Source organism: Rathayibacter sp. VKM Ac-2801, assembly GCF_009834245.1.
Classification (GTDB): Bacteria; Actinomycetota; Actinomycetes; order Actinomycetales; family Microbacteriaceae; genus Rathayibacter.
Map to the genome: position 1 here is coordinate 2,432,980 of NZ_CP047183.1, position 57,050 is coordinate 2,490,029.

Consider the following 57,050-nt stretch of genomic DNA (forward strand, 5'->3'; position numbering starts at 1 on the left):
CCTTCGCGATCGCGATCCACACCGATCCCGACCTGCTGCTGGTCGACGAGGTCCTCGCCGTCGGCGACGAGCCGTTCCAGCGCAAGTGCATGGACCGCATCCGCGCCTTCCAGCGCGCGGGCAAGACCATCGTGCTGGTCACCCACTCGCTCGAGCAGGTCGGCGAGCTCTGCGACCGCACCATCGTCCTCGAGAAGGGCACCGTCGTCTTCGACGGCGAGACCTCCGAGGGACTCCAGGTCCTCCGCGAGAGCTTCGAGGACCGTCGGGCCGCCCGCCAGGAGCGCGAGGCCGAGGCCGCGGAGGCCGCGGACGAGCCCGCCCCCCAGCTGATCGAGATCCTGGGCTGCCGACTGCGCGGCGGGTCCATCGAGCACGGCGGCACGGTCGTCCGCAGCGGCGAGACCCTCGAGTTCGACGTCACGGTGCGCACCAGCCGCCCGGTCGACGACTGGAACATCGGCATGGGCATCGACACGCCCCTCGGCCAGCGCGTCTTCGGAACGAACACCGAGCGCATCGGCACGCCGCTGAGCGCGGTCGACGGAGAGATGACGGTCACGTTCACCCTCCCCGACCTGCACCTCGGCGCCGGCAACTACGCCGTGCACGCCTCCTCTGCCACCTTCTCGCAGGGCGAGACCATGCGGATCCCGGTCGCCGCGACCTTCACGGTCGAGCGTGCCTCCGTGCACGACGGCGTCGTCGACATCGACTCCACCGTCCGCCTCAGCAGGCCGTGACCGCGCGGCGCCGCCGCCTCCTGGTCGACGCGACCGCCCTCGCGGCGCCGCGCCTGACCGGGGTCGGCCGCGTCCTGCTCGGCCTCCTGCGCGCCCTGGACACCGACGGGACCGCCGCGGACATCGAGGTGCTCCTCGTCGTGCCGGCGAGCGAGGCGGGCTCGCTCGAGCGCTTCGGCTTCCGCACCCTGCGCGTCCGATCCGTGCCGGTGCCCCGGCCGGTGTGGAGCGCTCTGACCCGGCTGCCTGCGCCGGGGATCGACCTCCTGCTCGGCCGCGGCGCCTACTTCTTCCCGAACTTCCGGAGCTGGCCGCTCGCCCGCTCCCGCTCGCTCACCTTCGTGCACGACGTCTGCTTCGCCGTGATGCCCGACCTCGTTCCGCGCGAGCGCCGGGAGCTGCTGTCGCGGTCGGTGCCCCGCTGGATCCGGCGCAGCGACCTGGTCCTGACCGGCACCCCGTCCTCCGCCGCGGAGGTCGTGAGCGCTCTGGGCGTCGCTCCCGAGCGCGTCCGCGTGCTGCCGACCACGATCGACGCCGACCTCTTCCACGCCCGCGGCGAGGAGGAGGTGGCGCGGGTCCGCGCCGAGCACGAGCTCGGGTCCTACCTGCTGTTCGTCGGGTCGATCGAGCGCCGCAAGAACCTCGTCACCCTGGTGGACGCCTACCGGCAGGCCGAGCGGCCAGAGGGTCACACCCTGCTCCTGGTCGGCGGGGACGGCTGGGACAACGAGGACGTCCACTCCGCCGTCGCGCGCGCGGTCGCCGCCGGAGCCGACGTGCGCTTCGCCTCCTCCTACGTCGCCGACGAGGATCTGCCGGCCCTGCTCACGGGCGCCGACGCCGTCGCGATGCCCTCCTGGCACGAGGGCTTCGGCCTCCCTGCTCTCGAGGCCGTCGCCTGCGGCACCCCGGTGCTCGCGGCCGACATCCCCGGCCTCCGCGACGCGCTGGCCGGACGGGAGTCCGCCGCCGTCTTCATCGACCCGGCGGACAGCCCCGGGTGGAGGGCCGCGATCGGAGAGGCGCTGCGCCGTCCCCGGCGACTCGCGCCGGAGCCGATCCCGGGGTGGGACCGCACCGCGCGGCGCCTGCTCGAGCTGGCCTTCGACGACCGCTGATCAGCGCTGCGTCGTGAACAGCAGCCAGCGCCCCGAGCCGGAGGCGACCTCGGGCTCGACGTCCCCGGTCGCCGCCTGGACGTAGGCCCGCCAGCCGTCGGGGTCGTCGGTGTAGCCGGCGGTGTCCACGTAGACGGCGCAGGCGCCGCTGCTCGTAACGGCGCTCGCGAACTCGGCCGGGTCGTCGACGTCGCCCCAGACGTCCCAGCCGTAGGTGCCCTCCACCGCCCCGTAGCTCCAGCGGAGGCGTCCCTCCTCGGTCGCGAGGTAGGGCAGCGCCTCGTCGTAGTCGGAGAGCGCTCCGATCCGCCCGCTGTCGGGGAAGCTCTTCAAGGGGAGCTCCACCACTCCGCAGCCGTCGTCCAATCGCGCGTCGGCCTCCGACACGAACGAGTGCATCTCGGAGTCGTCGGTGGGTGCGATCGGCACCGCGGCCGATACTCCGGCCAGCTGATCGACCACGGCGACGCCGGCGAGCAGCGCCGCGACGAGGATCCTGATCCCGCCACGGGCCGTGATCCGATCGAGCAGGAGCGCGAGGACGCCGAGGACGAGGACCGCGAGGACGATCGACATCCGGGCCCACGCCCGGATCGTCGGTCCCGCGACCAGCGAGACCACGACGCCCAGGCCCGTCACCGTGTAGAAGAGGAGCGCGGCCAGCGTCGCCACGGCGAGGACGCGCACGCGGGCGTCCGAGAAGAACCGGCCGACCGCGGTCGCACGGAGCGCCCGTCCGCCGCCGAGCGCGGTGATCGGAAGCGCCACGAGCGTGATCAGCAGCGCGACGCTGGCGAGGATCGAGAACCCGGGCGGCTCCGTCGTCGGCGCCACGCCGGACTGGCCCGCATAGGTGTTCAGCAGGCCGTACCCCTGCGGCAGCCCGGTCCCCGACCAGGGCAGGCCCAGCAGCACGAGCTTGCCGGCGTAGGCCTCCGACTCCCCCACGGTGCGCGACGTGAAGTACGGGCTGTAGCGCTCCCCGAAGTCGAGCGAGAGCAGCAGCAGCGAGAGCCCGACGAACACGCCGAGCGCGAGGAAGGGCACCGACGAGACCGCGAGCACCCGCAGCCGCTCGCGGGAGAGCATTCCGGCGGCCGTGCTCACCGCCCACGTCGCTCCGAGGACCAGGACCGCGAAGACGTAGTAGTAGCCGCCCGTGCTCGCCACCAGGAGCCCGAGCACGGCTCCCGGGACGACGGAGCGCAGCACGCGGCTCCTCCGCGTCGCGCCCCGCTCGGCCCAGGCCCGGAGAGGATCGGTGCGCGGTCCGGCGACCATCAGCACCATCACGCCCAGGAGCGGGATCGCCCAGTAGTTGGCGAGGAACGCGTGGCCGAAGCCGATCCGGAGGAAGTGGTACGGCAGCAGCGACAGCAGGACCGCGGAGAACGCCGCGACCCAGGGCCGCGTGCGCAGGGCGCGGAAGAACACGTAGCCGGTGACGGCGACCGTCGCGAACGTGCCCAGGTAGAAGACGTTCAGGAGCGTCGTCCCGTCGCGCACCACGAGGGCCAGGACCGAGACGGCGAGGGCGGAGGCGACGTCGAACTGCGCGCTGAAGAAGGCGTTGAAGCCGTCGGGGAAGCCGAGCGCTGCGTTGCCGTCGAACGGGAACGCCTGCGTGGCGCTGGTGAAGAGCGTGTAGTGCAGGATCTGGTCGTCGCCGCCCACGGTCCAGCGGGCCGTCAGGTCCTGCGGCCCGATGCCGAGGGCGAGCACGGCGGCGGCGACCGAGACGAGGGCGGCGCCGAGCGCCCAACCGAACTCGACGAGCGTCCGGCGCCGCCGGCTCGCCGTCCGCGGGGCTCGCGCGTCAGTAGCCGCGCTCACGGCGCTGCTCCTCCACGCTGGTCTGGACGATCCGGTTCAGCTCGGTCTCGCCGTCGGTACCCGCGTAGTCGTAGATGTCGAACCCCCCGCAGGCGACGATATCGGAGGGAGCGCCGAGCGTCCCGCGCGCGAGCCCCGCCCAGTCGGGCGAGCGGTCGGCCAGGACGTAGCTGTACTGCCGGTCGCGGTAGTCGCTCAGGTTGTTCATCCACAGCTGCACCGTGAAGTCGAAGTTGACCTGCTGGACGTGCAGCGAGGCCGGCCCGTAGAGGTCCAGGGGCCGCGTCGACCAGAACGAGCCGACGCCCGCGAGCTCGCGCCCGTCGATCCAGCGCTTCAGGCAGTCGGCGTCCGGGTCCGATCGCGCCCCGGCCGCCGCCGAGGCGACCGCCGCCGTCGCCGGGACGGCGGCGACGACGAGGCCTGCGGCGGCCAGCGGGGCGACGACGCGGACGACCGGCGCCAGCCGCAAGCCCGCGTTCCGCCGGTGCGCCGCCGCGGCGCCGATCAGCGCGATCACGACCACGGTCGCGGTCACCGGGATCGGCATCAGGTAGCGGGTGACCGAGCTGCCGGTGAAGACCTGCACCACCAGGAGCACCGCCGTCTGCGCCGGCAGGAACGCGCACACCGCGAAGCGGGCACGGGCCGCCTCGTCGAGGGCGGCTCCCCGCGCGAGTCGGGCTGCACCGGCCACGACGACGGCCAGGGCCGCCAGCAGCAGCAGACCCAGCAGCGCCACCTCGAGCTTGCCGATCAGCGGCGCCTTCAGCACCAGGAACTGCACGATCAGGTCGTCCAGGGCCGTTCCGGCGAGCGGCAGCCGGAGGTACCCGCCGGCGTCGGTCCCGATCAGGAAGCCGAGCGGGATCCGCAGCGCGGCTCCGAGCGCGGCGGCCCCGAGGACCGTGCCCGCGACGACCAGCACCGCTCTCCGAGCAGCGAGAGCGAGCATCAGCAGCACGACGAGGACCACCAGCAGGGGGCCGACGAACTGCACCAGGAGGAGCGGATCGGAGAGGGTGGTCGCGGCGACGGCCGCTCCGACCAGGAGAAGCGGGAGCGCGGCCGGACGGCGCTCGCGCAGCGCGCCCAGGGCGACGGCGAGTCCGGCGAGGCCCGTGAGCACCGCGCCGTAGTAGTAGGTCGTCAGCAGGAAGGTGGTCGCCAGGGCCCCCTCGTTGTTGAGGGCGCGGCCCTCCGTCAGGCAGAGCACCAGCAGCACGGCGATTCCGGCGAGCGCGGCGGCGGGCCGCAGCCGGCGGTGCCGGTCCGCGACGAGCCGGCGCGCGAGCATCCGGAGCACGCCGTAGAGGAGGACGACGTTGAGCACGGCGTTGACCGCGAGCGCCGCCGCGGGATCGCCGCCGGTGAGCAGCCACGCGACGCCGAAGACGGGGAGCTCGGGGAAGAGGAAGAGCTGGCTCGTCATCACCCAGGCCGCGGGGCGGCCCTCGGCGAAGGACTGCAGGATCAGTGGCAGCGCCAGCGAGTCGCCGTCGCGGAAGAGCAGCGGCCGCCACGGCGTGCCGACCATGAAGCCGAGCACGAGCAGGGTCCCGCTGACGACGACGGCGAGGGCGGCGAGCTCGAGGAGGGCCCTCCGGGTCCGAGGGGATCCCTTCGGACCCGCCGTCACCGGTGCTTCCCGCCGAACCGGATGGCCAGGACGAGCAGGAGGTTCTTCAGGAGGGTGTCGCTCGGGATCTTCGAGTTGCCGACCGTGCGGTCGAGGAAGACGATCGGGATCTCCTTCACGCCGCGGGCCCGGCGCAGCGCGCGGTACTTGAGCACGATCTGGAAGCCGTAGCCGGCTGCGCGGATGGTCTCGAGGTGGAGGGTGCGCAGGAGGTCCGCGCTGAAGAGGTTGAAGCCGCCGGTCCAGTCGGTGATCTTCGACCCGAGGAAGAGGCGCGTGTAGAGGTTGCCGCCGCCGCTCAGCAGCTTGCGGTCGAGCGTCCAGTCGGGAGTGCCGCCGCCGGCGATGTAGCGGGAGGCGACCACGAAGTCGGCTCCGGCGCGCACCTCGCGCAGGAAGGCGTCGATGTAGTCCGGGTCGTGCGAGAGGTCGGCGTCCATCTGCAGCAGGTAGTCGTAGCGGCGCTCGGCGGCCAGGAGGTGCTGGAAGGCCCAGATGTACGCGGCGCCGAGCCCCTCCTTCTTCTCGCGCGAGAGCACGAGGACCTCGAAGGTGTCGGATCCGAGCTCGGCCGCGAGCTCGCGCGCGCGGTCGGCGGTGCCGTCGGGGGAGCTGTCGTCGATGACGGCGACGGTCACGTGGAAGTCGGGGTTGCGGGACGCCGCGAGCGCGACCCGCGGCAGCGCCGTCGCGATGTTCGCGACTTCGTTGTAGGTGGGGACGACGACTGCGAGGGAGCGCATGAGGCGGGGGGATCCGTTCTTCCGGTGCACCGGCTGACCGGTGAGAGCCCTGCGAGTATAACGAGGCGGTGCTCGCGAGCCTCCGAGCGCGCCCCGCGGCCCGCCTCCCCGTCCGCGCAGTCTCTCAGGAACATGGCACCGGCCGTTCGACCGCCCGGCAGGGGTCCGCGGTTACGATGGAGGACAGTGCACGGCGGTTCACCCCTTGTTCGCCTGCCCCGATGGACGCCCGTCGGAGCCCGACGGTCGGGCATCGACGCCAGAGGGGGACGGGAAAGAGCACCGCAGATGAAGAGACTCCTCGAATCGCAGAAGGTCCGCTTCCTCATCGCGGGCTGCACCAACACGGCGATCGACTTCCTCATCCTCAACACGCTCGTGCTCCTGCTCGGCCTGCCGACCCTCGTCGCCAACGTCTTCTCCGTCCTGGTCGGGATCACGATCTCGTACGCGCTGAACCACTTCTTCGTCTTCCGCCACCCGGGCAGGGTCTCGGTCGCCACGTTCGCCAAGTTCTTCCTCGTCACCGGGTTCAGCTCGCTGGTCCTGCAGTCGGCGATCATCTACGGCTTCGAGGTCTTCTTCGACACCCGCTTCGGCAACTCGCTGCTCTTCCTCCCCAGCTCCGGCGAGAACGCCTTCCTCGCGATCAACATCGCGAAGGCCGTCGCCGTCCTCGTGGGCCTGGTGTGGAACTTCTGCATGTACAAGTTCGTCGTCTTCCGCCGTCCGGCGCACGACGCGCTGCCCGCGATCGAGACGGTCTCCCCCGCCGCCGTGGCCGTCAGCACCGAGCCCGTCGACATCGTCCGCTGACGGCGGCCGGCTCCCGGGCACCGCTCGAGCCGCGTGCTAGCCTCGTCGAGTTCTTCCGACGGGGCACTCCTCCCGTCGACGCCGCACCACCCGGAGGCTCCCATCGCCCGCTCGACGTTGCCCATCGCGGTGGTCGTCGTCACCCACTTCTCGGGTGAGGTCCTCCGCGCGTGCCTCGAGTCGGTGCCGGAGGCGACGGAGCACGACGTGCGCATCGTGGTTGTCGACAACCTGACAACGGACGACTCCGTCCGCAGCGTCGTCGAGCGCCTGCCGCAGGTCGAGTTCCACGAGACCGGGCAGAACCTCGGCTACGGCCGGGCCGTGAACTACGCGGTCGACCGCCTCGGGCCCGAGATCGAGTGGATCCTGGTCACCAACCCGGACACGGTCTTCCTCCCCGGCTCGATCGACGCGCTCTACGCCGCCGCGACGGCGGACGATCGGATCGGCTCGATCGGGCCGCGCATCCTCGACTCCGACGGGACGATCTACCCCTCCGCCCGCGCCCTCCCCTCGCTCGGCACGGGCATCGGGCACGCCGTCCTCGCCCACGTCTGGCCCGGCAACCCGTGGTCGGCGACGTACCGGCGCTCGCGCGCGGTCGAGACCCTCCGTCACGGCCGGATGGAGGCCGGCTGGCTCTCCGGCGCCTGCGTGATGGTGCGCCGCACGGCCTTCGAGGAGATCGGCGGCTTCGACGACCGCTACTTCATGTACTTCGAGGACGTCCAGCTGGGCGACTCGCTCGGCCAGCGCGGGTGGACCAACGTCTACCTCGCCGATGCGGTCGTCTCGCACCTCGGCGGGCACTCCACCCGCCTCGCCTCGGCGCGGATGCTCGCGGTCCACCACCGCAGCGCCTACCTCTACCTCGCGCAGAAGTACGGGGCCTGGTACCAGGCGCCGATCCGCGCGGCGGTGCGCGCCGGGCTGGGAGCCCGGGTCGCGCTGATGCGCCTGCGCTCGAAGACCTGACCCGCTCCGCCCGGGCGGACCACCGGGCCGGAGCCGGGCGGCCCTTCCACCGGATCGGCGGTCAGGACGCGGAGTCGAGCTCCGCGTAGAAGGCCCGCGCCTCGTCCCAGGTCGGCAGCAGGCCCTGCGCCTCGGCCTCGGCCAGCGTCGGCGCGTCGGTGTCCTTCGGCGAGAGGAGCAGCTCGCCCGCCTCCTCGGGGAAGCGCAGGCCGATCTGCTCGTCGAGCGGGTCGATCCCCTTCTCCCGCACCGGGTCGAAGGTGGCGTTGACGAGGTAGGAGACCACGGCGCCCTCGGTGAGCGCCACGAAGGCGTGCGCGATGCCCTCGGCGATGTAGACGGAGCGTCGGTCGACGTCGTCGAGCAGGATCGACTCCCAGCGCCCGAAGGTCGGCGACCCGACGCGCACGTCGATCACGTAGTCGAGGACCGCGCCGGAGAAGCACGAGACGTACTTGGCCTGCGACGGCGGGATCTGCGCGAAGTGGATGCCGCGGACGGTCCCGCGGCGCGAGACGGAGGTGTTGCCCTGCCGGAGCGAGAGCGGGTGCCCGACCTTCTCGGCCAGCCGGTCGAAGCGGTAGAACTCGTAGAAGACCCCGCGGTCGTCGGGGAACTGGCGCGGAGTCACTTCGTAGACGTCGGGGATGTCGAGCTCTCGGATCTGCACGGTCGCCAGTGTAACGACGGCGTGTCACGCGCCGGCGACGCCTCCGCGCCACCCGGCGCCGGGCCGGTGCGCCGACCGTCGACCGGAGGACCGCTCGGGCATGATGAGGAGGTGACCTTCCTCATCACGGGCGCCTCCGGCATGCTCGGCACCGACCTGCGCGCGGCCCTCGGCTCCCGCCCCAGCACCGCCCTCGGCCGCTCGGACCTCGACGTGACCGACCTCGACGCGGTGCGCGCCGCCGTCGCGGGCCACGACGCCGTGGTGAACTGCGCCGCGTACACCCGCGTCGACGACGCCGAGTCCGACGAGGAGGAGGCGCACCGCGTCAACGCCGTCGGAGCGCACAACCTCGCCCTCGCCACCGCCGAGACGGGAGCAGCCCTCGTGCAGGTCTCCACGGACTACGTCTTCGACGGCTCCGCGACGAGCCCCTACTCCGAGGACCACCCCCGGAACCCGATCTCGGCCTACGGCCGCACGAAGGCCGAGGGAGAGCGCCTGGTGCTCGAGGCCAACCCGGAGCGCGGGTACGTCGTCCGCACGGCCTGGCTCTACGGCGAGCACGGCGGCAACTTCGCGAAGACGATGGTGCGACTGGCGGCCGCGCACGAGACGCTGACCGTGGTCGACGACCAGCACGGCCAGCCCACGTGGACCGCCGACCTCGCCGCGCGCCTGATCGAGCTGGTCGACGCGGAAGCCCCGGCCGGCGTCTACCACGGCACCGGCTCCGGCGAGACGACCTGGCTCGGCTTCGCCCGTGCCGTCTTCGCCAAGGCGGGCCTGGATCCCGAGCGCCTGCGTCCGACCGACAGCGGCTCGTTCGTCCGCCCCGCCCCGCGTCCCGCCTACTCGGTCCTCGGCCACGACGGCTGGAGCAGGGCGGGCCTGCCGCCGATGCGCTCCTGGCAGGACGCCCTCGCCGCCGCGCCCCTCGAGGCGGTGACCCCGTGACCACCACTCTGCGCGTCGTCGTCGACCAGATGCTCGCCCGTGTGCCCGGCGGCATCGGCCGCTACACCGAGGAGCTCACCCGCGAGCTGATCTCCACGGCTCCGCGCGACTGCGAGGTGGAGGCGGTCGTCTCCGCCCACCCGCCCGAGAAGGAGGAGGAGCTGCGCCTGCGCCTGCCCGGCCTCGCGCGCATCCACCGGCTGCCGCTCGGGCGCCGCGAGCTCTCGCGCGCCTGGCAGTACGGGATCGCCATCCCGGCCGGCGGCGGCATGATGCACGCCCCGAGCCTCTTCGCCCCGCTGCGCAGCCACGACGGGAGCGAGGGCGAGCAGATCGCCGTCACGATCCATGACACGGTGCCGTGGACGCATCCCGAGACCCTCACCCCGCACGGCGCGAAGTGGCACCGCGCGATGGCCAAGCGCGCCCGCAAGCACGCGGACGCCGTCGTCGTCCCCACCCACGCGGTCGCGCACCAGCTCTCCCAGCTGATGGACTTCGGCGATCGGCTGCGCGTGATCGGCGGAGCCGTCGGCTCCGGCCTGGTCGTCCCGGAGGACGCCGACGAGCGCGCCGCAGCGATGGGCCTCCCCCCGGAGTACGTGCTGAGCGTCGGCACGCTGGAGCCGCGGAAGGGCCTGGTCTCGCTGATCGCGGCCTTCGGAGGAGCGTCCGCGCCGGCGATCCCGCTGCTCCTGGTCGGCCCGACCGGCTGGGGAGACCTCGACGTGGCCTCCGTCGCCGACGAGCAGGGCCTCGACGAGACGCGCGTGCGCGCGCTCGGAGTCCTCAGCGACGCCGACCTCGCTGTCGTCCTCTCCCGCGCCACGCTCTTCGTCTACCCGAGCATCGCCGAGGGCTTCGGGCTGCCCGTGCTCGAGGCGATGCACTTCGGCGTGCCGGTGGTGCACTCCGACGACCCCGCGCTGATGGAGGTCGCCGCGGACGCCGGCGTCGCCGTCGAGCGCGACGACGCGAAGGACTACCCGGACCGCCTCGCCCTGGCCATGAGCAGCGTGCTCGCCGACACCGGGCTGCGCAGGCGGATGTCCGTGGCCGGCCGCGACCGCTCCCGCGCCTTCAGCTGGCGCGACTCCGCCGAGCGCGTCTGGGCGCTGCACGCCGACCTCTGAGGCGTGCGGCGCCCGGCCGGCTACTGCGCGGAGTCGCCCGCCAGCCCGGCACTCACCAGCGAGTGCACGACGTCGTAGTCCGGGTCCTCCGGGTCGACGGCCGGCGGGACCAGCTCGATCGGATCCACCGGCTGCGACTTCGTCTTGAGCCCCAGCTGCACGAAGTAGCCGAGCATCCCCTGCGGGACGTCCGTCTTGATGACCTGGGAACCGGCGGACGCGACGTCCTGGAACTTGGCCAGGACGTTGCCCGGCTCGAACTGGGCGAGCAGCGCCTCCTGCACCTGCCGCTGGCGCGCCATCCGGTCGTAGTCGCTCGTGGTGTAGCGCGAGCGGGCGTAGGCGAGGGCCTGCTCGCCGTTGAAGTGCCAGTGGCCGGGATCGATCCACTGGTTGACGCCCTGCATGACGCCGTCGGAGTCGGGCAGCCCGCCCAGGGGCAGCGGCTCGTCGGCCACGTAGTCGATGTCGATGCCGCCGAGCGCGTCGATCAGCTGGGCGAAGCCCTCCATGTCGATCAGCGCGTAGTACTGGATCCTCAGATCGAGGATGCCCTCGACCGCGTCGCGCATCGCCTCGATGCCGGGCTCGCTGCCGTGGTCGACGGCGTCGGGGTAGAGCTCCGGGTGCTTCAGCTCGACCTCGGTGTAGACCGAGTTGAGCTTGCAGACGTCGACGGCGCAGTTGTCGGTGTCGTAGCCGTCGGGGTAGAGCTCGTGCATCGGGCTGGTCTCGGGGAACGGGAAGTCGACGAACTCGCGCGAGACGCCGATGATCGAGGCCTTGCCGCTCGACGCGTCGATGCTGACCACCGAGATGCTGTCGGGGCGCAGGCCGTCGCGGTCCTCCCCCGCGTCGCCGCCGAGGAGCATCACGTTGTAGCGGCCGTCGATCGGCTGCTCGATCGCTCCGCCGCCGAAGATCGACGACAGCGTCCCGCGGGTGACGCCGAGCAGGTAGGTGCCGTAGGCGGTGGTGCCGACCGAGACCGCCATCAGCGCGATCGTCGCGAACGCGAGCACGCCGCGCATCCGCGGGCGCACCCGGACGACGCGGATCAGGCGGAGGGTGTCGAGCGTCAGCACGGCCCAGACCACCCCGTAGACGACGAGCGCGGCCTGGAGCGCGAGCATCGAGAGGTCGAAGGTCGCAAGCGTGTAGAGGCCGGTCGGGAAGACGAAGTAGAGGAGCACCGCGACCAGCAGGGCGACCCAGAGCCCGAGGGTGAAGCCGAGCCCCAGGCGCCCGAGCCGACGGTTCCCCGCCAGGACCTGAGCGGACCCGGGCACCAGGAGGTTGACGATCAGCAGCCACCACGCCCGCCGCGTCATGAAGGCGCGGGAGGCGACGTCCGGGTGCCGCAGCGGCAGGGCGACGGCCGTCACAGGCCGGCCACCAGGGCGTCGTTCTTGGCGGCCACCTGCACCTCGAGGTCGGCGGCGAAGGCGTCGAGCGCCGCGGAGAGGGCGTCGTCCGCCGTCGCGAGGATCTTCACCGCGAGCAGTCCGGCGTTCCGGGCTCCCCCGATGGAGACGGTGGCGACGGGGACGCCCGCCGGCATCTGCACGATCGAGAGGAGGGAGTCGAGCCCGTCGAGGCGGGCGAGCGGGACCGGCACTCCGACGACGGGGAGCGAGGTCACGGCGGCGAGCATGCCGGGGAGGTGGGCGGCTCCGCCCGCTCCGGCGATGACGACCTTCAGGCCGCGACCGCGGGCCTCGCGGCCGTACGCGATCATCGCCTCCGGGGTGCGGTGCGCGGACACGACCCGGACCTCGTGCGCCACGCCGAACTCGGCGAGGACGGTGGACGCCGCCTGCATGACCGACCAGTCCGAGTCCGAGCCCATCACGACGCCGACGAGCGGCGCGGGCCCGTTCACGAGCGCGTCCGCGCTCACGAGAGGGCTCCGGCGGGGGTCGGGGAGGTCGGCAGGCTCGTCACGGCGACCATCGTACGGGTCAGTCCGTGAGAACGGCCGCCGCCGCGCGAGCCTCATAGACCACGACGTCGAGGTCGTCGCCGGTGGCGTTCACGTGCCCGACCTTGCGGCCCGGTCGCGGCTCCTTGCCGTAGTTGTGCACCTTCACGCCCGGGTGATCGGCGAGCACCCGCGGGTAGCGGTCGGTCAGCGACTCCCCCACCGGGCCGCCGAGCACGTTGACCATCACGGTCCACGGGTCGCGGCAGCCCGTCGCGCCGAGCGGCAGGTCGAGGACCGCGCGCAGGTGCTGCTCGAACTGCGACGTGGTCGATCCGTCCATCGTCCAGTGGCCGCTGTTGTGCGGACGCATGGCCAGCTCGTTGACCAGGATCCGGTCGTCCGTCGTCTCGAACAGCTCCACGGCCAGGACGCCGGTGACCCCGAGGCTGTCGGCGATGGTCTGCGCGATCTCGGCGGCCGCGGCCGCGAGCCGACCGGCCGACGCGGGCGCCGGCGCGATCACCTCGGCGCAGACGCCGTCGCGCTGCACCGACTCCACCACCGGCCAGAGGATGCTCTCGCCGGAGGGGCGCCGGGCGACGAGCTGCGCGAGCTCGCGGCGGAAGCCGACCAGCTCCTCGACCAGGAGCGATCCGCCCCGGCCGTCCTCGGCGAGGGCGGTGAACCAGTCGTCCGCCTCGTGGGCGCCGCGCACCACGCGCACGCCCTTGCCGTCGTAGCCGCCGCGGGCGGTCTTCACCACGCCGCTGCCGCCGTGCTCGGCCAGGAACTCCCCCAGCTCCTCCGCGGAGGAGACCTCGGCCCACTCGGGCACGGGGACGCCGAGCTCGGTCAGGCGGCGCCGCATCATCAGCTTGTCCTGCGCGAACAGCAGGGCGTCCGGGCCGGGGTGCACGGCGACGCCGCGGGCGATGAGCTCGCGGAGAATCGACTGGGGAACGTGCTCGTGGTCGAACGTGACCACGTCGACGGTCTCGGCGAAGGCGAGCACGGTCGCCTCGTCGCGGTAGTCGCCGACCCGTGTCGCGGCGAGCGCCGCCGGGGCGCCCTCGCTCTCGGCGAGCACGGCGATCTCGATGCCGAGCTCCACCGCCGCGGGGATCATCATCCGGGCGAGCTGGCCGCCCCCGATCACGCCGACGCGCATGGCGCTCCTCCGTCTCCGCCCGCTGGCGCGGGGCGGCTCCATGCTACCGAGGCCCCGGCGGGCTCACGCGGGCGGCGGCCACTCCGGCTCGAGGGCGGGAGCCGAGCCGATCGCCTCCCGCAGCAGGTCGGCCGTGAGCTCCGGATCCGGCAGGTCCCGCAGCACGAACACCTCGGCGCCCGCCTGCAGGATCCGGACGTCGCCGCACCGGGCGAGGCGCTGGCCGAAGGAGCGCTCGACCGCGACCTCCATCCGCCGGTCGAAGACAACCTCGGCCCGTCGGACCGACGCCACGCCCCGGCGCGCGCTGAGGCCGGAGGCGGTGACGCGGTAGCGCACGCTCGCCCAGCCGGCGATCCCGGGAGCGCAGAGGAGCAGCACCAGCAGGGCGGTCCCGAGCCCGATGATCCACCGCTGCAGGGCGAGCTCGAACTGCGCGGCGAAGTAGAAGCCCGTCCAGGTGAGCAGGAGCAGGCCGACGACCGGCGCGACCGCCCGGCGAGCGCGCGGGGTCAGCCGTGCCAGCTCGCGGTCGGCGGGGTCGGTCCTGGCCATCAGGAGCGCAGGTGCGTGACGTCGCCGGCCAGGAACGAGCGCAGCGCGCCGCCCTGCTCGAGCACCAGCGAGCCGTCCGGGGCGAGAGCGGTGGCGGTCCCCTCCTCCTGCGTGCCGTCGGGCAGCTCCAGCCGGACGCGCGTGCCGAGAGTGCCGCACGAGGCGCGGACGGCGGCGGCGGTTCCGGAGGCCTCGGCGTCGCCCTGCGCGAGCAGCGGAGCCAGCAGCGCCTGGAACCCGGTCAGGAACGCGGCGAGCACGTCGTCGGCGCTCGTCGTCCGCGCTCCGGCGAGGGCGAGGGAGGTGGCCGTCGGGACCGGCAGCTCCGCCTCCGTCAGCAGCAGGTTCACGCCGGTGCCGACGACGACCCGCCCGTCCGGCAGGCGCTCGGCGAGGATCCCCGCGACCTTCCGGCCGTCGATCAGGACGTCGTTGGGCCACTTGACGGAGACGTCCCCGTCGACCAGGGGCGAGAGGGCGCGGGCGAGCGCGGCGCCGGCCACGAGGGGCAGCCAGCCGGAGGCCCCGGTGCCGAGAGCGGAGGCATCGACCAGCGTCGAGGCTGCGAGCGTCCGGCCCGGCGGCGCCTGCCAGACGCGCCCCAGCCGGCCGCGCCCGGCGCGCTGGTCGCCGGTGGCGACGACGGAGAGGTGCGGCCACGCGGCGGGGTCGGCGACCGCCCGCTCGCGGAGCTCGTCGTTCGTCGACCCCGCCGACTCGAGCGCGAGGACGCGGGGGGAGACGGCGGAGGAGAGCGGGAGCTGCATGCGGCCACGGTAGCGGCGGCGCCCGCGAGGCCGCTTCGAGCGCCGCTCGCGACGACCCGCCCTTGTCCTAATCCTCCCGTCGGGAGCGGCCCTCCCTGTGCGAGTGCGACAAGAGGAGGCGTCCGCCCCGCCGGTAGGGTGAGCGGGTGACCGCGAACACCGAACGTCCCGCGCCCGATCTGTACACGACCGCGGGGAAGATCGCGGACCTCAGGAACCGCTACCACGAGGCCGTCACGGCCAGTGGCGAGGCGGCGATCGAGAAGCAGCACGCCAAGGGCAAGATGACCGCGCGCGAGCGGATCGACACCCTCCTCGACCCGGGCTCGTTCGTCGAGCTGGACGAGTTCGTCCGCCACCGCACCCACGCCTTCGGCATGGAGAAGAAGCGCCCCTACGGCGACGCCGTCGTCACCGGGACCGGCACCATCCACGGCCGTCAGGTCGCCGTGTACTCGCAGGACTTCACGATCTTCGGCGGCTCGCTCGGCGAGGTGGCCGGCGAGAAGATCATCAAGGTGATGGACCTCGCCCTGAAGACGGGCGTCCCGATCATCGGCATCCTCGACTCCGGCGGAGCGCGCATCCAGGAGGGCGTGGTCGCCCTCGGCAAGTACGGCGAGATCTTCCGCCGCAACACCGCGGCCAGCGGCGTGATCCCCCAGATCTCGATCATCTGCGGCCCGGCCGCGGGCGGCGCGGTCTACTCCCCCGCCCTGACCGACTTCGTGATCATGGTCGACAAGACCAGCCAGATGTTCGTCACCGGGCCCGACGTGATCAAGACCGTCACCGGCGAGGACGTCGGCATGGAGGAGCTCGGCGGCGCGCTGACCCACAACAAGATCTCGGGAGTCTCGCACTACCTCGCGAGCGACGAGAACGACGCGCTCGACTACGCGCGGACGCTCCTCTCCTTCCTCCCGGACAACAACCTGTCGCCGGTCCCCGTCTTCGAGACCGAGGTCGACCTCGAGACGACCGACGCCGACCGCTTCCTCGACACCGTCATCCCCGACAGCCCGAACCAGCCGTACGACATGCGCGCCGTCATCGAGCACATCGTCGACGAGGGCGACTTCCTCGAGGTGCAGCCGCTGTTCGCGCCGAACATCGTGATCGGCTTCGGCCGCGTCGAGGGCCGCTCCGTGGGCATCATCGCGAACCAGCCGAGCGCCATGGCGGGCACGCTGAACATCGAGGCGGGCGAGAAGGCGTCCCGCTTCGTCCGCTTCTGCGACGCGTTCTCGCTGCCGATCCTGACCCTGGTCGACGTCCCGGGATACCTGCCCGGCACCGACCAGGAGTGGACCGGCGTCATCCGCCGCGGCGCGAAGCTGCTCTACGCCTACGCCGAGGCGACCGTGCCGCTGGTCACGGTCATCCTGCGCAAGGCCTACGGCGGCGCGTACATCGTGATGGGGTCCAAGCAGCTGGGCGCCGACATCAACCTCGCCTGGCCGACCGCCGAGATCGCCGTCATGGGCGGCCAGGGCGCGGTCAACATCCTCTACCGCAACGAGATCCGCAAGGCGGAGGAGGCCGGCGAGGACGTCGCGGCCGTCCGGACGCGCCTGGCGAACGAGTACACCTACAACGTCGCGAGCCCGTTCCTCGCGGCCGAGCGCGGCGAGCTCGACGGCGTGATCGAGCCCTCGGCGACCCGCGTCTCCGTCATCAAGGCGCTGCGGGCGCTGCGCACCAAGCGCGCCAACCTCCCCGCGAAGAAGCACGGCAACATCCCGCTCTGATCCGGCTCGCTCGGACGCCGCGGCAGGAGACGGGAGACCGTCCGCGCCGCGGCGATCCGCTGTGCCCGCCGTCTCACGGGTGGAGTCCCGGAGGAGCGGCAGCGATCAGTCGGAGGAGCCGGGTCCGGTCCGCCGGGCGGCGGACTCCGCGGGAGCATCGGGCTGCACGGCCGGAGCGTCAGGCTTCACGGCCGGAGCATCCGGCTTCGCCGCAGGAGTGTCTGCCTTCGCTGCCGGAGCATCCGGCTTCGCCGCGGGCGCCCCGGACGGCTTCTCCTCCGGCTTCGCTCCGACCGCGCGGGCGAAGGCCAGCGCCTGCGAGGCGGAGAGGTCCGGGAGGTAGGCGCGACCCAGCGCGGCTCCGATCCGAGGCAGCTGCAGGGCGTCGGGGTAGGTCATCCAGAGGCCCGCGTAGCGCGGGTGGAACTTCGCCTTGAAGCGGAACAGCGACGTGAAGCCGTAGGCCGGCTCGAGCGTCCGCGAGAGGAACTCGAGCAGGCGCGAGAGGACCGTCGGCTCCGGAGGCTCCTCCCCCTCCTCGACCGGCGCGGTGGCGAGCGGCGCGCCCGAGAGCGAGAGGAACTCGGCGCCCTCCTCCTTGACGCGCAGCGCCGCGGAGGCGATGAGGAACTCCATGATGCCGGGCATCGCGTCGTCGGAGCGGCGCATGAAGTCGAGGGTCCAGCCGACCACCCGGCCCTCCCGGTGCACGGGCAGCCAGCTCGTCACACCCTGCAGCACGCCGTCTGGCCCGACCGCGAGCAGGAGGGCGACGTCGGGATCGCGGACCTCGTCGATCCCGCCGAGGGTGAAGCCCATCTCGGGCAGCGCCTTCTCGGCGACCCAGCGCTCCGACAGGTCGACGATCTGGTTGGCCATGCCGAGGGAGAGCTCGGGCCAGCTGGTCCACTGCGCCTCGATGCCCAGCTTGATGCCGCGGGTCAGCGGGTAGCGCACCTTCTGCCACCGCTTGCCGGTGAGCTCGAAGGAGGAGAGCTCGATGATCGTCTCCTCGCCGACCGAGAGGCGCGACCAGCCGAGCCGGTCGAAGACGGGGAGCAGCTCGTCGTGGATGCTGTAGAACACGGGCGTCCAGCTGCGCTCGTCGCAGAACCGCACGAACTCGGCCACGACGTCCTCCCGCCGCTCGGGAGCGCAGGCGGGGTCGGAGAGGGTGATCGCCACGCCGCCGATCACCCGGTAGGCGACTCCGCCGGTCCCGTCGGCCGAGATCCAGTGCGCGTTGCCCTCCCAGGTCCCCTGGTGGCCGAGGCTGCCGGCGCCGTGCAGGGAGAGGAGCGCGCGGTACCGCGCCTCGTCGCCGCGGTTCCGCTGCACGTCGGTGGCCCGGAGCAGGGCGACCACGGCCACGACGACCACGAGCCAGAACACCGGGCCGACCCACTCGAAGACGATCCGCGCGACGGGCTCCCGCGGCACGGCGAGCAGTCCGGCGCCGCCGAGGAAGCTCACCGGGACGAAGCGCAGCAGCCCGTCCAGGAGGAGCCTCCCGAGGCCCAGGAGCGGCTCGAAGCTCGTGCGCACGCCGGCCGAGAGCGCCAGGTAGCCGCCGAGGGACACGACGAAGGCGATCGCGACGACCCGCGTCCAGAGCCTCGCGGCGGTGCGGGGCGCGCGGATGCGGAAGTGCCTCCTCCCGATCACGAGCATCGCCACGACGGCCAGCGGCACCAGCACCGTCGTCGCCACCCAGAGCAGGTACTCGGCGTAGTACTGGAACTCGGGGTGCCGGGCCGCGCGCTGGAGGGAGAAGACCTCCAGGATCGCGATCGCGATGTTCACTCCGACCGCCAGCAGCAGGCCCAGGCGGCGCCCGGAGCGCAGGCCGTAGGCGGCGACCAGCAGGAGGAGGAGCGGGACGAAGGTCAGCAGGATCGGCCCGGGGGCGACCAGGCTCAGCTTCACGTGGTGCGCGCAGTGCCGGAGGGCGCGACTGCACGGGTCCTCGAGGTCCGTCGTCCCCGTGAAGGCGCTCTGCAGCAGTCGGCCGAGGAACGAGAACGGACCGTAGCCCGAGTCCGAGAGGACGGCGACGAGCGGACCGATCGCGGTGACGACGACGACAGCCGCCAGCAGCCCCCGGGACTCGCGGTGCGAGCTCCGCGCCGGACGCTGCGGACGCAGCCCGGACGCTCCTCGCGCGAGCACCGCGCCGAGCACGAGGCCCGCGCCGCCGGCGAGGAGCCGGTACGCGTCGGCGGAGTCGCCCGCGTAGAGGACGAACATCAGCACGACGGCGAAGACGGTCACCCGGAGCCGGCGGCGCCACAGAGCGCCCATGAAGGCGGTCGAGGCGATGAGGGCGCCGACCGCGCCGATGAGCGGGTCGAAGGTGTGGTCGCCGACGGTGTCGCCGGCCCACCACTCCCCGGCGAGAGCGCCGATCGACTGCGCGGCGGACCCGACGACGATCCCGACGGCGCCGGTCACGAGGAAGGCGAGGAGGGTGCGGGCCGAGCCGAGGCGGCGCTCCGCTGCGAGGAGCATCGGGAGCACCAGCACGACGTCCAGGAGCAGCTGCAGCGGGTCCGCCGCGATCAGGAGGGCGGTCACCGCCGTCCACGGACGGCCGTCGAGGGTCGTCGTCGCGCCCGCAGCCCACCAGGCCGTCGTCTCCGCTCCGGCGGGAGCGACGAGCGTTCCCGTGATCGCGCTCGCGGCCAGGAGGACCAGGACGACCGAGACGGCCGCCGGCGATCTCCGGACCAGCAGACGCAGGGGGCGCAGGGCCGCGGCGCCGCTCCTCGGGAACCACGTCGGCATGCGGGGACGCTCCTGTTCGCAACGGACGGACGACGCTCCGGCGGCATCCGGCGTCAGCATAGCCATGCCCCGCTGACCCGCGCCGTGAACGGCATGCGATAGCGTCACGGGATGACCGCCTCCGACTCCGCCCCCGCCGTCGTCATCTCCACCCCCGGCCTCGACGCCGCCGAGATCGCCGCCGTCACGGCCGTCGTCACCGCACTGACCTCGCGCACCGAGGCCGAGCCGGAGACTCCCCGGGAGCTCAGCGGGGGCTGGAGCGACCGCGCCGCCGCGGTCCGCAGGCCGCTCCGCCCCGCACCCGGAGCCTGGCGCTCCTTCTCCGGCTGAGTGGATTCTCGGGCGGAGCTGATGAGAAACGAGCGATCCGCGACGTGGAACGTGAAATCTGTCCCCCGATTAGTCCCCTAAAGTGCTGACTATGCGCCTCCAGGCGGAGCGAGCACACTAGTGGACGTACGGTGCTCCTCATTCGGAAGGGGCACCGCCAATCACTCGCCGACCAGGGTAAGCAGGCGGGTGTGTTGGGGGCGAGTGAGGGTAATATTCGGGTTGTTACCCTCACTCGGGGTTTGACGGCGGGCCGGGCCCCCTCTTCGGAGGAGTGGACGGCCCGCCGCACTCCGTTAACGGCTCTTCTCACGATCGGGCCAGTCCGCGGCGCCGTTCCGACAGCCGCACGGCCTGCGCACCGGGTCGCCGTCGGTCGCCGCGCATCCCGACGGCCGAACCGTCTCGCGCGCTCCCCGCCGGTCAGACGTCCCGGCCGCCGACGCCGTCGCGCCGGATCTCGACCCAGGCGTCGACCTCGTCCCCCGCGTCGTCGGAGCCGAGGGCGCCCGCGCTGCCATCGCCGGCCGTCCGCAGGCCCACGACCGTGACCGCCGAGGCCGAGTCTGCCGAGGCGGTGCGCACCACCACGCGGTCGACCTCCTCCCGGATCCCGCTCAGAGCCTGGGCGAGCTCCCCCAGCACCCGTCGGCTCTCGCCCTCGGAGGTGCGGTCGAGGCCGCCGTCGTCGAGCACCGACACGGTCACTCCGCGCCTCCGCGCGTCGAGCACGAGACGCCGCACCTCGTCGTCCAGCAGCCGCCGGCCGCGGATCTCGTCGCGCACGGCCGCCTCGAGCAGGCGGCACTCGCGCCGCTCCTCGTCGGTGAGGTCCGGTCCCGGCTCGGCGATGCGCAGCAGCATGTCGGCGGCGAGGGCGCGGGTCTGCTCCAGCCGGACCTCGCGCTCCGTGAGGTGCGCCTCCTCCGCGGCCCGCCACGACGCGGCCGCGCGCTCGGCCGCCTCGAGCACGCGCGCCTCCGACCCGGCGCGCCCGAGCTCGACGATGAGCAGCTGCGCGATCGCGACCCAGGCGATCCCCCCGACGACGCCGAGAGTGGCCAGAGCGGCCGGGCCTGCCCAGAACACCGTGTGCACGATAAGGAAGCCGACGCCGACCCAGGCGCAGGCCGCGCGGCGGCGGGCGCAGACGATCGTCATCAGCGTGCCGACCGCGGCGATGTACCAGGTGGAGTAGCCGTTGGAGGCGCCCGGATCGAGCGAGGGCGCGACCAGGAGCGGCAGAGCGACGGCGACCGCGGTCATCCCGACCGCGACGGGCAGCGCGAGCCGGGTGGTGGCTCCGGGCCAGAGGGCGACGACGGTCGCCGCGACGTACAGCGCGATCGCGACGAGGTCGGCCGGAGTGGCCGGGGAGATGCGGAAGGAGAAGAAGGCGAGCACCACGTGGTACAGCGAGAAGCCGGCGCCGAGCGCCTGGAGCAGCGGGCGCGGGTAGGCGATCATCGTGCTCCTCCGGCGTCCGCACGCCAGGAGAGGACGACGCGGGTGCCCTCGCCCGGAGCCGAGTCGACCCGCGCCGATCCCCGGGCGTTGTGCACCCGCTCGAGGATGGAGAGCCGGATGCCCAGCCGCTCGCGCGGGACGTCGGCGAGCCGGAAGCCGCGGCCGTCGTCCTCCACCACGACCTCGACCGCGCCGTCGCCCAGGAGCCCGTGCACGGCGCGGTGGACGCTGCCGCTCGGACCCGCGTGCTGGACGCTGTTGGCGAGCGCCTGCCAGACCGCGCCGAGCAGCGCCTCGGCCACCGGGCGCGGCAGCGTCGTCGCGCGCGGATCCACTCCGTCGGCCGCCTCGACCGCGATCTCGGTCCCGAAGGTGGACGCCGCGTGGGCGAACTGGCGGTGCAGGAGCTCGAGCGGGACCAGCCCCTCCGGCGGCTCCGGCTCGTGGTCGGGCAGCAGCACGGCGAGGGTGCGCTGCGCCATCGAGGAGACCAGCGCTCGCTCGGCCGGCGACTCGGCGGAGGCGGCGGAGAGCAGCGTCGCGAGCACGTTGTCGTGCACCAGGGCGTCGACCTCGACCCGCTCGACCTCGCCGGCGTGCTGGCGCATCGCCGCCTCGTACTGCTCCATGGCCGTGGTCTGCGCGCGGTCGATCTGGTCGGCCGACTGCCGGAGCACGGTGATCAGCACCAGCATCACGAAGCCGACGATGCCCACGTAGGCGGCGTCGAGGATCGCGCGGGTCGGCTCCGCCCCGCCGCCGGAGGGGAGCACGCGCAGCAGCCCGAACAGCACGGTCGTCACCGACGCGTACGCGATCGCGATCCGGAGCGGAGCCGCGATCGTGCAGAAGGCGGTGCCGATCGTCAGCAGATACCAGATCCACGGGGTCTCGCGGTCCGCGCCCCCGGTGGCGACGGCGGCCGGCCAGGTCAGGAGCGCGACGAGGACCCCGACTGCGACGAGGACCGCCGTGGTCCGCGTGCCCCGCCGCAGCACGGCGGTGACCACCGCGCCGGTGAGCGATCCGAAGACCAGCACCAGCACCGGCCAGGCCACCTCGGGGCGCAGCAGGGGCAGCTGGGCGAGGATCGGCGGGACGGTCTGCACGCCGAAGCCGAAGCCGAAGAACGACACGACGGTGCTGATGATCCTGTCGATCCGCTCGCGCCCGGCGTTGCGGCGGGCGATCGGCGCCTCAGCGCCCGCCATCGCCGTCGTCCGGGTCGATGCCCGGGAGGATTCCGTCCTCCACCGCGCGCCGCAGCAGATCGACCTTCGTCGGAGCGGGACGCCCGATCTCGACGTACTTGTCGCGGATCCGGTCGAGGTACTCCTTCGCCGTCGACACCGAGATCTGCAGCCGCTCGGCCACCAGCTTCAGCGGCAGCCCCGAGGCGTAGAGGTGCAGGACGTCCCGCTCGCGACGGCCCAGCACGGCCCGGGCGAAGTCGTCGTCGGCATCGATCGCGGAGGCCCACTCCAGATTGTTGAGGACCTCGCCGCGGGCGACGGTGCGGATCGCGGCGACGACCGTCGACATCGGCGAGGACTTCGGGATGACGCCGGCGGCCCCCGCGGCGAGCGCCTCCCGCACGGCCACGACGCGGTCGGCGATGCTGTGGACGAGGACCGCGGAGCCGCGCACCTGCCCCCACTTGACGTTGCTGGTGATGCTCGAGCCGTCGTTCAGGGACAGGTCGAGGACGAGCACCTCGATCTCGCCGCCGCCGATCGTGCTCTCGAGGGCCTCGACGGTCTCGGCGGCGGCGACCACCTGCATCCCCGCGCTCTCGACGGCGGCGGCCACGCCCAGGCGCACCGACTCGTGGTCGTCCACGATCGCCACGCGCACTCGCGGGGCCTCGGCTGCGGCGACGTCGGCGTGGGACTCCATCCCGCCCATGGTACGCAGGCGCGAGCCCGCGGTCAGTCCCCTCGGCGGACCAGTCGCGCAACGGCCTCCACGTGGGAGGTGTGAGGGAAGAGGTCGAAGCCCTCGAGGCGCTCGAGCTCGTAGCCGGCGCCGGTCAGGGCGCCCACGTCGCGGGCGAGCGCGACCGGGTCGCAGGCGACGTAGACGAGCTGCGCCGGCCGCAGCTCCGCGAGAGCGTCGGTGACCGCGCGGCCGGCGCCCGAGCGGGGCGGGTCGAGGACCACGGTGGCTGCGCGCCACCGCGCCCGCTCGCGCGCATCGGCCTGGGCGACGACGTCGCGGAGGTAGCGGTCGACGCGGGCGGTCACCGCGCGGGCGCCGACCTGGTCGGCCAGGTTCTCGAGCGCGTGCTCGGTGGCGCGGGAGTCGCTCTCGACGCTGGTCACGCGCACGCCCGAGCCGAGGCGGTCGGCCAGCGCCGCGGCGAGCAGCCCCACTCCGCCGTAGAGGTCGTGGTTGGCGGCCGACGGATCCGCCGCGTCCGCGTCGACGGCGGCCTGCACGGCCTCGAAGAGCGCGGCGGCGGCTCCGCGGTGCACCTGCCAGAAGCCGGTGCGGTCGACGCGGAAGGTGCGGTCGGCGACGAACTCGCTGACGACCGTGCGGTCGCGGCGGGCGCGCTTGCCGGAGGGGTCGCGCACGAGCACCGCGGCCCCCTCGGACCCGGCAGCGTCGACGAGGTCGACCACCGAGCCGGGGGCGAGGCGCTCGCCCAGCGGTGCGGCCAGGGAGGAGTCGGCGGTCGCGAGGGGCAGCGACTCCACCGTGACGACGTGATGGCTGCGCGCCGCGTAGGGGCCGACCCGTCCGTCGTCGTCGACGTGGAGGCGGTTCCGCGTGCGCCAGCCGAGGCCGCCGGACGCGTCGTCCCCGCCGATCGGCGAGACCTCCACCTCGACCTCGCGGCGGGCGAAGCGGGAGAAGGAGTCGACCAGCACGAGGCGCTTCAGCTCGCGCTGGTAGGCGAGGTCGGCGTGGCCGAGCTCGGCACCGCCGACGCGCTCCTCCGGGCGGCGGTGGAGAGCGGCCTCGGGCCAGACGTGCTCCACCCGGTGCTCGGACGCCTCGAGCACCTCGAGCGCCTCGGCGCGCCAGAAGCTGTCGTGCCGGACCTCGCTGATCCGCGCCCGCACGCGCTCCCCGGGGAGGACGTCCGGGACGAAGACGACGCGGCCCTCGTGCCGGGCGACGAACACGCCGCCGTGGGCGACATTGCTAATGTCGAGCTCGATCTCGGTCCCGAGTGCGTCGTCGGCCCCGTCGGGGCGGGCGGATGCTCGGGACGGGGTCTGTGCCATCCGTCGAGCATCCCACAGCGTGGGCCCGGCCGCAGGGAGCCCTCGTGCGCCTCTACCTCGCCTCCACCTCCCCCGCGCGCCTCGCGCTGCTGCGGGCCTCCGGGATCGAGCCCGTCGTCGTCCCCTCCGAGGTGGACGAGCCCGCGGCCGTCGCCCGAGCCGAGCAGGAGCGGGGCGCGGCGCTGGACGCGGATGCCACCGTCTCGCTGCTCGCCCGCGCCAAGGCGCACGCCGTCCTCGGCCCGCAGATCGACGGGCTGGTGCTCGGCGGCGACTCCGCGTTCGTCCTCGACGGCGTCGTCCACGGCAAGCCGCACGAGCCGGAGCGGGCCCGGGAGCGCTGGCGCGCCCAGCGCGGACGCACCGGCCGCCTCCACTCCGGCCACTGGCTCGTCGACCACCGCGGCGGGAGGATCGTCGCCGAGGCCGGAGCGGTCACCTCCGCCGCCGTCACCTTCGCCGACGACATCGACGACGCCGAGATCGACGCCTACGTCGCCACCGGCGAGCCGCTCGAGGTGGCCGGAGCCTTCACCATCGACGGCCGCGGCGCCGGCTTCATCACCGCGATCGAGGGCGACCCCTCGACGGTGATCGGGATGTCGGTGCCGACCCTCCGTGCTCTGGTGCGGAGCCTCGGCGTCGACTGGACCGCGCTGTGGAACCGCTGAGGTCCGTCCCGCCCTTGTGAGGAACCGACGAAGGCCCTCCGCTTCTTTGTGGTGAGCCGCGCCGGACCGGGCGGAGCCGCCCCCTAGGGTTGGGGACCATGCCGAAGATTACGAAGGTGCTCGTCGCCAACCGGGGCGAGATCGCCGTCCGAGTCATCCGCGCCGCCCGCGACAGCGGGATCGCCTCCGTCGCCGTCTACGCCGACCAGGACCGCGACGCCGTGCACAGCCGTCTCGCCGACGAGGCCTACGCCCTCGGCGGGACGACCAGCGCCGAGACCTACCTCGTCATCGACAAGCTGCTCTCGGTGGCGCGCCGCTCCGGTGCCGACGCCGTGCACCCCGGCTACGGGTTCCTCGCCGAGAACGCCGACTTCGCCCGCGCCGTCATCGACGCCGGCCTGATCTGGATCGGCCCCGGCCCCGAGGCCATCGAGCGCCTCGGCGACAAGGTCTCGGCCCGCCACGTCGCCGAGAAGGTCGGCGCCCCGCTCGCTCCGGGAACCCTCAACCCGGTCTCCGGCGCCGCCGAGGTGCTCGAGTTCGTGGACCAGTACGGCCTCCCCGTCGCGATCAAGGCGGCCTTCGGCGGCGGCGGCCGCGGCCTCAAGGTCGCCCGCGAGCGCGACGAGGTCGAGGAGCTGTTCGCCTCCGCCACGCGCGAGGCCGTCGCCGCGTTCGGCCGCGGCGAGTGCTTCGTCGAGAAGTACCTCGATCAGCCGCGCCACGTCGAGACCCAGTGCCTGGCCGACGCGCACGGCAACGTCGTCGTCGTCTCCACCCGCGACTGCTCCCTCCAGCGCCGCCACCAGAAGCTCGTCGAGGAGGCGCCCGCGCCGTTCCTGACCGACGCGCAGAACACCGAGCTCTACCGCGCCTCGAAGGCGATCCTGCAGGAGGTCGGCTACCTCGGCGCCGGGACCTGCGAGTTCCTGATCGGCAAGGACGGCACGGTGTCCTTCCTCGAGGTGAACACCCGCCTCCAGGTCGAGCACCCCGTGTCGGAGGAGATCACCGGCATCGACCTCGTGCGCGAGCAGTTCCGCCTCGCCGAGGGCGGCGTGCTCGACTACGACGACCCGGCGCCCCGCGGCCACTCCTTCGAGTTCCGCATCAACGGCGAGGACGCGGGCCGCGGCTTCCTCCCCGCCCCGGGCCCGGTGCACGTCTTCAAGGCCCCCGGGGGACCCGGCGTCCGCGTCGACTCCGGCGTCGTCGCCGGCGACGTGATCTCCGGCTCCTTCGACTCCCTCCTCGCGAAGCTGATCGTCACCGGCGACAGCCGCGAGCAGGCGCTGGAGCGCTCGCGCCGCGCCCTCGCCGAGTTCGAGGTCACCGGCCTGCCGACCGTCCTCCCCTTCCACCGCGCGATCGTCGAGGACCCGGCCTTCGCTCCCGAGGGCGGCGCGCCCTTCACGATCTACACCCGCTGGATCGAGACCGAGTTCGAGAACACGATCCCGGCCTGGAGCGGCGAGCCCGGAGCGGCCTCCGAGCCGGCGGCTCGTCAGAACGTGGTGGTCGAGGTGGACGGGCGCCGCGTCGAGGTCACCCTCCCCGCCGACCTGGTCGGCTCGGGACCCGCCCGCGGAACTGCTGCGGCCTCCCCGAAGCGCCGCGGCTCCTCCTCCGTCAGCACCGTCACGGGCGACTCCGTCGCCTCGCCCATGCAGGCCACGATCGTCAAGGTCGCCGTCGCCGAGGGCGACACCGTCGTCACCGGCGACCTGGTCGTCGTCCTCGAGGCGATGAAGATGGAGCAGCCGCTCACCGCCCACAAGGACGGCGTCGTGAAGGGCCTCGACGCGGAGGCCGGCTCGACCGTCCCCGCAGGGCACGTGCTCCTCCAGATCGTCTGAGCCCGTTCCGGGCCGCTCCCCGCGCGGCCCGGCGCGGTCGGCTCCTCGATGTGGGGGGCTACCGCAGAGCGGCTAGCGTCGCGCTGCCGAGAATCGCTTCGCACGCGATTCCCGATCGCGCGCTCTGCCGATGGAGGGCCACTCCCGGCGCGGCCCGGCGGAGGGACGGGCGTCAGGTGACGATGTGCATGGCGCGCGCGGCGTCCGAGATCGAGCCGGTGAGGCTCGGATAGACGGTGAAGGCCCGCGCGACCTGGTCGACGGTCAGACGGTGCTCCACGGCGAGGGCGAGCGGGAAGATCAGCTCGCTCGCCTTGGGAGCGACGATGACGCCTCCGATGACGGTGCCGGAGCCCGTGCGCGCGAACAGCTTCACGAAGCCGTCGCGGATCCCCATCATCTTCGCCCGCGGGTTCGCTGCGAGCGGGAGCTTGTAGATCTCGCCCTGCGCGATCCCCTCCTCGATCTCGCGCTGGCTCCACCCGACGGTCGCGATCTCGGGCTGGGTGAAGATGTTGGCCGCGACGTTGCGCACCTCGGTCGGGTTCACGGCGTCGCCCATGGCGTGGAACACGCCGGTGCGGCCCTGCATCGCGGCGACGGAGGCGAGCGGGAGGAACGTGGTGCAGTCCCCGGCCGCGTAGATCGACGGGACGCTGGTGCGGGCGACGCGGTTGACGCGGATGTGCCCCGACTCCGTCAGCTGCACTCCCGCGTCCTCGAGACCGATGCCCGCCGTGTTCGGCACGGAGCCGACGGCCATCAGGCAGTGCGAGCCCTCGACGACGCGTCCGTCCGAGAGCACGGCCTGCACGCCCTTCTCCGTCCGCTCGACGCGGTCGGCGCGCGACTTCGAGAGCACGACCATGCCGTTGCGCTTGAAGACGTTCTCGATCACGGCGGCCGCGTCGGCGTCCTCGCCGGGCAGCACCTGGTCGCGGGAGGAGATGAGGGTCACGCGCGCGCCGAGCGCGCGGTAGGCGGAGGCGAACTCCGCGCCGGTCACGCCGGAGCCGACCACGATGAGGTGCTCGGGGACGGACTTGAGGTTGTAGAGCTGGGTCCAGCTGAGGATGCGCTCGCCGTCGGGAGCCGCGGTCGGGAGCACGCGGGGGCTGGCGCCCACCGAGACCACGATCGTGTCCGCCTCGATGCGGTCGAAGTCCATGCCCTCGCCGCCGGCGGCCGTCGAGACGATCAGCGCGTTCGAGCCGTCCAGGCGCCCGTCCCCCTGGACGATGCGCACGCCGTGGTGCACCAGGTTCGCGCGCATGTCCTCGGACTGCTGGCGCGCGAGGCCGAGCAGTCGCTTGTTCACCGTCGCCAGGTTGACCGCGACGTCCGGGCGGACCGGCTTGTTCTGCTCGGAGCGGGTGAAGAACTGCACGCCCAGGTCGGCGGCCTCGCCGATGGCGTTGGTCGCCTCCGCCGTCGCGATGAGCGACTTCGACGGGACGACGTCGGTGATGACGGCCGAGCCGCCCACTCCGACCCGCTCGACCAGGGTGACCTCGGCGCCGAGCTGTGCTCCCGCGATGGCGGCTTCGTAGCCGCCGGGCCCCCCTCCGAGTACAGCGATCCTCTGCGCGCGCTCGAACTCGTAAGCCATGCTTCCCATTGTCCTCTCTCACTGAGTGTTCGCCCAATCGCGGGGTGTCGGACCGGCCGCGGCAGCCGTCCTCCGCCGCCGCGCAGCCCGTCGGTAGGGTGGGAGGATGTCCGACCAGACCCTGCACCCGCTCGACGCCCCCGACGCCGATCCCTTCGAGATCGCGGCCCGCGCAGCCGCTCAGATCGCCGAGGCGACCGGGGTCGAGAAGCACGACATCGCCCTCACCCTCGGCAGCGGCTGGGGCAAGGCCGCCGACGCGATCGGCGAGACGACCGCCACCGTGGAGGCCACCGAGATCCTCGGCTTCTCCAAGCCGGCCGTGCACGGGCACGGCGGCACCCTGCGCTCCGTGCTGCTCCCCACCGGCAAGCGCGCGCTGATCATCGGAGCCCGCACCCACTACTACGAGGGCTACGGCGTGCGCCGCGTCGCGCACAGCGTCCGCACCGCCGCCGCGACGGGCGCGACGGTGATGATCCTCACCAACGGAGCGGGCGGCATCAAGGAGCACTGGACCCCCGGAACCCCCGTGCTGATCAGCGACCACATCAACCTCACCGCCGACTCGCCGCTCGAGGGCGCGACCTTCGTCGATCTCACCGACCTCTACTCCTCGCGCCTGCGCGACCTCGCCCGGGGGACGCGCCCGGAGCTGGACGAGGGCGTGTACGTGCAGTTCCGCGGGCCGCACTACGAGAGCCCGGCCGAGGTGCAGATGGCGAAGATCATCGGCGGGCACATCGTCGGCATGTCGACGGCTCTGGAGGCCATCGCCGCGCGCGAGGCGGGCATGGAGGTGCTGGGCATGTCGCTCATCACCAACCTCGCCGCCGGCATCCAGAAGACCCCCCTCAGCCACGAGGAGGTGCTCGAGGCCGGCCGCGACGCGGAGGACGACCTCGCCCGTCTGCTCGCCGGCATCACGGGCGCCCTGTGAGCGCCGACGTCCGGGACCTCGCCGAGGACTGGCTCGCCCAGGACCCCGACCCGGAGACGCGCGAGGAGCTGGTCGGCCTGCTGACCGCCTCCGACTCGGGCGACGCCTCCGCCCGCGCCGAGCTCGAGGACCGCTTCGGCGCGCGCCTGGCCTTCGGCACCGCGGGCCTGCGCGGCGCCATCGCGGCGGGATCCAACCGGATGAACCGGGTGCTGGTCTCGCAGGCCGCCGTCGGCCTCGCCGACTTCCTGCTGGCACAGGGCGTCCAGCGGCCCGTCGTCGTGATCGGCTACGACGGCCGGAAGAACTCGCGCGTCTTCGCCGAGGACTCCGCAGCGCTGATGGCGGGCGCCGGCGTGGACGCGGTGCTGCTGCCCCGCCTCCTGCCCACCCCCGTGCTGGCCTTCGCCGTGCGCCACCTCGGCGCCGATGCCGGAGTGATGGTCACGGCGAGCCACAACCCGCCCCAGGACAACGGCTACAAGGTGTACCTCGGCGGCGCCGACGAGGGCTCGCAGATCGTGCCGCCGGTCGACTCCGAGATCGCCGAGCGGATCCTCGCGGTCGCGCGCGGCCGACGCGTCCCGGAGCTGCCGCGCGGCGAGTACCGGCTCGCGGACGAGTCCGTGGTGGCCGCCTACATCGAGGCGACGGCCGCGGTCGGCCGCCAGGATGCTCCGCTGCGCGTCGTCTACACGGCGATGCACGGGGTGGGCTGGGAGACGGCGCACCGCGTGCTCTCCGCGGCCGGCTTCGACGAGCCGGCCGTCGTGGTCGAGCAGATCGAGCCCGACGCGGCGTTCCCGACGGTCGCGTTCCCGAATCCGGAGGAGGCGGGCGCCCTCGACCTCGCCTTCGCGACGGCGCGCTCCGGTCGCGCGCAGCTGATCGTGGCGAACGACCCGGACGCCGACCGCTTCGCCGCCGCCGTGCCCGACGCCTCCATCCCGGAAGGCTTCCGCCGCCTCACCGGCAACGAGGTCGGAGCGCTGCTCGGCTGGCGCGCCGCTGAGCAGGCCCGCCGCGAGGGCCGCGCCGGAGGAGCGCTCGCCTGCTCGATCGTCTCCTCCCCCGCCCTCGGCGCCGTGGCGGCCGATTACGGCCTCGACTTCGCCGAGACGCTCACGGGATTCAAGTGGATCTCGCGGGTCCCCGACCTCGTCTTCGGCTACGAGGAGGCGCTCGGCTACCTGGTGAACCCCGGGACGGTCCGCGACAAGGACGGTGTCTCGGCCGCGCTCGCCTTCCTCTCCCTCGCGAGCGCGCTCGCCGCCGAGGAGCGGACGATCGACGATGAGCTGGAGTCCTTCGCCGAGCGGTTCGGGCTCTTCGGATCGGAGCAGATCTCGCTCCGCGTCACCGACCTCTCCGAGATCGGCCGGATCATGGCCGGACTCCGCGCGACGCCCCCCACCGCGATCAGCGGGCTCGCCGTCGAGCGGAGCGAGGACCTGCTCGCCGAGGGCGGCGCGCTGCCCCCGACCGACGCGCTCCGCTTCTCCCTCGACGGGGCCCGCCTCATCGCACGCCCCAGCGGCACGGAGCCCAAGGTCAAGCTCTACCTCGACGCCTGGTCGCACGACTCCGACGCCGACGTCCGCCGCTCGGCCGTCTCGTCCCGCCTCGCCGCTCTGCGAACCGGCGCCGCGGAGCTCCTCGCGTAGGTCCCCCTCCGGTCAGCGGGGCGCGCGGACACCGATCCGCTCGCCCCGCTTCCAGAGCCGCTCCACCGGGCCTAGCTCGAACCGGCGCAGCCACAGGTGCGCCGCGAGCACGACGACCGCCGCGAGGAGCAGGAACGCTCCGACGGTCACCGGGACACGCCACTGCGCAGCGGTCACCGCCAGTCCGAGTCCCCAGCCGGAGAAGAGGGCGCCGCCGAGCAGGTTCTGCAGGAGGTAAGCGCTCAGGGCGATTCGAGACAGCCCGACGGAACCCGCTCTGCGGAACGCACCCCGTCGCTACGCCGACCGCGCTGAGCCGCGCACGGAGCGGCTCAGAAGACGACTCAGCCCAGCGCTCGCTCGATCTTCTCCGTGATCTCGTTCTGGTCGAGGTAGTTGTCGATGACCACGACCTCGGCGAAGGTGCGGCCGATGCGGTCGACGAGCTCGCCGGAGGTGAGGATGACCTGCGCGTCGGCGGCGAGCGTGCCGACGGAGTCCAGGTCGGAGGCGATCACCTCGGCCTCGAGGTCGAGGGTCTCGAGGGCGCGCTCGGCGCCGAGCTTCAGGATGGCGGAGGTGCCGATTCCGGCGCCGCAGAGGGTGACGATCTTCATGCGCTTCTTCCGTGGTGCGGGTGGTGCGGGGTGCTGTCGGTGAGGACGGCGTTGATGCTGCGGACGGTGCGGGCGGCGGCGAGAGCGCCGACCGCGTCCGGGCGGCTGAGCACGTCGGCGAGCCCGGAGACGAAGCCGATGTGTCCGTGCGCCCGGGTGGCGGCGATCCCGATGACGACCGAGACCGGGTCGTTGGTGCTGTGCCCGAAGGCGACGGGCTCGGCCAGCGTGACGACGGAGAGGCCGTCGGCCAGGACGTCGTTGCCGGGCCGGGCGTGCGCGAGGGCGAGCCCGGGCGCGATGACGATGTACGGCCCGAGCACGTCGACCTGCTCGACCATGCGCCGCGAGTAGGCGGCGTCGACCGCGCCCGTCCGCTCAAGCGCGCGGCCCGCCTCGAGGACGGCCTCCCGCCACGATCCGGCGGAGTGGCGGAGGGCCACCGCCTCCTCGGGCAGCGCGTCCAGCGGCACCGTCAGGCCGCCTCGAAGCCGGCGCTGATCGTCTCGACGAGCTCGCGGCGCTCGTCGAGCGGCAGGAAGGCGGCGTGAGCCGCGTTCAGCTGGAAGGCCTCGAAGTCGTCGAGGTCGTACCCGAACGCGTCGGACAGGAGGGCGAGCTCGCGGCTGAGGGTCGTCGCGCTCATCAGGCGGTTGTCGGTGTTCACCGTGACGCGGAAGCCCAGCTGGTAGAGCAGGTCGAAGGGGTGGTCCCCGAGCTCGGCGCCCCACGCTGCGACGGCGCCGGTCTGCAGGTTGGAGGAGGGGCTGAGCTCGAGGGCGATCTCGCGGTCCTTCACCCACTCCGAGAGCTCGCCGAGGGTCACGTAGCTCGCGTCGTCGTCCTGGCGCTCGATGCGGATGTCCTCGGCGATCCGGACGCCGTGACCCAGGCGCAGGGCGCGTCCGTCGAGCAGGGCCGAGCGGATGCTGTCGAGGCCGTCCGCCTCCCCCGCGTGGACCGTGGTCGGGAAGTGGGCCGCCGCCAGCAGCTCGAAGGCGGCACGGTGGCGCGAGGCGGGGAAGCCCGCCTCGGCTCCGGCGATGTCGAAGCCGATCGCGCCGCGCTCGCGGTGGCGCAGCGCCAGCTCGGCGACCTCGAGCGAGCGGTCGGCGTGCCGCATCGCGGTGATCAGCTGGCCGACGCGGAGCCGGTGGCCCTGCGCCGCCGCCTCCTGCACCCCCTGCTGCAGCCCCTCCTGGACCGCCTCGACGGCCGCGTCGAGCGAGAGGCCGGCGCGCTGGTGCTGCTCCGGCGCCCAGCGCACCTCGCCGTGCACGACTCCGTCGGCGGCGAGGTCGAGCACGAACTCGCGGGCCACGCGCTCGAGCGCCGGCGCGGTCTGCATCACGGCGACCGTCGTCTCGAAGGTGGCGATGTAGTCGGTGAGGGAGCCGGAGTCGGCCGTGGCGCGGAACCACTCGGCGAGCGCGTCCGGCTCCTCGGCCGGGAGCGGCACGCCCGTCTCGCGGGCGATCTCGAGGACCGTGCCGGGCCGCAGGCCTCCGTCGAGGTGGTCGTGCAGCGACACCTTGGGGAGCTCGTCGATGAGGACGCCCTCACCGGGAAGGAGGTACTCCTCGGTCTGATCGGTCACGGTGCTCCTCGCAGGTCGGCGGTGGTTCGCCGACCACCCTAGAGGGTCGGCAGGAGCGGCTCGCCGGGCGGCGCCTCCTCCGTGCTGGGCGGCGCGGAGCTAGGAGACGCGCTCGGCCACGAGGGGGCCGCCGTCGAGCACCTCGTCGCCGTCGTCGCCGATCCGGTAGGCGCCGTCGAGCGCCTCCAGCGCCCGGGCGAAGCGCTCCGGCTCGTCGGCCGAGAGCGTGAGCAGGGGCTGGCCCGCGCGGACAAGGTCGCCCGGCTTCGCATGCAGGTCGATCCCCGCCGCGTGCTGCACCGCGTCGGACTGGCGAGCGCGTCCGGCGCCCAGGCGCCAGGCGGCGATGCCGAACGGCAGCGCCTGCTGCTCCACCAGCACGCCGTCGCGCTCGGCGACCACGACGTGGGTCTCGCGGGCCTCGGGGAGGGCCGCGTCCGGGTCTCCCCCCTGGGCGCGGATGACCGCACGCCAGGTGTCCATGGCGGCGCCGCCGTCGAGGGCGCGCTCCACGTCCGCGTCCGGCTGCCCGGCGAGGGCCAGCATCTCGCGGGCCAGGGCCAGCGTCAGCTCCCGGACGTCCGAGGGGCCGCCGCCGGCGAGCACCTCGACCGACTCCCGCACCTCGTTCGCGTTGCCGATGGCCAGCCCGAGCGGCACGTTCATGTTGGTCAGCAGCGCGGTGGTCCGCACCCCCGCGTCGTTGCCGAGGTCGACCATCGCCCGGGCGAGCTCGCGCGAGCGCTCGATGTCGACCATGAACGCGCCGGAGCCGAACTTCACGTCGAGCACCAGTGCGTCCGTGCCCTCGGCGATCTTCTTCGACATGATCGAGGACGCGATCAGCGGGATCGCCTCGACGGTCCCGGTGATGTCGCGGAGCGCGTAGAGCTTCTTGTCGGCGGGAGCCAGGCCGGAGCCCGCGGCGCAGATCACGCCGCCGACCGTCCGCAGCTGCTCCAGCATCTCCTCGTTGCCGAGGTCGGCCCGCCAGCCCGGGATCGACTCCAGCTTGTCGAGCGTTCCGCCCGTGTGGCCGAGCCCGCGTCCCGAGAGCTGGGGCACCGCGACGCCGAAGGAGGCGACCAGCGGCATCAGCGGGAGCGTGATCTTGTCGCCGACCCCGCCCGTGGAGTGCTTGTCGACCGTGCGCTTGCCGAGCCCGTCGAACCGCATGCGCTCGCCGCTGGCGATCATCGCCAGGGTGAGGTCGCGGATCTCGTCGCGCTCCATCCCGTTCAGCAGGACCGCCATCGCGAAGGCCGCCATCTGCTCGTCGGCGACGTAGCCGCGGGTGTAGGCGTCGATCAGCCAGTCGATCTGCGCGGTCGAGAGCGTGCCGCGGTCGCGCTTGGTGCGGATGATGTCGACGGCGTCGAAGTCCTCGACGGGGGTGGTGCGGGTCATGCGGAGTCCTCGGTTCGGGAGTGGGAGCGGGTGACGGCGGCGCTAGGAGGCGGCGTAGGCCTCGAGGGTGCGCGGGCCGAACGCGTCGGGGATGACCTCGTCGATCGTCTTCACGCCCGACACGGTCTGGAGGAGCATGCCCTCGGCCGAGTGCTCGAAGAGCAGCTGACGGCAGCGCCCGCAGGGCATCAGGACGCCGCCCTTCCCGTCGACGCAGGTGAAGGCCACGAGCCGGCCGCCGCCCGTCATGTGCAGGGAGGACACCAGCGCGCACTCGGCGCAGAGCGTGAGCCCGTAGGAGGCGTTCTCGACGTTGCAGCCCGAGATCGTCCGGCCGTCGTCCACGAGCGCGGCGACCCCGACGGGGAACTTCGAGTACGGGACGTAGGCGTGGCTCATGGCCTCGAGAGCGGCCTCGCGCAGCGCCTCCCAGTCGATGTCGGTCACGACGGCTCCTCTCAGGACTTCAGGTACGGCTTGCCGGCGGCGGCCGGCCCGCGGGACTGGCCGACGAGACCGGCCACCGCGAAGATCGTCACGACGTACGGCAGCATCAGCATGAACTCGCTCGGCACGGGCGAGCCGATGACGCCGAGCACGTTCTGCAGGTTGGTCGCGAAGCCGAACAGCAGCGACGCGAGCGTCGCCTTGATCGGGTCCCAGCGGCCGAAGATGACGGCGGCCAGGGCGATGAAGCCCGCACCCGCGGTCATCTCCTTGCCGAACGCGCCGACCGCGTCGAGCGTGTAGTACGCGCCGCCGACTCCGGCGATCGCCCCGGCGAGGGAGACGTTCCAGAAGCGCGTGCGGGCGACATCGATGCCGACGGTGTCCGCGGCCTGCGGGTGCTCGCCCACGGCGCGCAGGCGGAGGCCCCACTTGGTCTTGAACAGGCCCCACCACACCGCGACGATCGCGACGTACATCAGGTAGACGATCACCGTCTGGTTGAACAGGACGGCACCCACGATCGGCACCTGGCTGAGCACCGGGATCGGGAGGCGGTCGAACTTCACCGGCGAGTTGAAGGTCGACGCGTCGGCGGAGAGGACCTGGGAGTAGAGGAAGCTCGTCAGGCCGGTCACCAGCACGTTCAGCACGACGCCGACGATCACCTGGTCGACCAGGTACTTGATCGCGAAGGCGGCCAGCACGAAGGACACCAGGACGCTCGCGACCATCGCCGCGAGCAGGCCGAGCACCGGCTGGCGGGTGAGGGAGCCGACCATCGCCGCGGTGAAGGCGCCGGCGAGCAGCTGTCCCTCGATCGCGACGTTGACGACTCCGACCCGCTCCGAGATGACGCCGCCGAGCGAGCCGAAGATCAGCGGAGTGGCGAGCCCGACGGTCCCGAGCAGCAGGCCCGAGACGGGCAGCGCGGCACCGGCCGACGCCCAGACGAGGAACCCGATCAGGAAGACCAGGGCGAAGACCGCCGAGAGCCAGAGCGGGATCCGACGGCCGGCGCGGGTGAGCGCGGCGGAGACGACGGCCAGGGCGACCAGGAGGATCGCGACGACCACTCCCGTTCCCCGCGTCGGGAACGGGATGTCCGGCAGGGCGAAGAAGTCGGTGCCCGCGGCGAGGCGGAACGAGCTCGTCCCGTCGCGGCCGAGGGCCACGAAGAGGACGACGGCGAGCAGCGCGAAGACGCCGAACGCGATCGGCGCCTTCCAGCTGCGGATCACGACGCGGTCGGGGGCGGTGGCGACGGCGGTGCTCATGCGGACACCTCCGAGGTGCGGCGGGTGCGGCGCTTCGGGGCGGCCCCGGGCGTCGGGAGGCGGAAGATCGCGCGCACCAGCGGCGGTGCGGCGATGAAGAGGACGATCAGCGACTGGACGACGAGGACCACGTCGATCGGCACGCCCTCGGCGGCCTGCATCGAGTAGCCGCCCGCCTTGAAGGCGCCGAAGAGGATGCCGGCGAAGAACACGCCCCAGGGGCGGGAGCGGCCCAGCAGCGCGACCGTGATCGCGTCGAAGCCGATGCCCGCGTCGATCCCGGAGGTGAAGCCGGTCGTGACCGTCCCCATCACCTGGGCGCTGCCGGCGAGGCCGAGCAGGCCGCCGGAGAGCAGCATCGCGGACACGTAGCTGTTCTTCACGTCGATGCCCGCCACGCGCGCCGCGTGCGGGTTCTCTCCCACCGCCCGGAACTTGAAGCCGATCGTCGAGCGGTTCAGGAGCCACCAGACGAACACGGTCGCGAGGACCGCGAAGACGAAGCCGAGCGTGAGCGAGTAGCCGGAGCCGAGGAGGGCCGGGAAGACCGCGGTCTCCTTCATCCCGGGCGACTTCGGGTTGTTCGAGCCGGGCGCCTGCAGCGCGCCGGGCGTCCGCAGCAGGTAGGAGATCAGGTAGAAGGCGACGTAGTTGAGCATGATCGTGAGGATCACCTCGTGCGCGCCGGTGCGGGCCTTGAGCAGTCCCACGAGTCCGCCCCAGAGCGCTCCGCCCAGGATGCCGGCGGCGAGCGCGACGATCAGGTGCACGCCCCACGGCAGGTCGAAGGAGAAGCCGACCCAGCCCGCGCAGGCGGCCGCGATCAGCATCTGGCCGCGTCCGCCGATGTTGAACAGGCCGACGCGGAAGGCCAGCGCCACTCCGAGGCCGCCGGCGATCAGCGGCGTCGCGAAGGCCAGGGTGTCCGTCAGCGGCTTGATGCCGTTGGCGAAGCCCTCGCGGCGGAAGTTGTAGACCGAGCCCTGGAAGAGCGAGGAGTAGGCGCCGGAGACGGACTGCCAGATCGCCTGCAGGGTGTCGAGCGGCCGGGCGAAGAAGTAGCCCGACGCCGCCTGGACGTCCTTGTCGGTCGCGGCGATCAGCACGCCGCCCGCGATGAGGGAGAGCAGCACGGCGAGCACCGACATCAGCGCGGTGCCGGAGAGGATCTCGCGCAGGACGCGGGAGGCGCCGCTCTCGAGCGGGCCGGGGCGCACCTCCTGATCCGGCTTCTGGCCGGGCTCGAGCCCGGACGCCTTCTCGGTCTCCGCGTCGGGATCGACCGCGGGCAGTTGCGCGTCGCTCACGCCGCCGCTCCCTTCTCGGCGGGCGTCTGCCCGGCCATCATGAGCCCCAGGACCTCGCGGGGCGTGTCGGCGGGGACGATGCCGATGATCCCGCCCTTGTACATGACCGCGATGCGGTCGGCGAGCGCCGCGACCTCGTCGAGCTCGGTCGACACCACGATCACGGGGACCCCGGTGTCGCGCGTCTCGACGATGCGCTTGTGGACGAACTCGATGGAGCCGACGTCGATGCCGCGGGTGGGCTGCGCCGCGATGAACAGCCGCAGCTCCCGGCTGAGCTCGCGCGCGAGCACCACCTTCTGCTGGTTGCCGCCGGAGAGGCGGCCGACATGGGTGCCGATCCCCTGGGCGCGCACGTCGAACTCGCGCACCCGCTCCTCGGCGAAGCGCTCGAGCTCCTTGAGCCGCAGGCCCAGGCCCTTCACGAACGGTCCGCGGTCGCTGCGGTCGAGCATGAGGTTCTCGGCGATCGTGAACTCGGCGACCAGACCGTCCTCGGTGCGGTCCTCGGGGACGAAGCCGACCCCCGACTCGAGGACGCGGCGCACGGACAGCCCGTCGAGGCGGCGCCCGTCCAGGGTCACTGAGCCCTCGACCCGCTCCTGCAGGCCCATGATCGCCTCGGTGAGCTCGGTCTGGCCGTTGCCCTGCACGCCCGCGATCGCGAGGATCTCGCCGCGGCGGACCTCGAAGGAGACGTCGTCGACGACGGCCTGGCCGTTGGCGTCGCGCACGGTGAGGTTCGAGACGACGAGGGCCTCGTCGCCCGGCACCGCCTGCTCCTTCTGCACCGTGAGCTCGACGGCGCGGCCGACCATCAGCGAGGCGAGCTCGGCGTTGCTCGCCGTCGGCGACGCCTCCCCCACCACTCTGCCGAGGCGGATGACCGTGATGCGGTCGCCCACCTCGCGCACCTCGCGCAGCTTGTGCGTGATGAAGACGATGGCGGTCCCGGCCGCGCGCAGCTGGCGCATGATCGCGATCAGCTCGTCGGTCTCCTGCGGTGTCAGCACCGCGGTCGGCTCGTCGAACACGAGCACCCGGGCGTCGCGCGAGAGCGCCTTGATGATCTCGACCCGCTGCTGCACGCCGACGGGGAGGTCCTCGACCAGGGCGTCGGGATCCACGTCGAAGCCGAAGCGGTCCGAGATCTCCCGCACCCGGGCGCGCGCGGCGGCGAGGTCCAGGCGTCCGCCGGCCTTCGTCTCCTCGTGGCCCAGCATGACGTTCTCGGCGACGGTGAACACGGGGACGAGCATGAAGTGCTGGTGGACCATCCCGATGCCCGCCTTCATGGCGTCGCCCGGACCGGAGAAGTGCTGGACCGCGTCGTCCAGCAGGATCTCCCCCTCCTCGGCCTGGTACAGGCCGTAGAGCACGTTCATGAGCGTCGACTTGCCCGCGCCGTTCTCGCCGAGGAGGCAGTGGATCTCACCGGGTTCGACGGTGAGATCGATGTGGTCGTTGGCCACGAGCGCGCCGAAGCGCTTCGTGATGCCACGCAGTTCGAGCTTCATGGGACCAATCTAACTTTCGGTTCGCGCCACGTTGCGCCGTCGGCCCGGATCCGGGGCGGAGCGGAGCCGATCCGCCCCCCGGACCGACGAAGAGGCCGGCGGGCCCGAGGTGTGCTCGGGCCCGCCGGCCTCTTCGAGGAAGCGGCTAGGACGCCGCGGGAGCGGACGGGGAGGTGACGGTGATGGAGCCGTCGATGATGCCCGCCTTGATGGTGTCGAGCTCGCCCTGCAGGTCGCCCGAGACCTTCGACTCGAAGTCGTGGAACGGCGCGATGCCGACTCCGTCGTTCTCGAGGGTGCCCACGAAGGGAGTGGGATCGAAGTCGTCGGCTCCGGCGGTGCTGGTGACGTCGGTGGTGCCTGCCTCGATGCCCTTGAGGATCGAGGTCAGGTACAGGTCGGCGCCGTCGGGGTAGGTCTCGTAGAGGTCCGCGTCCACGCCGACCATCGCGATGTCCTTGCCGGAGTCGCGGATCGCCTCGATCGCCGACTGGAAGATCGGACCGCCGACGGGGAGGATGACGTCCGCGTTCTGGTCGATCAGCGACTGGGCGGCCGACTTGGCCTCGACGCCCGCCGCGAAGCCGCCGGTGAAGGAGCCGGTCTGCGCGTCGACGTCCCAGCCGACGACCTTGACGTCCTTCCCCTTCTGCTCGTTGTAGTACTTCACGCCGTCGGCGTAGCCGTCCATGAAGATCGTGACGGTCGGGAACTGCTGGCCGCCGTAGGTGCCGACGACGCCGGTCTTGGAGTACGACGCGGCCGTGTAGCCGGCCAGGAACGCCGCCTGCGAGGTGTCGAAGGTGATCGGCTTGACGTTCGGCAGGTCGATCGACGCGTCGTCGATGATCGCGAAGTCGATGTCGGTGTTCGCCTCGGCGGCGGCCGACGTGGCCTCGGCCAGCGCGAAGCCGACGGTGATGATCAGGTTGCAGCCCTGGTCGACGAGGCTGGTGAGGTTCGGGGCGTAGTCCGTCTCGGACTCCGAGGTGACGGTCTTCGGCGTGACGCCGAGGTCCTCCGAGGCCTTCACGAGGCCGTTGTAGCCGAGCTCGTTGAACGACTTGTCGTCGAACCCGCCCGCGTCGGAGACCATGCAGGGCAGGAAGTCGCCACCGGCGGCGGCGCTGGAGCCGCTCTCCTCGGGGGCGGAGGCGCAACCGGCGAGAAGCGCGGTGACGCCGAGGGCGGCGAGACCGCCGAACGCGGCCTTACGCGAGGTGATAGTCAAGATGTCGTCCTCCAGGAATGCGGCCCCGCGCGACGAGCGCAGCAGGGCGTCGATCCCCACACGTTACTAAATGTGACAAGCCGCTCAGCCGCCCGGACGGTAGACCTCAGGAAGCGTTACACAGTGTTGATCTTCCTGTGATGCGCGGAGCGCATCACAGAGCGCGGTCGGCCTCTCTACGGGAGCGTTCCGCAGAGCGGGTCGCGTCGGGCCGGCCTGAATCGCTCGCACGCGGCTGTGCTCGATTCCGCGCCGCGGAGCGGCCCGGCGCGGTCGGCTCCCCTACGGGAGCGTTCCGCAGAGCGGGTCGCGTCGGGCTGGCCTGAATCGCTGGCACGCGGCTGTGCTCGATTCCGCGCCGCGGAGCGGCCCGGCGCGGTCGGCTCCCCTACGGGAGCGTTCCGCAGAGCGGGTCGCATCGGGCTGGCCTGAATCGCTGGCACGCGGCTGTGCTCGATTCCGCGCCGCGGAGCGGCCCGGCGCGGTCGGCTCCCCTACGGGAGCGTTCCGCAGAGCGGGTCGCGTCGGGCTGGCCTGAATCGCTGGCACGCGATTCCGGCTCGCGGCCCTCTCCCCTGCTGGCCTACGTCGAGGGCGCTCGGAGGGAGCTCCGCGCTGCGCGCGATCGGGCGGGGACGGGATGCTCCCCACGGTGGTCGAGTAGCCGCGCAGCGGGGTATCGAGACCGGCCGCACGCGCACGGGGAAGCGGGGCGGAACGGCGAAGCGCGGCGCCTCCTGGGGAGGGCCGCGCTCCGACGGGTGGGGACGAGGGGCTAGAGGACGTCGGTGCGGCCGGAGAGGCGCAGGGCGTCGACGACGCCCTTGACCTTCTGGGCGTTCTCGGTCGTGGTGACCAGGAGCGCGTCGGGGGTGTCCACGACGACGATGTCCTTCACTCCGATGAGGGCGATGGTGCGGTTGCCGCCGCTGACGACGATGCCCGTCGCGGAGTCGGCCAGCACGCGGGCGTCCTCACCGAGGATGGCGAGGTCCGAGCGGAGCCCGCTCGAATGCAGCTTCGCGATGGACGCGAAGTCGCCCACGTCGTCCCAGGAGAAGTGGCCCGGCACGACGGCCAGCTTGCCCGCGGCCGCGGCCGGCTCGGCGACGGAGTAGTCGATCGCGATCTTCTCCAGGCCCGGCCAGATGCGGTCGACGACCGCGCCGCGCTCCGGGGTGTCCCAGGCGGCGGCGAGCTCGAGCAGTCCGGCGAGCAGCTTCGGCTTGGCGCGGCCGAGCTCCTCGAGGAGGCGGTCGGCGCGGGCGATGAACATGCCCGCGTTCCAGAGGTACTGACCGCTCGAGAGGTAGGCGCGCGCGGTGTCGGCGTCGGGCTTCTCGACGAAGGAGTCGACGGCGAGCGTGTGCGTCGCCCCGTCGATCCCGAGGTGCTTCCCCGTGCGGATGTAGCCGAAGCCCACGGCCGGCTCGGTCGGCGTGATGCCGATGGTCGCGATGTAGCCCGCGTCCGCCGCGACGACGGCCTCGGCGACCGCGTCGTGGAAGAGCTGCTGGCCGCTGATGACGTGGTCGGCGGCGAACGAGCCGATGATCACGCCCGGCTCGCGGCGCTCGAGGATGGCGGCGGCCAGACCGATCGCGGCGGAGGAGTCGCGCGGCTCGCTCTCGAGGACGACGTTGAGGTCCTCGAGGCTCTCGAGCTGCTCCTCGACGGCGGCGCGGTGCGCGCGGCCGGTCACGACCATGATCCGGTCGGCGCCCGAGATGGGGGCGAGGCGGTCCCACGTGTCGCGGAGGAGGGTCTGTCCCGATCCCGTCAGATCGTGCAGGAACTTCGGGGCGTCGGCCCGGGAGAGCGGCCACAGCCTCGAGCCGATCCCGCCGGCGGGGATCACGCTGTAGAAGCGGTCGAGCGGGGCGCGGCCATCGGTCTCAGGTGATGTCATGTCCGCAGGATACAAGGGAGCCCGAGCGCGACCGTCCGTTCACCCCGTCGCGCGCCGCCGTTCACTCCGGCGCCGTAGCGTCCGGAGCGTGAGAGTCGCGGTCGTCACCGAGAGCTTCCTGCCGTCGTTGAACGGCGTGACCACGAGCGTCCTGCGGGTGCTCGACGAGTTCGCGGAGCGCGGGATCGAGGCGCTCGTCGTCTGCCCGGCCGCGGGGGCGCCGGGCCACTACGCGGGCCACCGCGTCGTGGAGCACCCGGCGATCGCCTACCGCGACTTCCCGGTCGGGATCCCCACGCTCGCCCTCACCCGGGAGCTGGCCGACTTCGAGCCCGACGTCGTGCACGTCGCCTCACCCTTCCTCCTCGGCGCCCGCGCCATCGCCTCGGCCGGCCGGCTCGGCGTGCCGAGTGTCGCGATCTACCAGACGGACGTCGCGCGCTTCGCGGCCCGCTACGGCATCCGCGGCGCCCGAGCCCTCGCCTGGCGGGTGATCCGCCAGATCCACGCCGGGGCGGACCTGACCCTCGCCCCCTCCACCAGCGCCCTCGACGACCTCGCCGCCGCCGGCATCGAGCGCACCGCGCTGTGGGGCCGCGGCGTGCAGAGCGAGCGCTTCCACCCGCGCCGCCGCTCCTCCCCCTACGCGCAGGACGTCCGGGCCGGACTCGGCGCCGAGGACGCGCTCGTCGGCTACATCGGGCGCCTCTCTCCCGAGAAGAGGGTGGAGCGGATGGCGGCGCTCGCCTCCCTTCCGCACGCGGAGCTCGTCGTGGGCGGCTACGGCCCCTCCTCCGCCCGGGTCGCCGCCGCCCTGGGCCCGGCGGCGCGGATGCTCGGCCGGCTCGACGGCGACCGGCTGCCGGCAGTCTTCGCCGCGCTCGACGTCTTCGTGCACACGGGCACGGAGGAGACGTTCGGTCAGACGGTCCAGGAGGCGCAGGCGTCCGGCACCGCGGTGGTCGCGCCGCACGCGGGCGGCCCCACCGACCTGATCGAGCACGGCGTGGACGGCCTGCTCTACGCGCCCGAGAGCGACTCCGACCTCCGCCGGCAGGTGGAGCGCCTGGTCCGCGATCCCGCCCTGCGCGCCCGGCTCGGCGAAGCGGGCCGCCGCCGCGTGCTCCACCGCACCTGGAGCGCGCTCACCGACGAGCTCCTCGCGCACTACGCGACCGCGGGGGCGCCGGCCCTCGCCCTGCCCCGCAGCTAAGGCTCGCCTAAGCCGCGCCCGCCTGCGCGCTCGCTTAGAATCGGAAGGCGAGTTTCTCGTCGCTCCCCGCCCCGTCCCCGTCCACGCGACGCGGGAACAGGTCAGGCCGTCGGAGCACAACCAGGGAGGGTTGTTCGTGTCAGTTCAAGCTGCTCAAACCCTCGCACCCCGGAAGCAGGGGAAGATCCGGCGTCCGGCCGGCACCCTGTACCGCGGTCGCGAAGGCATGTGGTCGTGGGTGCTTCACCGGATCACCGGTGTCGCCATCTTCTTCTTCCTCCTCGTCCACGTCCTCGACTCCGCTCTCATCGCCGTGAGCCCCGAGGCGTACAACGCGGTCATCGGCACCTACAAGAACCCGATCATGGGACTCGGCGAGACCGGGCTCGTGGGCGCCATCGCGTTCCACGCGCTGAACGGCCTGCGGATCATCCTGGTCGACTTCTGGAGCTGGGCCACCCGCAACCAGCGCGTGCTCTTCTGGGTCGTCATGGGCCTCTGGGTCGTGCTGATGCTCGGCTTCGCCCCGCGCCACCTGATCAACGTCTTCAGCGAGGGGGGTGCACATTGAGCACCGTCGCCGCACCGCGGACCCCGCACACCCCGACCCGCTCCTCCGGCACCAACTGGGAGAAGTGGGGCTGGATCTACATGCGCGCCTCCGGCGTCGTGCTGATCGTCCTGATCTTCGGGCACCTCATCTACAACCTGCTGCTGGGCGACGGCATCAAGGCCATCGACTTCGGCTTCGTCGGCGGCAAGCTGGCGAACCCGTTCTGGCAGTGGTGGGACGTCCTGATGCTGTGGCTCGCGCTGATCCACGGCGGCAACGGCATGCGCACGCTGGTCAACGACTACGCGACCTCGCCCCTGCTGGCCAAGGCCTTCAAGGGCGGCATCCTCGTCGCGGTCGTCGCGCTGATCGCGCTCGGCACCTGGGTCGTCTTCGCGTTCGACCCGTGCCCCGCCGGCACCGCCGCGGACCTGCTGCCCTCCTTCTGCGCAGCGTGACCGCGGCGCCGCGGATCGGAGAGGGGCCCGCGCCCCTCCCGGTCCGCGGCTCCGCGTCCCGGCACCTCCCCCTCCCATCCCCGTACGACGGAGCACCCACCCCGTGAGCACACCAGGCCACTCCCACACCGGCGCCGACCAGAGCGCCTTCGCGCAGACCGTCGGACCCGACGGCGTCCACTACCACCAGTTCGACGTCGTCATCGTCGGCGCCGGCGGTGCCGGGATGCGCGCGGCCATCGAGGCCGGCCCCAAGGCGAAGACGGCCGTGATCTCGAAGCTGTACCCGACCCGCTCCCACACCGGTGCGGCGCAGGGCGGCATGGCCGCCGCCCTCGCGAACGTCGAGGAGGACAGCTGGGAGTGGCACACCTTCGACACCGTCAAGGGCGGCGACTATCTCGTCGACCAGGACGCGGCCGAGATCCTCGCGAAGGAGGCCATCGACGCGGTCATCGACCTCGAGAACATGGGCCTGCCCTTCAACCGCACCGAGGAGGGCAAGATCGACCAGCGCCGCTTCGGCGGCCACACCCGCGACCACGGCAAGGCGCCCGTCCGCCGGGCCTGCTACGCGGCCGACCGGACCGGCCACATGATCCTGCAGACGCTGTTCCAGAACTGCGTCCGGCTCGGCATCAACTTCTACAACGAGTTCTACGTCCTCGACCTGGTGATGACCGAGGTCGACGGGGTGAACAAGCCCTCCGGCGTCGTCGCCTACGAGCTGGCCACGGGCGAGCTGCACGTCTTCCAGGCGAAGGCGATCATCTTCGCGACTGGCGGCTTCGGCAAGATCTACAAGACCACCTCCAACGCGCACACCCTCACCGGCGACGGCGTGGGCATCATCTGGCGCAAGGGCCTCCCGCTGGAGGACATGGAGTTCTTCCAGTTCCACCCGACCGGCCTCGCCGGCCTCGGCATCCTCCTCACCGAGGGAGCGCGAGGAGAGGGTGCGATCCTCCGCAACGCCTCGGGCGAGCGCTTCATGGAGCGCTACGCCCCCACCATCAAGGACCTCGCGCCGCGCGACATCGTCGCCCGCTGCATGGTCCAGGAGGTGGCGGAGGGCCGCGGTGCCGGACCGCACAAGGACTACGTGCTGCTGGACTGCACCCACCTCGGCGCCGAGGTCCTCGAGACCAAGCTCCCCGACATCACGGAGTTCGCCCGCACCTACCTGGGCGTCGACCCGGTGGTCGAGCCGGTCCCGGTGATGCCGACCGCGCACTACGCGATGGGCGGCATCCCGACCAACGTCAAGGCCGAGGTGCTCTCAAACAACACGACCGTCGTCCCCGGCCTCTACGCCGCCGGCGAATGCGCGTGCGTCTCGGTGCACGGCTCCAACCGCCTCGGCACCAACTCCCTCCTCGACATCAACGTCTTCGGCAAGCGCAGCGGCAACAACGCCGCCGACTACGCCAAGACGGTCGACTTCACCCCCCTGCCCGCCGACCCGGCCGGCGCGATCCGCGACATGCTCGCCTCGCTCCGCTCCGCGACCGGCACCGAGCGGATCGCCTCGATCCGCAAGGAGCTGCAGGACGAGATGGACAAGAACGCCCAGGTGTTCCGCACCGACGAGTCCCTCGAGGCGGTCACCGGGACCATCCAGCGCCTGCGCGACCGGTTCCGCAACATCTCGGTGCAGGACAAGGGCAAGCGCTTCAACACCGACCTCCTCGAGGCCGTCGAGCTGGGCTTCCTGCTCGACCTCGCCGAGGTCGTCGTCTACTCGGCGCGCAACCGCAAGGAGAGCCGTGGCGGTCACATGCGCGACGACTTCCCGAAGCGCGACGACGAGAACTACATGCAGCACACGATGGCGTACCTCTCCGGTGACGCCCACTCCTCCGACGCCGGTGACCACATCCGGCTCGACTGGAAGCCCGTCGTGATCACCCGGTACCAGCCGATGGAGAGGAAGTACTAGCCATGTCGACCGCTACCCTCGAGCAGCCGCCCGCCGCCCCCGCGGCCCCGGAGGCGTTCACCGTCACGTTCATCATCCGCCGCTTCGACCCCGAGGTGGACGCCGAGCCGCGCTGGCAGGACTTCGACGTCGAGATGTACTCGACCGACCGCGTCCTCGACGCGCTGCACCGCATCAAGTGGGACCAGGACGGGTCGCTGACCTTCCGCCGCTCGTGCGCGCACGGCATCTGCGGCTCCGACGCGATGCGGATCAACGGCCGCAACCGCCTGGCCTGCAAGACGCTGATCAAGGATCTCGACATCTCGCAGCCGATCTACATCGAGGCGATCAAGGGCCTGCCCCTCGAGAAGGACCTCGTCGTCGACATGGAGCCGTTCTTCGCCTCGTACCGCGAGGTGCAGCCGTTCCTGGTCGCCAACACCCCGGCGCCCAAGGGCAAGGAGCGCGTGCAGTCGGTCGCCGACCGCGCCCGCTTCGATGACACCACGAAGTGCATCCTCTGCGCCGCGTGCACGTCGTCCTGCCCCGTGTTCTGGACCGACGGGCAGTACTTCGGCCCGGCCGCGATCGTGAACGCGCACCGCTTCATCTTCGACTCCCGCGACGACGCCGGCGGAGCGCGCCTGGACATCCTCAACGACAAGGAGGGTGTGTGGCGCTGCCGCACGACCTTCAACTGCACGGAGGCGTGCCCGCGGGGCATCCAGATCACGCAGGCGATCGCCGAGGTCAAGCAGGCGGTCATCCGCGGCCGCGCCTGACCTGCACGCCCGAAGCCGCCGTGCACGCTCGATCCTCGGATCCGGCGTGCACGGCGGCTTCTGTCGTGCGTGAGCCAGTCCTCCACAGGAGGCGGGTCGGGCTGGGTCTCCACAGGTCGACGGTTGCGGCGTGCGGGCAGCGGAGCGGGGCGGGACACTCGATCCGTGCTCACCGGCGTCCTCCACCTCTCCCGTCTGCGCGCGCTCGGCGTCGACCCCCGCGCGGCGGTGCGCAACGGCACTCTGACTCGACTCCGGCCGGGCTGGTTCGCCGCCGCGGACGCCCGCGCTGACCAGCAGCAGGCCGTCCTCCACGCGGGGTTCGTCTCGTGCGTGTCGTTCTTCGACGCCCGTGGCGCGTACCGACCCGAGGACGAGCGCCTGCACCTGGGCGTCCACAGCTCGAACAGGGCGCGCACCACGGACCCCGGCGTGGTGGCGCACTGGAGCCGTCGCGCCCCGATGCCGCCAGCACCGGCCGTCGTGGCCTCGACCGAGAGGGCGCTCGAGCACCTCCTCCTCTGCCAGCCGTCCGACGAGTCCGTCGCCGTCGTCGACTCCGCTCTCCACCGCGGGATCATCGGTCCGGGCCTGCTCGCCGCCACGATCGCACTCCTCCCCGCCCGCCTGCACCCGCTCCTGTCCGCCTTCGACGGCCGAGCGGAATCCGGCATCGAGTCGCTCGCGCGCTTCCGGCTGCTCGCGTGCGGCGTCGACTGCCGACCCCAGGCGGAGATACCCGGGGTCGGACGCGTCGATCTGCTGATCGACGACTGGCTGGTGATCGAGCTCGACGGGCGCCAGTGGCACACTGCAGCCGAGGCGTTCACCCGCGACCGGCGCCGCGACGCCGTCGCAGTCCTCCGCGGGTACACGGTGCTGCGCTTCAGCTACGCCGACGTCGTCCACGACTGGGCCCGGACCTCGACAGTGATCCTGGGGACGCTGGCGCGAGGCCGCACGCGCTGAGGTGCACGCTCGATGACACGGTGCGCGTGCGTTCCCTCCATCGAGCGTGCACCGTGACGTCCGACGTGCACGGGCGCTTTACGCTGGAGGCATGACGGAGGCGGCGACCGAGACCCCGCGCGGGATCCCGGGCCTGTTCGAGCGGGTCATGCGGACGCGGCCGGTGCGGGTGATGCTCCACTACTCCGAGACCGGCGGGCCCCTCTTCGCCTCCGGACTCGCCTTCCAGGCCCTGTTCGCGGTCTTCGCGGCGCTGTTCGTCTTCTTCGCCGTCTTCGGCTTCTGGGTGCGCGACGACTCGGTGCTGCGCGACTCCCTCCTCGACCTGGTGACCCGCTCGGTCCCGGGTCTGATCGGCGGGAAGAACGCTTTGGTGTCGGTCGACGACCTGCTCGACTCCTCCATCCTCGGCTGGACGGGCGCGATCGCGGCGGCCGGCCTGCTCTGGACGGCGCTGAACTTCCTGGGGAGCCTGCGCCAGGCGGTCCGACTGCTCTTCTCGCTCCCCGGACCCACGACTCTCTTCGTCCTGCTCAAGCTCAAGGACGCGGGGCTCGCGCTGGTCTTCGGGGCGGTGCTGCTGGTGTCCGCCGGTCTGTCCGTGTTCTCGACCTCGCTGGTCGACGTGGCGTTCGACTTCCTCGGGATCGGCAGCGAGTCGGTGGCGGCCCGTCTCGCCGGCAGCGTGATCGGCCTGCTGATCATGCTCGCTCTCGACACGGCCACGCTCGCCGGCTCCTTCCGCATCCTCTCGGGCATCTCGATCCCCTGGAAGAACCTCTGGGCCGGCTCTCTGCTCGGCGGGATCGCGCTCGGCGCGCTCAAGGTCCTCGGGACGCAGCTGCTGGGCGGCGCCTCCCGCAACCCGCTGCTCGCCTCGTTCGCGGTCCTCATCGGTCTGCTGATCTGGTTCAACCTCGTCTGCCAGGTCATCCTCATCGCGGCGTCGTGGATCTCCGTCGGGATGAGCGACGCCGGGATCTCGGCGCGCAAGCTCACCCCCGAGGAGCGCGAGAAGGAGCGGGAGGAGCAGCTGCGCACCGCCCGCCGCACCCTTGCCGAGGCCGAGCGCGAGCGCCTGCGGGCCGCGCTGCCGGACGCATCCCTCCTGAAACGGCGGCGCCTGGAGCGCCAGCTCGCCCAGCTCGAGGAGGAGCTCGAGCAGCTCGCCGCATGACCGGGCGGACCGCTTCCCGGGAGGCCCTGCGCCACCGCGCCCTTATCCGCCTGCCGAGTCTGTCCGTTTCTGTTGACTTCCGGCACGAACGGGTCTAAAAAGAGGTAAACGCAGATTCGAGGTCGGCAACGACACCGCGGATCCGGCGCACCACCCACGGCGAGACGACGGAGTCCACATGTACGCACCGGAGCGGCACCAGGCGATCCTGGACCGCGCCCGCACCGACGGGCGCGTCGAGGTCCGCGACCTCGCCCTCTCCCTCGCCGTGACGCCGGAGACGATCCGCCGCGATCTCACCAGCCTCGAGAAGCGGGGCCTACTGCGCCGCGCGCACGGCGGCGCCATCCCCGTCGAGCGCCTGGGCATCGAGCCCGAGGTCGCCGCCCGCGAGGGACACCTCGCCGGCGAGAAGGACCGCATCGCCACCGCTGCCCTCGCCGAGGTGCCCGACGGCGGCTCGATCGCCGTCGACGCCGGCACCACCACCGTGCGGCTGGCGGAGCTGCTCCCCCTGGACCGCCGGCTGACGGTCGTCACCCACTCCCTCCCCGTCGCGATGGCGCTCGTCGGCCGGCCCAATATCGACCTCCACCTCATCGGCGGGCACCTGCGCGGAGTGACGCAGGCCGCCGTCGGACCGTGGGCCGCACAGGCACTCTCCACGGTCTCGGTGGATGTCGCCTTCATCGGCACGAACGGCCTCAGCCTCGAGCGCGGGCTCACCACCCCCGACCTCGACGAGGCCGTCGTCAAGTCCGCGATCATCGCCTCCGCGCGCCGGGTCGTGGTCCTCGCCGACCACTCGAAGTTCGGCCGGCAGGACTTCGGGCACGTCGCTCCGCTGTCCGCGGTCGACACCGTCATCACCGACGCCGATGTCGACGACGAGCTCGCCGACGACATCGAGTCGGCCGGCCCGGAGGTCGTCCGCGCATGATCGTCACCGTCACCGCCAACCCGAGCATCGACGTCACCCTCTCGACGAGCGGCTTCGCCGTCGGCGAGGTCAACCGCGCGCACGACGTGCGGCGGGATCCGGCCGGGAAGGGCGTCAACGTCGCCCGGGCCCTCGCCCGCAACGGCGTCGAGGCGACCGCGGTCTACCCGGCCGACGCCTCCACCGGTCTCGACCTGTCCACGATGCTCCAGGCCGCCGGAGTCCGCTCGGCCAGTGCCGCGATCGCCCACCCGATCCGCACCAACATCACCGTGGTCGACGACCGGACCGGCCGCACCACCAAGATCAACGAGCCCGGCCCCGCCGTCACGGAGGAGGAGGCGCACGCCCTCTCCGAGCTGATCGGCGAGCACGTCTCGGCCTCGCCCCGCTGGCTCGTCGCCTGCGGCAGCGTCCCGCCGGGACTGGGAGCGGACTTCTACCCCGCCCTCGGCCGCCTCGCCCTGCACTTCGGCGTCCCCCTCGCCGTCGACACCTCGGGAGCGCCCCTGACCGCGATCATCGCGGCCGGCACCGCCACCCTGGTGAAACCCAACCTCGAGGAGCTCGAGGAGCTCCTCGGCCGCTCCCTGACGACGGTCGGAGACGTCGTCGCCGGAGCCCGTGAACTCCTGCAGCTGCCCGACGCGCGAGCGCTCGTCAGCCTCGGAGAGCACGGCGCCCTCCTCGTCACGGCGCACGCGTCGTGGTGGGCGGGCGCCCCCGCCGTCGTGCCCCTCAGCACCGTCGGCGCCGGCGACAGCACGCTCGCCGGCTACCTCTCGGCCGTCGACGCCACGGAGGCGGAGCGCCTCGCGACAGCAGTCGCGTGGGGCACCGCCGCCGTCCAGCTCCCGGGCAGCGAAGCCCCGGGTCCCGACTCCCTCCGCCTCGACGACGTCTCCGTCGTCGAGAACCCCGACCCCACCCTCCCGATTGGAGAACTGAGCGCATGACTGCTCTCACCGAGGCGTCGACGGTCATCGTCGACCTCACCGCCGCCACGAAGGACGAGGCCACCGCGCAGCTCGCGAAGACGCTCGCCGACGCCGGCCGCGTCACCGACCTCGACGGCTTCCTCGCCGACGTCCGCGACCGCGAGTCGCAGATGGCCACGGGCATGCCCGGCGGTATCGGCATCCCCCACGCCCGCTCCTCGCACGTCGTCTCGCCCAGCGTGGCGGTCGGCATCGCGAAGCAGGGCGTCGACTTCGGCGCCCCCGACGGCCCGGCCGACCTGATCTTCCTGATCGCGGCTCCGGACGGCGCCGACCAGGCGCACCTCAAGATCCTCGCCCAGCTCGCCCGCAAGCTGATCCACGAGTCCTTCACCGGCTCCCTCCGCGCCGCCGCCAGCGGCCAGGAGGTCGCCGACATCATCGCCCGAGAGGTCGTCGTCAAATGAGGATCGTCGCCGTCACCAGCTGCATCGCCGGCATCGCGCACACCTACATGGCGGCCGAGGCCCTCGAGCAGGCCGCGAAGAAGAAGGGGTACGAGATCCAGGTCGAGACCCAGGGCGCCGCCGGATCCGACCCGATGTCGGAGCAGACGATCGCCGACGCCGACGTCGTGATCCTCGCCGCCGACCTCGAGGTCCGCGGCAAGGACCGCTTCGCCGGCAAGCCGACCCTCGAGGTCGGCACCTCGGAGGCTCTCGCCAAGGCCGCGGACGTCATCGACCGCGCGGCTGCGAAGGTGCAGGACGCGCCCGCCGCGAGCCCCGCCTCCGGACCGCGTTTCGTCGCTGTGACCAGCTGCATCGCGGGCATCGCCCACACCTACATGGCGGCCGAGGCCCTCGAGCAGGCCGCGAAGAAGCGCGGCTACCCGATCCACGTCGAGACGCAGGGAGCGGCCGGCTCGGACGAGATGACCGCCGCCGACATCGCCGCCGCGGACGTCGTGATCCTCGCCGCCGATCTCGAGGTCCGCGGGAAGGACCGCTTCGCCGGCAAGCCGATCCTCCAGGTGGGCGTCGCCGAGGCGCTGTCCAAGCCCGACGAGGTCCTCGACCGCGCTCTGGCCCTGCGCGGCTCCGGCACCCCGGCCGCCTCCGCAGCCCGATCCGTCCCGGCAGCGGCGCCTGCCGCTCCGAAGAAGGTCGGCGTCGGCACGCGCATCCGCCAGAACCTGATGACCGGTGTCTCGTACATGATCCCGTTCGTCGCGGCGGGCGGTCTGCTGATCGCCCTGTCGTTCCTGTTCGGCGGCTACCGGATCGTCGACTTCACGGCCCAGCAGATCATCGACGAGGGCTTCAACGTCGCGAACATCACCGACTGGGCCGGGGTGATGTTCCTCATCGGAAGCGCCACCTTCGCGTTCCTGGTCCCGGTGCTCTCGGGCTTCATCGCCTTCGGCATCGCCGACCGCCCCGGCATCGCGCCGGGCTTCCTCGGCGGAGCGGTCGCGGTCACCGTCGGTGCGGGCTTCCTGGGCGGTCTCGCCTCCGGCTTCATCGCCGGCTACGCGGCCCTCTACATCTCGCGGATCAAGCTCCCGGCGGCGTTCAAGTCGCTGATGCCCGTCGTGATCATCCCCCTGATCGCCACCTTCATCACCGGCTTCCTGATGTTCGTGGTGCTCGGTGCCCCGCTCCGCGCGCTGAGCGAGGGCCTGTCGGCCTGGCTCTCGGGCCTCTCCGGCGGCAACCTGATCATCCTGGGGATCATCCTCGGCCTGATGATGGCGTTCGACATGGGCGGTCCGGTCAACAAGGTGGCGTACGCGTTCGCGACCACCGGCCTCGCCTCCGTCCCCGCCGACGGCGACCCGAACTCGGTGCAGTTCAAGGTGATGGCGATCGTGATGGCGGCCGGCATGACCCCGCCGCTGGGTCTGGCCCTGGCCACGACGCTCCGCAAGCGCCTCTTCACCGACGCCGAGCGCCAGAACGGCAAGGCCGCCTACCTGTTGGGCGCGTCCTTCATCTCGGAGGGAGCGATCCCGTTCGCCGCGGTCGACCCGCTGCGCGTGATCCCCTCCGCGATGGTCGGCTCGGCCGTCACGGGGGCGCTCGTCGCACTCTTCGGCTCCACCCTCCGCGCCCCGCACGGCGGCGTCTGGGTGACCGGGCTCGTCGGGCAGCCGCTCCTCTACCTGGTCGCCATCCTGGTGGGCATGGTCGTCACGGCCGTCTGCGTGATCATCGCGAAGAGCATCAAGCGCGCCCCCGTGATCGCCGAGGTGCCCGAGCCGGCCGCCGCGCAGGCCGTCCCGGCCTGATCCTCTCCGACCGACCGTCCTGAGCGGTCCCGCCGGCGGTCGCCTCCGCGCTCCTCCCCCTCTCCGAGGGAGTCGCGCGAGGCGGCCGCCGGCTTCCGCGTTCCGGGGGGCGGTGTGCAGGGGGCTGTGCGATCTGCAGGGGATCCGAGCGGAACGGGCGATCCTGCGAGGAGAAATCGGGCAGGAGCGGCTCGTCCCCTGCAGATCGCACGGCGGTGGAGAGGGTGAGCCCCCGTCCGCGCGTCGGTGTCGGACCCCTTCCGTAGAATGTCCGGGTGACATCCAGCACCCTCCGCATCGCCTCCGTCAACGTGAACGGCGTCCGCGCCGCCTACCGCAAGGGGATGGGCGACTGGCTCGCCGCCCGCGACGTCGACGTCCTGGCCCTGCAGGAGGTCCGCGCCTCCACGGACGACCTCACCGGGCTCCTCGGGGACGAGTGGGACGTGCTGCACGACGAGGCGACCGCCAAGGGGCGTGCCGGAGTCGCTCTCGCCTCGCGCAAGCGCGCCACGATCCACCGCGTGACGTTCGGCGCCGACGACTTCGACTCCGCGGGCCGCTGGCTCGAGGCCGACTACGAGGTCGGGGGCCGCTCGCTCACCGTCGTCTCCACCTACGTCCACTCCGGCGAGGTCGGCACTCCCAAGCAGGTCGAGAAGTACCGCTTCCTCGACGCGATGGAGGCGCGCCTACCCGAGATCCGGGCGCACAGCGAGCTCGCCGTGGTGATGGGCGACCTCAACGTCGGGCACCGCACGCTCGACATCAAGAACTGGAAGGGCAACGTCAAGAAGGCCGGCTTCCTCCCGGAGGAGCGCGCCTACTTCGACCGCTTCGTCGGCGCCGAGGGCGACCCGGACTACAACGCCGGCGCCGGACTCGGCTGGATCGACCTCGGCCGCCGGTTCGCGGGCGAGGTGCCCGGGCCGTACACGTGGTGGTCGCAGCGCGGCCAGGCCTTCGACACCGACACCGGGTGGCGCCTCGACTACCAGCTCGCGACGCCCGCTCTCGCGGACCTCGCCCGCAGCTACGAGGTCGACCGCGCCGCCTCCTACGACACCCGCTGGTCCGACCACTCCCCCGTGGTCGTCGACTACGAGCTCTGACCCTCTCCCCCGCGATCCCGACCCCTCGAGGCCACCCATGAATCCCAGAACCCCGGGCGCGAAGCCCGTCATCTTCTCCGGCATGCAGCCCTCCTCCGGGTCGCTGCACCTCGGCAACTACATCGGCGCGCTGACCCAGTGGGTCGCGATGCAGGAGGACTTCGACGCCTACTTCTGCGTCGTCGACCTGCACGCGATCACGGTCCCGCAGGATCCGCAGCAGCTCCGCGAGCGCACCCGCGCGACCGCCGCGCAGTACATCGCCGCGGGCATCGATCCGGCTCGCTCGACCCTCTTCATCCAGTCGCACGTGCCCGCGCACGCCGAGCTCGCCTGGGTCCTCAACACGCTGACCGGCTTCGGCGAGGCCAGCCGGATGACGCAGTTCAAGGACAAGTCGGCGAAGCAGGGAACCGAGGCCGCCTCGGTCGGACTGTTCACCTATCCGATCCTGATGGCGGCCGACATCCTGCTGTACCAGACGGACGCGGTGCCGGTCGGCGAGGACCAGCGCCAGCACCTCGAGCTCACCCGCGATCTCGCCGCGCGCTTCAACTCGCGCTTCGGCGAGACCTTCGCCGTGCCGGAGCCCCACATCGTGCGCGAGACGGCGAAGATCTTCGACCTGCAGAACCCGGGCGCCAAGATGTCGAAGTCGGCGGAGTCGGACGCGGGCCTGCTCAGCGTGCTCGACGAGCCGAAGGCGACCGCGAAGAAGATCATGCGCGCCGTGACGGACACCGAGTCGGAGGTGAGGTTCGACCGCGCGGCGAAGCCCGGCGTCTCGAACCTGCTCACCATCTACTCCGTGCTCGCCGACCGGTCCATCGAGTCGCTGGAGCACGAGTACGCGGGCCGCGGCTACGGCGATCTGAAGAAGGGCCTCGTCGAGGTGGTCGCCGCCACGTTCGACCCGATCCGCGCGCGGACCGCGGAGCTGCTCGCCGACCCGGCCGAGCTCGACCGGGTCCTCTCCCTCGCCGCCGACCGCGCGTCCGAGACCGCGGAGCGCACGCTCGCCGCGGTCTACGACTCCCTCGGCCTCCTCCGCCGCGTCCGCTGAGCCGGCCGTGCTGCGGCTCGCGCTCTTCGACCTCGACGACACGCTCTTCGCCCATGCCCGCGCCGTGCGGGAGGGGATCGTGGCGTACGCCGCCGCGCTCGGCGACGCGTACACCGGCGAGCCTGCCGAGGTGCAGCGCCGCTGGCACCTGCTCGAGGAGGAGCACTACCACCGCTACCTCGCGGGCGAGCTCGACTACGAGGGCCAGCGGCGGGCCCGAGCCACGGACTTCGCGGCGGAGGCCGGGATCGCTCTGACGCCGGAGGAGGCGAGCGCCTGGTTCCGCGGGTACCTCGAGCACTACGTCGCAGCGTGGACCCTCCACGACGACGCGCTGCCCGTTCTCGACCGGCTCGACGCCGCCGGGGTGCGGATCGGCATCATCACGAACGGTGTGCTCGACTTCCAGCTCGGCAAGATCGAGGGCGTCGGCCTCACCGACCGGATCGAGCACGTGATCGCCTCGGGCGACGTCGGCGTCACGAAGCCGGACGCGCGGATCTTCGCCCTCGCCTGCGAGCGGTTCGGAGTGCCTCCGGCCGAGGCGCTCTACGTCGGCGACCGGCTCGGCACCGACGCGATCGGAGCGGCCGCCGCGGGCCTCCGCGGCGTGTGGCTGGACCGCGTCGGCGGCCCCGAGCACTGCCGCGAGCTGCCGCCCGAGGCGGTCGAGCTGGGCGTGCGACGGATCGGCTCGCTCGACGAGCTGGACGCCCAGCTGGGGCTGTCCGCGGGCTGACCTCGTCGGTCGGCCTCGCCCGGGTCACGTCTCGACACGCCGCCTGCGGCGGCTATTCGACCAGCATGCGATACCGGACCCCCCCTTCGCGAGACCCTGCTGCGCCGTCGTCGGAACGATGAAGCGCCCCGCCCGACCCGAAGGTCGGACAGGGCGCTTCACCGTGAAGGACTCACGTCGTCCGCTCGCCGCGGAGGCGAACGGGGAGAACGCGTGCCAGCGCTGTCC

52 protein-coding genes (1 of these 52 running past the window's edge) are annotated in these 57,050 nt (G+C 72.5%); 26 read left to right on the top strand and 26 right to left on the bottom strand.

Going from position 1 to position 57,050, the window contains the following annotated elements:
* Window positions 1-743, top strand: partial view of an ABC transporter ATP-binding protein gene (locus tag GSU45_RS11185; RefSeq protein WP_244229465.1) — the 3' portion only. It extends 511 nt beyond the left edge of the window; 743 of the gene's 1,254 nt are visible here — the last part of the coding sequence; its start codon lies beyond the left edge, outside the window; the stop codon is at window positions 741-743.
* Complete coding sequence (locus tag GSU45_RS11190) at window positions 740-1,864, top strand: glycosyltransferase family 1 protein (protein ID WP_159915007.1); 1,125 nt, start codon at window positions 740-742, stop codon at window positions 1,862-1,864. The genes GSU45_RS11185 and GSU45_RS11190 overlap by 4 nt, the downstream gene beginning before the upstream one ends.
* On the opposite strand, the gene GSU45_RS11195 is transcribed toward GSU45_RS11190, so the two are convergent.
* Genes GSU45_RS11195 through GSU45_RS11205 form a run of 3 tightly spaced genes read right to left on the bottom strand, consistent with a single transcriptional unit; the run spans window position 1,865 to window position 6,079 of the window.
* Window positions 1,865-3,697: a hypothetical protein gene (locus GSU45_RS11195; protein WP_159915009.1), complete on the bottom strand. Its 1,833-nt coding sequence runs from the start codon at window positions 3,695-3,697 to the stop codon at window positions 1,865-1,867.
* Window positions 3,681-5,336 carry a hypothetical protein gene (locus tag GSU45_RS11200; RefSeq protein ID WP_159915011.1) on the bottom strand — a complete coding sequence of 552 codons (1,656 nt, stop codon included), beginning with the start codon at window positions 5,334-5,336 and terminating at the stop codon, window positions 3,681-3,683. Before GSU45_RS11200 ends, GSU45_RS11195 begins: the two co-directional genes overlap by 17 nt.
* Window positions 5,333-6,079, bottom strand: a complete 747-nt coding sequence (locus GSU45_RS11205; RefSeq protein ID WP_104223157.1) for a polyprenol monophosphomannose synthase — start codon at window positions 6,077-6,079, stop codon at window positions 5,333-5,335. Before GSU45_RS11205 ends, GSU45_RS11200 begins: the two co-directional genes overlap by 4 nt.
* Before the next feature lie 288 nt (window positions 6,080-6,367).
* On the opposite strand from GSU45_RS11205, the gene GSU45_RS11210 reads away from it, so the two are divergent.
* Both GSU45_RS11210 and GSU45_RS11215 read left to right on the top strand, forming a co-directional pair.
* Window positions 6,368-6,895: a GtrA family protein gene (locus GSU45_RS11210; RefSeq protein ID WP_104223158.1), complete on the top strand. Its 528-nt coding sequence runs from the start codon at window positions 6,368-6,370 to the stop codon at window positions 6,893-6,895.
* A gap of 117 nt (window positions 6,896-7,012) precedes the next feature.
* Window positions 7,013-7,873 (top strand): glycosyltransferase family 2 protein, encoded by an 861-nt coding sequence (locus GSU45_RS11215; protein WP_244248101.1) that lies wholly within the window; start codon window positions 7,013-7,015, stop codon window positions 7,871-7,873.
* A 61-nt stretch (window positions 7,874-7,934) separates the two neighbouring features.
* On the opposite strand, the gene GSU45_RS11220 is transcribed toward GSU45_RS11215, so the two are convergent.
* Window positions 7,935-8,543: a dTDP-4-dehydrorhamnose 3,5-epimerase family protein gene (locus GSU45_RS11220; protein WP_104275328.1), complete on the bottom strand. Its 609-nt coding sequence runs from the start codon at window positions 8,541-8,543 to the stop codon at window positions 7,935-7,937.
* Between the two features lie 111 nt (window positions 8,544-8,654).
* On the opposite strand from GSU45_RS11220, the gene rfbD reads away from it, so the two are divergent.
* Together rfbD and GSU45_RS11230 are read left to right on the top strand one after the other, a co-directional pair.
* Complete coding sequence (gene rfbD / locus GSU45_RS11225) at window positions 8,655-9,500, top strand: dTDP-4-dehydrorhamnose reductase (protein ID WP_159915013.1); 846 nt, start codon at window positions 8,655-8,657, stop codon at window positions 9,498-9,500.
* Complete coding sequence (locus tag GSU45_RS11230) at window positions 9,497-10,633, top strand: glycosyltransferase family 1 protein (protein WP_244248102.1); 1,137 nt, start codon at window positions 9,497-9,499, stop codon at window positions 10,631-10,633. The genes rfbD and GSU45_RS11230 overlap by 4 nt, the downstream gene beginning before the upstream one ends.
* A gap of 20 nt (window positions 10,634-10,653) precedes the next feature.
* Here GSU45_RS11230 and GSU45_RS11235 read toward each other — a convergent pair whose 3' ends face one another.
* From GSU45_RS11235 to GSU45_RS11255, 5 genes are all read right to left on the bottom strand, one after another.
* Window positions 10,654-12,018 (bottom strand): LCP family protein, encoded by a 1,365-nt coding sequence (locus GSU45_RS11235; protein ID WP_244248103.1) that lies wholly within the window; start codon window positions 12,016-12,018, stop codon window positions 10,654-10,656.
* Window positions 12,015-12,482 carry a 5-(carboxyamino)imidazole ribonucleotide mutase gene (purE, locus tag GSU45_RS11240; RefSeq protein ID WP_104225651.1) on the bottom strand — a complete coding sequence of 156 codons (468 nt, stop codon included), beginning with the start codon at window positions 12,480-12,482 and terminating at the stop codon, window positions 12,015-12,017. Before purE ends, GSU45_RS11235 begins: the two co-directional genes overlap by 4 nt.
* Before the next feature lie 112 nt (window positions 12,483-12,594).
* Window positions 12,595-13,725: a 5-(carboxyamino)imidazole ribonucleotide synthase gene (locus tag GSU45_RS11245; RefSeq protein ID WP_159915015.1), complete on the bottom strand. Its 1,131-nt coding sequence runs from the start codon at window positions 13,723-13,725 to the stop codon at window positions 12,595-12,597.
* Window positions 13,726-13,788: 63 nt separating this feature from the next.
* Window positions 13,789-14,280, bottom strand: a complete 492-nt coding sequence (locus tag GSU45_RS11250; RefSeq protein ID WP_159915017.1) for a PH domain-containing protein — start codon at window positions 14,278-14,280, stop codon at window positions 13,789-13,791.
* Window positions 14,280-15,047: a biotin--[acetyl-CoA-carboxylase] ligase gene (locus GSU45_RS11255; RefSeq protein ID WP_159915019.1), complete on the bottom strand. Its 768-nt coding sequence runs from the start codon at window positions 15,045-15,047 to the stop codon at window positions 14,280-14,282. Before GSU45_RS11255 ends, GSU45_RS11250 begins: the two co-directional genes overlap by 1 nt.
* 146 nt (window positions 15,048-15,193) lie before the next feature.
* Here GSU45_RS11255 and GSU45_RS11260 point away from each other — a divergent pair, with 146 nt between their 5' ends.
* The gene (locus GSU45_RS11260; protein WP_104223164.1) at window positions 15,194-16,798 is read left to right on the top strand and encodes an acyl-CoA carboxylase subunit beta; all 1,605 of its coding nucleotides are present in this window, start codon (window positions 15,194-15,196) and stop codon (window positions 16,796-16,798) included.
* Between the two features lie 105 nt (window positions 16,799-16,903).
* Here GSU45_RS11260 and GSU45_RS11265 read toward each other — a convergent pair whose 3' ends face one another.
* On the bottom strand, window positions 16,904-19,582 hold the full coding sequence (locus GSU45_RS11265) for a DUF2156 domain-containing protein (protein ID WP_159915021.1): 2,679 nt from the start codon (window positions 19,580-19,582) through the stop codon (window positions 16,904-16,906).
* A gap of 111 nt (window positions 19,583-19,693) precedes the next feature.
* Between GSU45_RS11265 and GSU45_RS11270 the strand changes: the two genes are divergently transcribed.
* A complete protein-coding gene (locus GSU45_RS11270; RefSeq protein WP_159915023.1) occupies window positions 19,694-19,915 on the top strand; it encodes an acyl-CoA carboxylase subunit epsilon in 222 nt (73 codons plus the stop codon).
* Window positions 19,916-20,338: 423 nt separating this feature from the next.
* Here the strand turns inward: GSU45_RS11270 and GSU45_RS11275 are convergent, their stop codons facing one another.
* Genes GSU45_RS11275 through GSU45_RS11290 form a run of 4 tightly spaced genes read right to left on the bottom strand, consistent with a single transcriptional unit; the run spans window position 20,339 to window position 24,615 of the window.
* Window positions 20,339-21,382: a hypothetical protein gene (locus GSU45_RS11275; protein WP_159915025.1), complete on the bottom strand. Its 1,044-nt coding sequence runs from the start codon at window positions 21,380-21,382 to the stop codon at window positions 20,339-20,341.
* On the bottom strand, window positions 21,379-22,593 hold the full coding sequence (locus GSU45_RS11280; protein ID WP_159915027.1) for an ATP-binding protein: 1,215 nt from the start codon (window positions 22,591-22,593) through the stop codon (window positions 21,379-21,381). Before GSU45_RS11280 ends, GSU45_RS11275 begins: the two co-directional genes overlap by 4 nt.
* A complete protein-coding gene (locus tag GSU45_RS11285) occupies window positions 22,580-23,278 on the bottom strand; it encodes a response regulator transcription factor (protein WP_244248104.1) in 699 nt (232 codons plus the stop codon). The genes GSU45_RS11280 and GSU45_RS11285 overlap by 14 nt, the downstream gene beginning before the upstream one ends.
* A 32-nt stretch (window positions 23,279-23,310) precedes the next feature.
* Window positions 23,311-24,615 carry a TRAM domain-containing protein gene (locus tag GSU45_RS11290; RefSeq protein ID WP_159915031.1) on the bottom strand — a complete coding sequence of 435 codons (1,305 nt, stop codon included), beginning with the start codon at window positions 24,613-24,615 and terminating at the stop codon, window positions 23,311-23,313.
* Window positions 24,616-24,659: 44 nt separating this feature from the next.
* Between GSU45_RS11290 and GSU45_RS11295 the strand changes: the two genes are divergently transcribed.
* Both GSU45_RS11295 and GSU45_RS11300 read left to right on the top strand, forming a co-directional pair.
* Window positions 24,660-25,286, top strand: coding sequence for a nucleoside triphosphate pyrophosphatase (locus GSU45_RS11295; RefSeq protein ID WP_244248105.1), 627 nt, complete (start codon window positions 24,660-24,662; stop codon window positions 25,284-25,286).
* A 98-nt stretch (window positions 25,287-25,384) separates the two neighbouring features.
* Window positions 25,385-27,145 carry a biotin carboxylase N-terminal domain-containing protein gene (locus tag GSU45_RS11300; protein WP_159915035.1) on the top strand — a complete coding sequence of 587 codons (1,761 nt, stop codon included), beginning with the start codon at window positions 25,385-25,387 and terminating at the stop codon, window positions 27,143-27,145.
* Between the two features lie 172 nt (window positions 27,146-27,317).
* On the opposite strand, the gene GSU45_RS11305 is transcribed toward GSU45_RS11300, so the two are convergent.
* Window positions 27,318-28,754 carry an NAD(P)H-quinone dehydrogenase gene (locus GSU45_RS11305; RefSeq protein WP_104223171.1) on the bottom strand — a complete coding sequence of 479 codons (1,437 nt, stop codon included), beginning with the start codon at window positions 28,752-28,754 and terminating at the stop codon, window positions 27,318-27,320.
* A 106-nt stretch (window positions 28,755-28,860) separates the two neighbouring features.
* On the opposite strand from GSU45_RS11305, the gene GSU45_RS11310 reads away from it, so the two are divergent.
* Together GSU45_RS11310 and GSU45_RS11315 are read left to right on the top strand one after the other, a co-directional pair.
* A complete protein-coding gene (locus GSU45_RS11310; protein WP_159915037.1) occupies window positions 28,861-29,694 on the top strand; it encodes a purine-nucleoside phosphorylase in 834 nt (277 codons plus the stop codon).
* A complete protein-coding gene (locus tag GSU45_RS11315; protein ID WP_159915039.1) occupies window positions 29,691-31,358 on the top strand; it encodes a phospho-sugar mutase in 1,668 nt (555 codons plus the stop codon). The genes GSU45_RS11310 and GSU45_RS11315 overlap by 4 nt, the downstream gene beginning before the upstream one ends.
* 12 nt (window positions 31,359-31,370) lie before the next feature.
* On the opposite strand, the gene GSU45_RS11320 is transcribed toward GSU45_RS11315, so the two are convergent.
* The 11 genes from GSU45_RS11320 to GSU45_RS11370 form a co-directional block, all read right to left on the bottom strand.
* Window positions 31,371-31,619, bottom strand: a complete 249-nt coding sequence (locus GSU45_RS11320; protein WP_159917094.1) for a DUF418 domain-containing protein — start codon at window positions 31,617-31,619, stop codon at window positions 31,371-31,373.
* Between the two features lie 83 nt (window positions 31,620-31,702).
* On the bottom strand, window positions 31,703-31,975 hold the full coding sequence (locus GSU45_RS11325; RefSeq protein ID WP_159915041.1) for a PTS sugar transporter subunit IIB: 273 nt from the start codon (window positions 31,973-31,975) through the stop codon (window positions 31,703-31,705).
* Window positions 31,972-32,448 carry a PTS sugar transporter subunit IIA gene (locus GSU45_RS11330; protein ID WP_159915043.1) on the bottom strand — a complete coding sequence of 159 codons (477 nt, stop codon included), beginning with the start codon at window positions 32,446-32,448 and terminating at the stop codon, window positions 31,972-31,974. The genes GSU45_RS11325 and GSU45_RS11330 overlap by 4 nt, the downstream gene beginning before the upstream one ends.
* A gap of 2 nt (window positions 32,449-32,450) precedes the next feature.
* Window positions 32,451-33,572: an adenosine deaminase gene (locus GSU45_RS11335; RefSeq protein ID WP_159915045.1), complete on the bottom strand. Its 1,122-nt coding sequence runs from the start codon at window positions 33,570-33,572 to the stop codon at window positions 32,451-32,453.
* 99 nt (window positions 33,573-33,671) lie between these two features.
* Entirely contained in the window at window positions 33,672-34,979 is a 1,308-nt protein-coding gene (locus tag GSU45_RS11340; protein ID WP_159915047.1) for a thymidine phosphorylase, read from the bottom strand.
* A gap of 42 nt (window positions 34,980-35,021) precedes the next feature.
* Window positions 35,022-35,426: a cytidine deaminase gene (locus GSU45_RS11345; protein ID WP_104223180.1), complete on the bottom strand. Its 405-nt coding sequence runs from the start codon at window positions 35,424-35,426 to the stop codon at window positions 35,022-35,024.
* An 11-nt stretch (window positions 35,427-35,437) separates the two neighbouring features.
* The gene (locus GSU45_RS11350) at window positions 35,438-36,703 is read right to left on the bottom strand and encodes an ABC transporter permease (protein WP_159915049.1); all 1,266 of its coding nucleotides are present in this window, start codon (window positions 36,701-36,703) and stop codon (window positions 35,438-35,440) included.
* Window positions 36,700-38,010: an ABC transporter permease gene (locus tag GSU45_RS11355; protein ID WP_208543430.1), complete on the bottom strand. Its 1,311-nt coding sequence runs from the start codon at window positions 38,008-38,010 to the stop codon at window positions 36,700-36,702. Before GSU45_RS11355 ends, GSU45_RS11350 begins: the two co-directional genes overlap by 4 nt.
* The gene (locus tag GSU45_RS11360; RefSeq protein ID WP_104223182.1) at window positions 38,007-39,527 is read right to left on the bottom strand and encodes an ABC transporter ATP-binding protein; all 1,521 of its coding nucleotides are present in this window, start codon (window positions 39,525-39,527) and stop codon (window positions 38,007-38,009) included. The genes GSU45_RS11355 and GSU45_RS11360 overlap by 4 nt, the downstream gene beginning before the upstream one ends.
* Window positions 39,528-39,672: 145 nt before the next feature.
* Complete coding sequence (locus GSU45_RS11365) at window positions 39,673-40,758, bottom strand: BMP family ABC transporter substrate-binding protein (RefSeq protein WP_159915051.1); 1,086 nt, start codon at window positions 40,756-40,758, stop codon at window positions 39,673-39,675.
* Window positions 40,759-41,533: 775 nt separating this feature from the next.
* Entirely contained in the window at window positions 41,534-42,667 is a 1,134-nt protein-coding gene (locus GSU45_RS11370; protein WP_159915053.1) for a mannose-1-phosphate guanylyltransferase, read from the bottom strand.
* Window positions 42,668-42,755: 88 nt separating this feature from the next.
* Between GSU45_RS11370 and GSU45_RS11375 the strand changes: the two genes are divergently transcribed.
* From GSU45_RS11375 to GSU45_RS11440, 14 genes are all read left to right on the top strand, one after another.
* Window positions 42,756-43,880, top strand: a complete 1,125-nt coding sequence (locus tag GSU45_RS11375; protein ID WP_159915055.1) for a glycosyltransferase family 1 protein — start codon at window positions 42,756-42,758, stop codon at window positions 43,878-43,880.
* A 184-nt stretch (window positions 43,881-44,064) separates the two neighbouring features.
* The gene (sdhC, locus tag GSU45_RS11380; protein ID WP_258059417.1) at window positions 44,065-44,451 is read left to right on the top strand and encodes a succinate dehydrogenase, cytochrome b556 subunit; all 387 of its coding nucleotides are present in this window, start codon (window positions 44,065-44,067) and stop codon (window positions 44,449-44,451) included.
* On the top strand, window positions 44,448-44,891 hold the full coding sequence (locus tag GSU45_RS11385; protein WP_104223187.1) for a succinate dehydrogenase hydrophobic membrane anchor subunit: 444 nt from the start codon (window positions 44,448-44,450) through the stop codon (window positions 44,889-44,891). Before sdhC ends, GSU45_RS11385 begins: the two co-directional genes overlap by 4 nt.
* Window positions 44,892-44,994: 103 nt before the next feature.
* The gene (sdhA, locus tag GSU45_RS11390; RefSeq protein WP_159915057.1) at window positions 44,995-46,830 is read left to right on the top strand and encodes a succinate dehydrogenase flavoprotein subunit; all 1,836 of its coding nucleotides are present in this window, start codon (window positions 44,995-44,997) and stop codon (window positions 46,828-46,830) included.
* Between the two features lie 2 nt (window positions 46,831-46,832).
* Window positions 46,833-47,594 (top strand): succinate dehydrogenase iron-sulfur subunit, encoded by a 762-nt coding sequence (locus GSU45_RS11395; RefSeq protein WP_068254543.1) that lies wholly within the window; start codon window positions 46,833-46,835, stop codon window positions 47,592-47,594.
* Between the two features lie 165 nt (window positions 47,595-47,759).
* Complete coding sequence (locus GSU45_RS11400; protein WP_159915059.1) at window positions 47,760-48,563, top strand: DUF559 domain-containing protein; 804 nt, start codon at window positions 47,760-47,762, stop codon at window positions 48,561-48,563.
* Between the two features lie 91 nt (window positions 48,564-48,654).
* Window positions 48,655-49,740 (top strand): YhjD/YihY/BrkB family envelope integrity protein, encoded by a 1,086-nt coding sequence (locus GSU45_RS11405; protein ID WP_159915061.1) that lies wholly within the window; start codon window positions 48,655-48,657, stop codon window positions 49,738-49,740.
* Window positions 49,741-49,918: 178 nt separating this feature from the next.
* Entirely contained in the window at window positions 49,919-50,680 is a 762-nt protein-coding gene (locus tag GSU45_RS11410; protein WP_159915063.1) for a DeoR/GlpR family DNA-binding transcription regulator, read from the top strand.
* Window positions 50,677-51,636, top strand: coding sequence for a 1-phosphofructokinase family hexose kinase (locus tag GSU45_RS11415; RefSeq protein WP_159915065.1), 960 nt, complete (start codon window positions 50,677-50,679; stop codon window positions 51,634-51,636). The genes GSU45_RS11410 and GSU45_RS11415 overlap by 4 nt, the downstream gene beginning before the upstream one ends.
* Complete coding sequence (locus tag GSU45_RS11420) at window positions 51,633-52,085, top strand: PTS sugar transporter subunit IIA (RefSeq protein ID WP_159915067.1); 453 nt, start codon at window positions 51,633-51,635, stop codon at window positions 52,083-52,085. The genes GSU45_RS11415 and GSU45_RS11420 overlap by 4 nt, the downstream gene beginning before the upstream one ends.
* Window positions 52,082-53,908 (top strand): PTS fructose-like transporter subunit IIB, encoded by a 1,827-nt coding sequence (locus GSU45_RS11425; RefSeq protein ID WP_159915069.1) that lies wholly within the window; start codon window positions 52,082-52,084, stop codon window positions 53,906-53,908. Before GSU45_RS11420 ends, GSU45_RS11425 begins: the two co-directional genes overlap by 4 nt.
* Window positions 53,909-54,183: 275 nt before the next feature.
* Complete coding sequence (locus GSU45_RS11430; protein WP_159915071.1) at window positions 54,184-55,020, top strand: exodeoxyribonuclease III; 837 nt, start codon at window positions 54,184-54,186, stop codon at window positions 55,018-55,020.
* Between the two features lie 37 nt (window positions 55,021-55,057).
* Entirely contained in the window at window positions 55,058-56,083 is a 1,026-nt protein-coding gene (trpS, locus tag GSU45_RS11435) for a tryptophan--tRNA ligase (RefSeq protein ID WP_159915073.1), read from the top strand.
* A gap of 7 nt (window positions 56,084-56,090) precedes the next feature.
* Window positions 56,091-56,822: an HAD family hydrolase gene (locus GSU45_RS11440; protein ID WP_159915075.1), complete on the top strand. Its 732-nt coding sequence runs from the start codon at window positions 56,091-56,093 to the stop codon at window positions 56,820-56,822.
* Window positions 56,823-57,050 lie beyond the last annotated feature (228 nt).

What these genes read in the sequence shown, in the direction of transcription:
- GSU45_RS11205 (WP_104223157.1), bottom strand. Translation starts at nt 6,079, where the DNA reads ATGCGCTCCCTCGCAGTCGTCGTCCCCACCTACAACGAAGTCGCGAAC.
- GSU45_RS11210 (WP_104223158.1), top strand. Translation starts at nt 6,368, where the DNA reads ATGAAGAGACTCCTCGAATCGCAGAAGGTCCGCTTCCTCATCGCGGGC.
- purE (WP_104225651.1), bottom strand. Translation starts at nt 12,482, where the DNA reads ATGGGCTCGGACTCGGACTGGTCGGTCATGCAGGCGGCGTCCACCGTC.
- GSU45_RS11245 (WP_159915015.1), bottom strand. Translation starts at nt 13,725, where the DNA reads ATGCGCGTCGGCGTGATCGGGGGCGGCCAGCTCGCCCGGATGATGATC.
- GSU45_RS11250 (WP_159915017.1), bottom strand. Translation starts at nt 14,280, where the DNA reads ATGGCCAGGACCGACCCCGCCGACCGCGAGCTGGCACGGCTGACCCCG.
- GSU45_RS11255 (WP_159915019.1), bottom strand. Translation starts at nt 15,047, where the DNA reads ATGCAGCTCCCGCTCTCCTCCGCCGTCTCCCCCCGCGTCCTCGCGCTC.
- GSU45_RS11265 (WP_159915021.1), bottom strand. Translation starts at nt 19,582, where the DNA reads ATGCCGACGTGGTTCCCGAGGAGCGGCGCCGCGGCCCTGCGCCCCCTG.
- GSU45_RS11270 (WP_159915023.1), top strand. Translation starts at nt 19,694, where the DNA reads ATGACCGCCTCCGACTCCGCCCCCGCCGTCGTCATCTCCACCCCCGGC.
- GSU45_RS11275 (WP_159915025.1), bottom strand. Translation starts at nt 21,382, where the DNA reads ATGATCGCCTACCCGCGCCCGCTGCTCCAGGCGCTCGGCGCCGGCTTC.
- GSU45_RS11280 (WP_159915027.1), bottom strand. Translation starts at nt 22,593, where the DNA reads ATGGCGGGCGCTGAGGCGCCGATCGCCCGCCGCAACGCCGGGCGCGAG.
- GSU45_RS11285 (WP_244248104.1), bottom strand. Translation starts at nt 23,278, where the DNA reads ATGGAGTCCCACGCCGACGTCGCCGCAGCCGAGGCCCCGCGAGTGCGC.
- GSU45_RS11290 (WP_159915031.1), bottom strand. Translation starts at nt 24,615, where the DNA reads ATGGCACAGACCCCGTCCCGAGCATCCGCCCGCCCCGACGGGGCCGAC.
- GSU45_RS11300 (WP_159915035.1), top strand. Translation starts at nt 25,385, where the DNA reads ATGCCGAAGATTACGAAGGTGCTCGTCGCCAACCGGGGCGAGATCGCC.
- GSU45_RS11305 (WP_104223171.1), bottom strand. Translation starts at nt 28,754, where the DNA reads ATGGCTTACGAGTTCGAGCGCGCGCAGAGGATCGCTGTACTCGGAGGG.
- GSU45_RS11310 (WP_159915037.1), top strand. Translation starts at nt 28,861, where the DNA reads ATGTCCGACCAGACCCTGCACCCGCTCGACGCCCCCGACGCCGATCCC.
- GSU45_RS11325 (WP_159915041.1), bottom strand. Translation starts at nt 31,975, where the DNA reads ATGAAGATCGTCACCCTCTGCGGCGCCGGAATCGGCACCTCCGCCATC.
- GSU45_RS11340 (WP_159915047.1), bottom strand. Translation starts at nt 34,979, where the DNA reads ATGACCCGCACCACCCCCGTCGAGGACTTCGACGCCGTCGACATCATC.
- GSU45_RS11350 (WP_159915049.1), bottom strand. Translation starts at nt 36,703, where the DNA reads ATGAGCACCGCCGTCGCCACCGCCCCCGACCGCGTCGTGATCCGCAGC.
- GSU45_RS11360 (WP_104223182.1), bottom strand. Translation starts at nt 39,527, where the DNA reads ATGAAGCTCGAACTGCGTGGCATCACGAAGCGCTTCGGCGCGCTCGTG.
- GSU45_RS11370 (WP_159915053.1), bottom strand. Translation starts at nt 42,667, where the DNA reads ATGACATCACCTGAGACCGATGGCCGCGCCCCGCTCGACCGCTTCTAC.
- GSU45_RS11395 (WP_068254543.1), top strand. Translation starts at nt 46,833, where the DNA reads ATGTCGACCGCTACCCTCGAGCAGCCGCCCGCCGCCCCCGCGGCCCCG.
- GSU45_RS11405 (WP_159915061.1), top strand. Translation starts at nt 48,655, where the DNA reads ATGACGGAGGCGGCGACCGAGACCCCGCGCGGGATCCCGGGCCTGTTC.
- GSU45_RS11410 (WP_159915063.1), top strand. Translation starts at nt 49,919, where the DNA reads ATGTACGCACCGGAGCGGCACCAGGCGATCCTGGACCGCGCCCGCACC.
- GSU45_RS11415 (WP_159915065.1), top strand. Translation starts at nt 50,677, where the DNA reads ATGATCGTCACCGTCACCGCCAACCCGAGCATCGACGTCACCCTCTCG.
- GSU45_RS11420 (WP_159915067.1), top strand. Translation starts at nt 51,633, where the DNA reads ATGACTGCTCTCACCGAGGCGTCGACGGTCATCGTCGACCTCACCGCC.
- GSU45_RS11425 (WP_159915069.1), top strand. Translation starts at nt 52,082, where the DNA reads ATGAGGATCGTCGCCGTCACCAGCTGCATCGCCGGCATCGCGCACACC.
- trpS (WP_159915073.1), top strand. Translation starts at nt 55,058, where the DNA reads ATGAATCCCAGAACCCCGGGCGCGAAGCCCGTCATCTTCTCCGGCATG.